The following is a 57,399-nucleotide window of genomic DNA, read 5'->3' as shown; positions in this document are numbered from 1 at the left end:
GACTCCGTTGCGAGCGTGATGACGCAGAGGTATCAATATGACTGTGAGGTATCACGCTCACCACACGGCAGGACCGGGCGCGAGCACGGCAGCCAGGACCAGGCGGGAGCCACGGCAGCCAGGACCAGGCGGGAGCCACGGCAGCCAGGACCGGACGAGGGCTACACGGCGGCGAGGACCGCGGCTTCCAGGCGGGCCCGGGTGGCGTCGTCGGGCCAGCCGCCGACCAGGTAGAAGGCGTCGACCACGTCGCCGCCGAGCGTGGAGATGCGGGCGGCGCGGACCAGCGCGCCCGCCTCGTCGAGCGCGCAGGTGACCCGGTAGAGCAGCCCGGCGGCGTCGGCGGCGCGGAGTTCGAGCAGTACGGCGTCGGTGGCCGCCTCGCGGTGCCAGACGACCCGGGGATCCGCGCCACCACCCCGGGCTGCGAGCGCACGACCGCGTAGCCGCTGGGTGACCGACACGTCGCCGCCGACCGCCCGGCGCAGGTCGGCGCGCAGCGGTACCGGATCGGCCGGCAGGCCGTAGCGGGGTTGCACCCGGCACTCGACAAGGGCCCGGCCGTCGACCACGGAGGCGTCCGCGGAGATCACTTCCAGCCGGTGCAGGGCCAGGCACCCGGCCACCGTGGCGAGGAGGCCGCGCCGGTCGGCCGCGGCCACCGCCACCCGGTCGCCGGTCAGGTGGACGACCGGCAGCGGCCCGTCCAGCAGCGCCGGGTCCGGGGCCGGGGGTTCGGGGAGTACGCCGGTGTCCAGTGCGGTGCGGACGCGGGCGACCAACTCGGCGACGAGCCTGCCCTTCCAGTCCGACCAGGCGGCGGGGCCGGTGGCCGCCGCGTCCGCGCGGACCAGCGCGTGCAGCAGGTCGAGGGTGCCGGTGTCGCCAACCGCCTCGGCCACTGACCCGATGGTGACCGGGTCGGAGAGATCCCGGCGGGTGGCCACGTCGGGCAGCAGCAGGTGCAGCCGGACCAGCCGGCCGATCAGGTCGACCTCGGCTGCGGGCAGGCCGATCCTTGTCGCCACCGCCTCGGCGACCGGCACGCCGACGGTGCTGTGGTCGCCGGGGAGGCCCTTGCCGATGTCGTGCAGGAGCGCGCCGAGCAGCAGCAGGTCGGGGCGTTCCACGTCGCGGGCGTGGTGGCTGGCCTCGTGGGCGGTCTGCACGAGGTGCCGGTCGAGGGTGTAGCGGTGCACAGGGTTGTGCTGGGGCAGGCTGCGCAGCCTCGTCCACTCGGGCAGCCAGCCGTCGACAAGGCCGTACCTGTCGCAGGTTTCCCAGGCGGGCACGAGGCCGGGACCGGCGCCGAGGAGGGTGGTGAGCGCGGCCCGGGCCTCGGCCGGCCACGGCGCGGGCAGCGGCGGGCAGTACGCGGCCAGCCACTCGCAGGTGGCTCGGGCGATCGGCAGCCGGGTCGCGGCTGCCGCGGCTGCCACCCGCAGGGACAGGCTCGGGTCGGGGCGTGCGCCGATCGCCGTGCGGGCCAGCACCAGCTCGCCGTCGTGCTCGACCACGTCGCGGGCCACCGGGCGGCGGACGGGCCGACCGTTGCCGCCCCGGGCGCGGCCGGAGCGCAGCCGGTCGGCGGCGCGGAAGGCGTCGTCCAGGGCGTGGCTGACAGTGCGGGCGTCCCCGGCCACCCGGCGCAGGAGCGCGTCGCCGTCGTCGAGTGCGAGGAGCGCGGCGACGCCGTCGCGTTCCTGGGCGACCAGCCGGTCCACCCGGCGGCCGACCTGCTGGTGCAGGGCGTCCCGGGTGTCCAGCAGGCGCAGGTGGGCGGCGCGGACGGCGGGTCGCAGCGCGTCGGTGATGCCGGCGGCGGAGATCGCCCGCAGCAGCCCCACGTCGCGGAGCCCGCCGGCGGCCTCCTTGAGGTCACCTTCCAGCAGGAAGGCGAGTTCGCCGTGGGCCTGCCAGCGGGCGGTGGTGACCTCCCGCAGGCCGACCAGTTGGCGGACGGCGGTGCGCCGCCAGTGGTCGGCGGCGGTGCTGACAAGCGCGTCGGCCAGCGCCGGGTCCCCGGCCACCAGCCGGGCGTCGAGCAGCCCGAGGGCGACCTTGACGTCGTCCTGGGCCACCGAGAGAGCTTCGGAGACGGTCCGCACCGAGTGGTCCAGGCGCAGGCCGGCGTCCCAGATCGGGTACCAGACCGAGGCGGCCAGTTCGTCGGTGCCGGGCACGCCGGCGTGCAGCAGGACCAGGTCGAGATCGCCGTACGGGGCGCACTGCCGCCGGCCCAGCCCGCCCACAGCGATCAGCGCGACACCGTCCCGCGGAGGAAGTAGACCGCGCAGGAAGTCGTCGTACGCCGCTGCTCGCGCCTGGCGGGCGGGCTCGCCGATGCCCCCCAGTACGCCGACGACCTCGTTGATCAAGAGGTTCGCGCCACCGTCGGCCGCTGACGCGTTCCCCTTGATCAACGAGGTCATGTCTGTCGCTTCCGAATCAGAGAGCGTCGAGGCCGCGCTCGCCGGTACGCACCCGGACGACCTCCTCGACACCGGTGACCCAGACCTTGCCATCGCCGATCTTGCCCGTACGGGCCGCACCGACGATCGCGTCCACGATCTTTTCCACGTCGATCTCGTCGGTGAGCACCTCGACCCGGATCTTGGGCAGGAACTCGACCGTGTACTCGGCACCCCGGTAGACCTCGGTGTGCCCCTTCTGCCGTCCGTACCCCTGCACCTCGCTGACGGTCAACCCGGCCACCCCGAGGGCGTGCAGAGCTTCCTTCACCGCGTCCAGTTGGTACGGCTTGATGACCGCGGTCACCAGCTTCATGTCCAACCCCTCCATCCCAGGAACGTTAACCGGCGACCTTCTCGCTGACCGGCGCGGAGGAGTCCGCTTCCGGCGTGGCACCGCTCGTCGCGCCGCCACCAGGGGTGCCGATGCCGGCCATCGCGAACGCGCTGCCCGTACCGCCACCTGACGGGGACAGGTCGTAGCCGCTCTCGGCGTGCTCGGCGATGTCGATGCCGTCGACCTCAGCCTCACCCTTGACGCGGAAGCCGATCGTCTTCTCGATGGCGAAGGCCAGCACCCAGGCGATGGCGAACGACCAGACGGTGACGATCAGACCGGCGAGGGCCTGCCGCCCGAGCTGGGTCACGCCGCCGCCGTAGAACAGGCCGTCGGAGGCACCCACCACGTCGCTGATCGCGGCGTTGACGGAGTTGGTGGCGAACAGGCCCAGCCAGAGCGAGCCGATCCAGCCGCCGACGAAGTGCACGCCGACCACGTCGAGGGAGTCGTCGTAGCCGAGCTTGTACTTGAGGCTGATGGCCGCGGCGCACACCGCTCCGGCGACGAGGCCGAGCAGCACGGCCGCCCACGGTGCGATGAAGCCGCAGGCCGGGGTGATGGCGACCAGACCGGCAACAGCGCCGGAGGAGGCACCGACCATCGTCGGCTTGCGGTCCTTGATCCACTCGACCACGATCCAGCCGAGCACCGCCGCGGCAGTGGCGAGCTGGGTGTTGATGAAGGCGAGCGCGGCGACCGAGTCGACGGTCAGCTCCGAGCCGGCGTTGAACCCGAACCAACCGAACCACAGCAGACCGGCGCCGAGCGCGACCAGCGGGATGTTGTGCGGCTTCATGCCCTCCCGCGGCCAGCCCAGCCGCTTGCCGAGCACCAAGGCCACGGCCAGGGCTGCCGCACCGGCGTTGATGTGCACCGCGGTGCCACCGGCGAAGTCCAGCGCGTGGATGTCACCGCCGATGATGCCGCCGCCCCACACCCAGTGGGCGACGGGGAAGTAGACAAGGGTGGCCCAGCCGAAGGCGAACAGCAGCCAGCCGGCGAACTTGGCCCGGTCGGCGATGGCACCGCTGATCAGCGCGACGGTGATCACCGCGAAGACCATCTGGAAGGCCATGAACACGTAGAGCGGAACCCCGATGCCGCTGGGGTTCTCGGCCGTGGCACCCCACAGGTCGGTCTCGGCGAGGAAGGTCTTGGTGCCGAGGTACGCGCTCGGGTCGCCCCAGAATCCGTTCACGTCGGTCCCGAAGGCGACGCTGAAACCGTAGAACCACCACAGAATAGAGATGAGCCCGATGGCGGAGAAGCTCATCATCATCATGTTGAGTACGCCCTTGGCCCGGTTGAGGCCGCCGTAGAACAGCGCCAGTCCGGGGGTCATGAGCAGCACGAGCGCGGTCGAAACCAGCAGCCAAACGGTATTGGCGCCGTCGATCGTCGGTGCTTCAGGCACGCTGGCCTCCTAAAGGTGAAGTCCTCCTTCGCGGCTTTCCGGGGCAGCGTCGCCCGTAGGCCGGTTGCGCGGAAGCTTCGCGGCCGGCTGTTTCACGCAGGGTCTCGTGGTGGTTTCCGTTTCGTGACGGGTTGTTTCGTACGTGTCACGGAGTCTGCACAGTCGTCGGCATGGACGGTGGTGGATCATCCGGACGGCGGATGTCGATGGCCGACCGGCGACGCCCATCGACCGACGCGCCCGCCGAGACCGGCCGGGCATCGACCGGCCGGCGCTCAGCGGCTGACGGTCAGCGGAGCGCGTTCTCCAGGGCGTGCCGCTCGTAGTCGAGCAGCCGCAGGTCGCGCATCGGCCGGCGCAGGTGCCCCTTGTGCACGATCCGCACGAACGCCGGCTCACCGGCGGCGGCCATCCGGCGGATGCCCTCGACGTGGTCCACGATGCGCTTGCGGATGGTCCGGATCAGCCGGTGCCGGTCACGGGGGATCAGCCCGTACGCGTCGGCGAAGAGTCGCAGCCGGCGCGGACGGTCCGGACGCTTCCAGCCCAGCGTGATCGAGTCCCGGTCCGCGAAGATCGGAACCCAGGTCCACGCCGCGTACGCCACGTCGTAGATCCGGGCGCCGGGCGAGGCGAGGTCGAAATCGATGAGCCCGAGCGTGCCGTCCGGCCGCCAGATCACGTTGTGTGGCGCGGCGTCGTGGTGGCAGATCACCTCGGTGTCCGGTGGCGGAGGGCCGAACGAGCGCCAGACCGCGCCCGGTGGCGGGGTGAAGCCGTACTGCGCGTCGTGGAACATCCGCAGCATCGTGGCGACAGTGACAAGCGCCTCGTCGGTGACCCAGTGCGGGGCCAGCGGATACTCTCCGCACTCCCCCTCCAGGTACGACAGCACCTCACGGTTGCGTTCGTCCATGCCCAGGGCCCGGGGTGCGCCGGTGAACCCGACGTACTCCAGGTGCCGCAGCAGGGCGTGCACGGACGGGGTCCACGGCCCGGCGTTGCGGCGGACCGTGTCCCCGACGCGGACGACGGTGCTCACGTTGCCGCCGTGCAGCGGGATCTCCTGCGAAGTCACGTACGGTCTCCCGAGGCGCTGCGAGGGGTGGCCGGGGTCACGCCAGCCCGCGTACGCGCGATCGTCAGTGGTCACCCGAGACTACGCGTCCCGTCCGGCCGGCTCGGTCCCCAGCAACGCGTCGACGAACTGCGCCGGGTCGAACAGGGCGAGATCGTCCTTGCCTTCGCCGAGCCCGACGAGCTTCACGGGGATGCCGAGCTTGCGCTGCACGGCGATCACGATGCCGCCCTTCGCGGTGCCGTCGAGCTTTGTCAGCACGACGCCTGTCACGTTCACCACCTCGGTGAAGACGCGTGCCTGTTCCAGGCCGTTCTGGCCGGTCGTGGCGTCCAGGATGAGCAGTGTCTCGTCGATCGGGCCCTGCTTCTCGACCACCCGCTTGACCTTGCCCAGCTCGTCCATCAGGCCGATCTTGTTCTGGAGGCGGCCGGCGGTGTCGATGAGCACGGTGTCCACGCCGGTGTCGATGCCGCGCCGGACGGCGTCGAAGGCGACGCTTGCCGGGTCGGCGGCCTCCGGGCCGCGGACGGTCTCCGCGCCGACACGCTCGCCCCAGGTCTGCAACTGGTCGGCAGCGGCGGCCCGGAAGGTGTCGGCGGCGCCGAGCAGCACGGTACGGCCGTCGGCGACGAGCACCCGGGCGATCTTGCCGCAGGTGGTGGTCTTACCGGCGCCGTTGACGCCGACCACCAGCACGACCGCCGGCACGCCGTCCTTGGGGGCGGTACGCAGCGACCGGTCCATGCTCGGGTCGAGGGCGTTCACCAGCTCGGCGGCGAGCAGCGCGCGCAGCTCACCGGCCGAGCGGGTGCCCAGCACGCGGGTGCGCTCGCGCAGCCTGTCGACGATGTCGCGGGTCGCGTCGACGCCGACGTCGGCGGTGATCAGGCTGTCCTCGATCTCCTCCCAGACGTCCTCGTCGAGGTGGTCGCGGGCGAGCAGGCCGAGCAGGCCCTTGCCGAAGACGTTCTGCGAGCGGGACAGCCGGGAGCGGAGCCGGACCAGCCGCCCGGCTGTCGGCTCGGGCACCTCGACGGTGGGCGCGGGCGCCTCGATCACCGGCGGTGGCTCGACCAGGACGCCGGTGGACAGATCGGACTCCGGTGCCTCGACCGGCGGGCCGGCGAGATCCTCCTCGGCGCGTGTGTCGACCTCGGTGCGCGGCAGCGGTGGCTCGGGCCTCCGGCGCAACCGGGGCACGACCAGCCCGACTGTGCCGGCGATCAGCACACCGAGCAGGACCAGAGCGAGGACGAGATATTCGGCCATGCCGGAATCCTGTCAGATGCCGGCGGCGGCGTCCCAGCCACCGCACCCGGCTGCTTTCACGAACCGGCGGTAGGCTCGGCCGCATGCCCGCCGCACACCTCCTGATCGGCCCTCTGCTGCGGCGCGTGGTGGACACCCGGGCGACGGTCTGGGTGGAGACGGCGGCGCCCGCCGTGGTCACCGTCCGCGCCGCAGACGGCGCCACCGGCTCCGCACCCACCTTCTCGGCGTACGACCACCACTACGCGCTCGTGGTGGTGGAGGGTCTCACCCCGGACAGCACGACGACGTACGAGGTGCTTGTCGACGGCGAGGTGGTCTGGCCGGTGCCGAGCAGCGGCTTCCCGCCGAGCGTGATCCGCACCCGGGCGGCCGACGACCGGGACCAGCCCGTCAACCTGATCTTCGGCTCGTGTCGGGAGACCACCCAGCACTCCACCACCCGCAAACTGCCGCCGGACGCTCTTGACGCGTACGCCCGGCGGTTGATGGCCGACCCGGAGTCGAATTCGCTGCCGGACCTGCTGGTGCTGCTCGGCGACCAGGTCTACGCCGATGTGACGTCGCCGACTGTGCGCCGGCTGCTGCGCCGTCGCCGGCGTCGTCCGAAGGGCGCTCCGGCCGACCAGGTGGTGAGCTTCGACGAGTACACGAAGCTCTACCTGGAGTCCTGGCGCGATCCGGAGATCCGCTGGCTGCTGTCCACCGTGCCGAGCGTGATGATCTTCGACGATCACGAGATCATCGACGACTGGAACACGTCCGCGTCGTGGCGGGCGGACGTGCGCGAGCAGCCGTGGTGGGCCGAGCGGATCGGCAGCGGGCTCGCCTCCTACTGGGTCTACCAGCACCTGGGCAACCTCTCCCCCGACGAGATCGCCGCCGACCCGGTCTTCGCCAAGGTCGCGGCCGCCGAGGACGCCACCGGTGTGCTCCGTGAGTTCGGTGCCCGGGTCGACAAGGAATCCGACGTGGCGCACGACACCGAGCGCTGGCGCGCGGTGCAGTACCAGTGGAGCTACGCGCTCGACCTGGGCCGGACCCGGCTGGTCATGCTGGACAACCGGTGCAGTCGGGTGCTTGAGCCGGGCAAGCGGGCGATGCTGCCGCCCGGTGAGTGGGCGTGGTTCCTCGACCAGGCGCACGGCGTCTACGACCACCTGGTGGTCGGCAGTTCGCTGCCGTGGCTGCTGCCGCAGGGCATCCACCACATCGAGGCGTGGAACGAGAAGCTTGCCGACTCGCGCCGGCCGTGGGTGGCACGCGGAGCGGAGAAGCTGCGCCGGGCGCTCGACCTGGAGCACTGGGCGGCCTTCCGCCGCTCCTTCGAGGCGCTCGCGGAGACGTTCGCCCGGATCGGCACCGGCACGCCGAGGAAGTCCGGAGCGCGGGTCGGCGCCGGCCCGGCGTACGCCCCACCGGCGTCGATAAGCGTGCTGTCCGGGGACGTGCACCATTCGTACGTGGCGCGGGCGCGGTTCGCCGACCCGGCGGTGATCACTCCGGTGCATCAGCTCACCTGCTCGCCCATCCACAACCAGGTGCCCGCCGGGATCCGCCCGTTGATGCGTCTGGGCTGGTCGTCCGGCCCGGCGGGGGCGACCCGGGCGCTGGCCCGCTCGGCTGGCGTCCGTCGTCCGGGCGTGCGCTGGCGCAAGCTGGCCGGGCCGTACTTCGGCAACGCCGTCGGCACCCTGACCCATCAGGGTCGCCGGGCCGACGTCGTCATCGAGGGCACCACTGGCGAGGGGCACCTGCGTCGGGTGATGAACCGGCGGCTCTCCGGCGACGGCTGATCAGGCCCCGCCGTAGTCTCTAGCCCGTGGACGAGCACCTTCCGGAGCCGATCCGGGCAGTCGAGCACGAGTTGACAGCCCTGCTGCGTCGAGGTCGGGCGGTCTCCTGGGAGATCGCCCGGGAGGTGCACCCGAACCTCGAACCGAACACGTACGGGCTGCTGCTCTGGCTGCGGCGCAGTGGCTCGATCCGGTTGACCGAGCTGGCGGCGCGACTCGGTGTGGGAAAGGGCACGCTGAGTCGGCAGATCAACGGGCTGGAGGCGCTGGGTCTGGTCCACCGCGACCCCGACCCGAGTGATCGGCGGGCCGCGCAGATCAGGTTCACGGAGGAGGGTCGGCGCCGGTTCGACGCCGCCCGGGCGGCCCGCGTGGGCGAGTTCCTGCGCACCCTTGACGACTGGCCGGCCCGGGACGTCGAGGAGTTCGCCCGCCTTCTCGGCAAGTTCAACGACTCCTGGCAATGACCTCCGCGGGTGGAGGAATGACGCTCACGCCTGACAAGTTGTTGCTTGAGGCAACCATGACATCGGGTTGCTTCAGGCAACCCTCCGAGGCGGGCGAGCCCCGGTGACCCCCACTCCGCATGGAGGCAACAACGATGAGCCAGGCGACAGCGCCGACAGCGGCGCCCGGCGTCGTGGACATGACCCACCGGCAGATCCTGGAGGCTCTCTCCGGCCTGCTGCTGGGCATGTTCGTCGCGATTCTCTCCTCAACTGTGGTGTCGAACGCACTGCCGCGGATCATCACCGAACTGCGCGGCGGCCAGTCCGCGTACACCTGGGTGGTCACCTCTGCCCTCCTCGCGACCACCGCAACAACCCCTATTTGGGGCAAACTTGCCGATCTGGTCAGCAAGAAGACACTCGTCCAGTTGTCGCTGGTGATCTACGTACTCGGCTCCGTGCTGGCCGGGGCGGCGCAGGGCACCGGCGAGCTGATCGCGTGCCGGGTGCTGCAGGGCATCGGCGCGGGCGGTCTCACCGCACTGGCCCAGGTGATCATGGCCACCATGATCGCGCCGCGTGAGCGTGGTCGCTACAGCGGCTACCTCGGTGCGGTGATGGCGGTCGGCACCATCGGCGGCCCGCTCATCGGTGGCGTGATCGTCGACACCTCGTGGCTCGGCTGGCGCTGGTGCTTCTACGTCGGCGTGCCGTTCGCCATCGCCGCGCTCGTCGTCCTCCAGAAGACGCTGCGCCTGCCGGTGGTCAAGCGCAAGGCCCAGATCGACTGGTGGGGCGCCACGCTCATCACGGCGGCCGTCTCGGTGCTGCTGATCTGGGTCTCGCTCGCCGGCAACCAGTTCGCCTGGGCCTCCGGGCAGAGCGTCGTCATGGTGCTCGGCGCCCTGGTGCTCGCCGCGCTGGCGATCCGGGTGGAGACCCGGGCCGCCGAGCCGATGATCCCGCCACGGCTGTTCCGCAACCGCACCATCGTTCTCGCCGTCGTCGCCAGCATCGCGGTCGGCGTGGGCATGTTCGGCGCCTCGGTCTTCCTCGGCCAGTACTTCCAGATCAGCCGCGGACAGAGCCCGACCATGTCCGGCCTCATGACCCTGCCCATGATCCTCGGCCTGCTTGTCTCCTCGACGCTGAGCGGCCGGATCATCACCCGCACCGGGCGCTGGAAGCGGTTCCTGGTGCTCGGCACGGCACTGCTCACCGCCGGTTTCGCGCTGATGGGCACCCTGCGGGCCGACACCAGCTTCACCCTGCTCTCCGTCTACATGGCGTTGATCGGCATCGGACTGGGCATGACCATGCAGAACCTGGTCCTCGCCGTGCAGAACACCGTCGACCCGCGCGAACTCGGCGCGGCCAGCTCGGTGGTGGCGTTCTTCCGCAGCCTCGGCGGCGCGATCGGCGTCTCCGCGCTCGGCGCGGTGCTCGCCCACAAGGTCAAGGACTACACGGCAGCCGGCCTGTCGCAGCTCGGCATCCCCGCGTCCAGCTCCGGCAGCGGCGGGAGCCTGCCCGACGTGCACGCCCTGCCCGGCCCGATCCGGCTCGTGGTGGAGAGCGCGTACGGCCACGGAGCCGGCGACATCTTCCTGGCCGCCGCCCCCTTCGCGCTCATCGCGCTGATCGCGGTGACCTTCATCAAGGAGGTGCCGCTGCGGCAGCACAACAGCTCACCGACGACAGGCGACGTGGAGCGGGAGCCGACTGTGGAGGTGGCGGCATGAGCGTGGGAGCACCGGACCGCGAGGAGTTCGGCCCTCGGACCCGTCCGCTGCCGTTCGAGCGGGGCACGGACGGGCCCCGGGTCGTCCTGGTCGGCGTGGACGGCACCCGCACCTCCGAGCGGGCCGGCGCGTACGCCGCCGGCCTGGCCCGCCGGCAGGGCGCTGCCCTCGTGGTGGTCTTCGTGAGCTCGCCCAGCGGGTTGACAGCCCTGGTGCCCGGAATGGACGCCGCCGCGGTCCAGCGCACCCACGACGAGCTGGCCGACGAGTTGCGCCGCGAGTGCCGGCGCGGAGCCGAGGAGTGGAAGCTCCCGGTGACCTTCCTGTGCCGGCGCGGCGACGCGTACGCCGAGCTGTGCGCGGCGGCCGACGAGTGCCAGGCCGACATGGTCGTGGTGGGCGCCTCCGAGCAGGCCGGTCACCGGCTTGTCGGCTCGGTCGCGACCCGCCTGGTCCGCACCGGCCGCTGGCCCGTCGTCGTGGTGCCCTGAAAACCCGTCGCGGCTGTCGGCCGTACTAGGCAGGATGCCGCGCATGACCTGGACCGCACCGGAGATCACCCGGACCCCCGAACCGTACGTCGGCGACGAGCGCACCATGCTCGAAGGCTGGCTCGACTACCACCGGCAGACGCTGCTGCTCAAGTGCGCCGGGCTGACCGAGGAGCAGTTGCGCACGCCCAGCGTGGAACCGTCCACGCTGACCCTGCTCGGCCTGGTCCGGCACCTGGCCGAGGTGGAGGCCTGGTGGTTCCGGGAGAGCTTCGCCGGGCAGCAGGTCGACTACCCGTACTTCACTCAGGAGAATCCGGACGCCGATCACGACGTCAGCGCCGCCGACGCCGAAGCGGACTTCGCGATCTTCCAACGCGAGGTGGCGCTTGCCCGGGAGGCGACCGCCGGTCGTTCCCTCGACGAGACCTTCGTCGAGATCGGCTCCAAGAAGCGCACCTTCAACCTGCGCTGGGTCTACGTGCACATGATCGAGGAGTACGCCCGGCACAACGGGCACGCCGACCTGATCCGGGAAAGGATCGACGGCGCCACCGGCGACTGACAGGCGCTCAGTAGTCCAGGGCCGCCCGCAGGTAGCGCAGGTCGGCGTGACCGCCCCAGCGGTGCGCCGACAGGCCGGCCGCGCGGGCGCCCCGGATCGCCCAGTCCTCGTCGTCGACGAACAGGACCCGGGCCGGCGGGGTCCGGACGGCCACGCACGCCGCCTGGAAATACTCCGGCGCGGGCTTGTGCACGCCGAGCGTCGAGGAGTTGACCACCACGTCCACCTCGTCGGCGAGGTCGAGCGCGGCGAGGTCGGCGTCGAGCAGGTCGGTGGCGTTCGTGGCCAGACCGACCCGGATCCCTGCGGCGCGCACCTCCCGGACGAAGTCGAGCACCTCGGTGTCCACCTCACCCCGGTAGCGCTGCCACTGCTCCACTGCCGCGCGAGCCCGGTCGGGGCCACCGGCCGGCTCGGTGAGCGCGTCGGCCACGCTGCTCATCCAGTCGGCGTGGCTGACCTGCCCGGTGAGCACCGGCTGGAGCCGACCCCACTGCATCGCGATCTCGCTGAGCACACCGTCGGCAAGGCCGTACTCCCGTTCCACCCCGGCGGCGACCGCCGGATCCCACCGGCGCAGCACGCCATCCAGATCCAGCAGGAGCGCCGTCGCGCGTTCCCGAGCCACTACCCGTTCTCCTCGCCGCGGCTGTGCCGCTGGTCGTCCTCGTCGGCCCGGTTGAGCCGTTGACTGATCACCTGGGTGACCCCGCTGCGCATGGTCACGCCGTAGAGCGCGTCGGCGATCTCCATGGTCCGCTTCTGGTGTGTGATGACGATGAGCTGGCTCTTCTCCCGCAACTGTGCCAGCAACGTGATCAACCGGCCCAGGTTGACGTCGTCCAGGGCCGCCTCCACCTCGTCCATGATGTAGAACGGGCTGGGCCGGGCGCGGAAGATCGCCACCAGCATGGCCACCGCTGTCAGCGACCGCTCGCCACCGGAGAGCAGGGACAACCGCTTGATCTTCTTGCCCGGCGGGCGGGCCTCCACCTCGACACCTGTGGTGAGCAGGTCGTCGGGGTCGGTGAGGATCAACCGACCCTCGCCGCCGGGAAAGAGCACTGTGAACACCTGCTCGAACTCCCGCGCCGTGTCGGCGAACGCGCTGGCGAAGACCTCAAGGATCCGCTCGTCCACGTCCTTGACCACCGTGAGCAGATCCCGCCGGGTGGCCTTGAGGTCCTCCAACTGCTCGGAGAGGAACTTGAAGCGCTCCTCAAGCGCGGCGAACTCCTCAAGGGCCAGCGGGTTGACCTTGCCCAGCAGGGCCAGCTCCCGTTCGGCCTTGGCGGCCCGCTTCTCCTGCACCGGCCTCTCGTAGCGGACCGGCTCGGGCACCGGCAGGCCGTCGCGTTCGGCTGTCGCGACGTCGACAGGGGTCGGTGGGACGGGCTGGGTCGGCCCGTACTCGGCGACGAGGGTCTCCACGTCCAGCCCGAAATCCTCGGCCGCCTTCGCCTCCAACTGCTCGATGCGCAGCCGCTGTTCGGCGCGGGCCACCTCGTCGCGGTGCACCTGGCTGGTCAGCCGCTCCAGCTCCGCGCCGAGTCGCTTGGCTGCCCCGCGTACCTCCTGGAGTTCCGCCTCGCGGGCGGCCCGTTCCCGCGCCACCTCGTCGCGGTGCTCCTCGGCCGTAGCGATCGAGGTGGTGAGCCGGGTGAGCGCCTCCCGGGCGCCACCGGCGACGGCGCGGGCGATGCCCGCGCCCCGGGTGCGCGCGGCCCGCCGGGCTGCGGCGCGCTCCCGGGCGGCGCGCTCCGCGGTGGCCTGCCGGGCCAGCGAGTCGGCCCGGCCGGCGATCGAGGAGACCCGCTCCTCGGCGGTACGCACCGCGAGCCGGACCTCCATTTCGTTCTGCCGGGCCTGCGGCACCATGGCGGCGAGCTGGTCCCGCTCCTCGGTGGAGGGCTCGGCGTCGACGGGCGTCTCCTCGGCCAGGCGCAGCCGCTCCTCCAGCTCGGCGAGCGCTTCGAGGTCCCGCTGTCGGGCCGCCTCGGCGCGGGCCCGGGACTCGCCCAACCGGTCGGTCTCCGCCTTCGCCGAGCGGGCCGCCGCGCCCAGCTCGGCCAGCCGGCGGGCGGCGGCGTTGCGGTGGCTCTCCGCCTCGCGCTTCTCGGCGGCTGCGTGCTGCACTGCCTCCTTGGCGGCGGTCACCTCGGCGCGCGCCTCGACGAGTTGCTCGCGCAGCTCGGCACCGGAGCGTTCGGCGGCGAGCCGGTTGGTACGCGCCTCCTCGACGGCCGCCTGCACCTCGATGTAGCTCGGCGCCTTGGCCGACCCACCGGCCGCCGCGTACGCCCCGACCACGTCGCCGTCGGGGGTGACCGCGCGCAGCTCGGGGTTGCCGGCGACCAGCTCGGCAGCGGCGGCGAGGTCGTCGACGAGCGCCACGTCGCGCAGCGCCCGGTGCACAGCGGGGCGCAGCTCGGCCGCGCACTCGACGAGGTCGGGCGCCCAGCGGGCACCGTCGGGCAGCTTCGGGCGCAGCGCGTCGGCGGAGCCGGTCATGCCGGGCCCCGCCGGGCTGCCGACGAGCAGGCCTGCCCGCCCGGCGTCGGAGATCTTCAGCAGGCGCATCGCCTCGACGGCCTCGTCCACACCGCTGATGGCGACCGCGTCGGCGAGCCCGCCGAGCGCTGCGGCAAGCGCGGCCTCGTGCCCCGGAGCGACGGTGAGCAGCCCGGCGAGGCTGCCGAGCAGGCCCGGTACGTCCCCGGCGCGGGCCAGCAGCGCGCCGGCGCCGTCCTTGCGCCGCAGACCGAGTGCCAGCGCCTCCTCCCGGGCCTTCCAGGTGGCGGCGTCCTTCTCGGCGGCCCGCTCGGCGTCGGCGAGCGACCGGACGCCTGCCTGCGCCCGCTCCTGCACCGCGACGGCCTCGGCGTGCCGGGCGTCCAGGTCGGCGTTGTCCCGGTCCGCCTCGGTGGACTGCGCGGCCACCGCGTCCAGGTCGGCCTGTGCCTTCTCGGCGCGGCCCAGCGCGTCGGCGTGCGCCACGGCGAGCCGTTCGATCTCCTCACCGGCGCTCGTGGTGCGGGCACGGGCCGAGTTGACCTGGCCGGTGAGCCGGGCCATGCCCTCGCGCCGGTCGGCGATGGCCTTGGCGGCGGCGACAAGCTCCCGCTCGGCGGCGGCGAGCTGCCGTTCCAGCTCCTGACGGTGCTCGACGGCCTCGGCCAGCCGGATCTGGTCGTCGGTAAGTGCCGCGCGCAGCTCCTCCTCCTGCTCGCGGACCCGCTCCGACTCGGCCTCCAGCTGGTCCGGGTCCCGGCCGGGGCGCTCGTCGTCGCCGGTGGCGCTGAGGTGCCGCAGCCGCTCCCGGGCCAGCTGTTCGATCGAGCGGAAGCGTTCCTGGAGGGCGGACAGCTTGTACCAGGTGTCCTGGGCGGCGGCGAGCAGCGGAGCGTCCTCGGCCAGCGCCGCCTCCAACTCGCCGAGCCGGCCCTGCACCTCGGTGTGCTCGCCCTCGATCTGCTCGCGCCGCTCCCGCAGCGCGGTCTCGTCGGCGATCTCCCGGTCGAGGGTGGTCCGCAGGGTGGCGAGGTCGTCGGCGAGCAGCCGGAGCCGGGCGTCGCGCAGGTTGGCCTGGATGGCGGCGGCACGGCGGGCCACCTCCGCCTGGCGGCCCAGCGGCTTGAGCTGGCGGCGCAGCTCGGCGGTCAGGTCGGTCAGGCGGTTGAGGTTGACCTGCATGGCGTCGAGCTTGCGCAGCGCCTTTTCCTTGCGCTTGCGGTGCTTGAGGACGCCTGCCGCCTCCTCGATGAACGCGCGGCGGTCCTCCGGCTTGGCGTGCAGCATGCCGTCGAGCCGGCCCTGGCCGACGATGATGTGCATCTCCCGGCCGATGCCGGAGTCCGACAGCAGTTCCTGGATGTCGAGCAGCCGGCAGGAGTTGCCGTTGATCTCGTACTCGCTCTCGCCGGAGCGGAACATCCGGCGGGTGATCGAGACCTCGGTGTACTCGATTGGCAGCGCGCCGTCGGTGTTGTCGATGGTGAGGGTGACCTCGGCGCGGCCCAGCGGCGCGCGACCGGCGGTGCCGGCGAAGATCACGTCCTCCATCTTGCCGCCGCGCAGCGCCTTGGCGCCCTGCTCGCCGAGCACCCAGGCGATGGCGTCCACGACGTTGGACTTGCCGGAGCCGTTGGGGCCCACCACGCAGGTGATCCCGGGCTCCAGCTTCAACGTCGTGGCGGAGGCGAAGGACTTGAAGCCCCGCACCGTCAGACTCTTGAGATACACCTTCTCGATCCTCGTCCGGTGGCCGCCGTACCGTCGCCGGCTGCGGGGACCTGGGTGAACCCGCAGACTAACCCGATGGCGGGAGCCGTTCGGCACGCGACCCGCCCCGGGTCGTGCCGGCAGTGGGCCGGACCGCCTCTGCGGCTGTGACCGGAAAGACAAAGCGCATTCATGATCAGCCCGCTGGTACGCGTATTTCCGGAAACCGACCGGGTGGATGACGCGGCACCGAATACAAGATCACGAATCATCGGCAGTGGAAAAGGGGCCGGACAGCGTTGCGCGCCGGCACGGAGGTGTCGGCGCGCATTTTTGCGGTGGTGCGATTCAGTTTTCCGACCCGGAGATCAGGTCAGCGCCGGCTCGGCGAGACGAAGCAGATCGTCCGCTTCCGCCGCTGCCGCCGCGAGCCGATCATTGTCGGCACGCAGACGCGTGATCTCGAACTCCAGTGCCTGAACCCTGGCACGCAGTCGGGTGACCTCGTCGAGCAGACGCCGGTCGGGCGCTGCACCTACGTGGCCGTAGAGGGCCTTCGCCATGCTGACTCCTTGATATGCGCTGCCGGAAAGGCCGGCCAACGCGCGCCCATTTGTACGCGGCTGCCATTCCAGGTGTATCTGGGCATGACCGGGCGCGACTGGCGACACCTATATATTGAGCCGCTAACCCCTCGTTCGTCAAGTTCTCGCAGGCCGTAGATCATCTCCACGTCGACCTGTCCACTTGTCGGGGGGGCTGCCACAAGGCACGGACACGCTCTGTCCGGACACCTTTACTGTACGCCCGGATTCCCGGAAGTCCGCCCCTCGGCGTCCGACTTCCCCTTAACTCTTCCTTAGCCACGTTGCCGCAGCTCGTTGGCGAGTCGTAGCGTCACCCCGGCCAACAACCGACCCCGTGGAGGCATGGCGTGCACGGCTGGACCGACCCGATGGACCCGAACGGCGCACCCCGGCGCGCCGAGCGGCCGACCGACGAGCCGGACTGGCTGAGAGATCGCCCGGAGCCCCGCTCGGCCTACCTCTTCGGCGACGACCCCGACCAACCCGGCGACGATTGGCACCACGCGGAGCCCACCGCCCGGTGGCAGCCGGCGCCCATGGAGGAGCCCACCGCCGCGGAGGCCACCGGCGGCTGGGCGGCACCGACGAGCGCCGTGCCCATTGACGCGGAGACAAGCGGCGATTGGCGGACCGGCACCGGCGACGAGGGCCGGGCCGGCGAGGGCCGACACCGCTCGCCCCGGCGCTGGCGTCGCCCGCTGCTGATCGGCGGCGCCGCCGCGGCCGCCACCCTCGTGGTGAGCTTCGGTGTGGGCGCGCTCGCCCTGCCCGGCGGGGACGGGTCGACAGTTGAGCCGACCGCTGTCGACGACACCGTCGCCGCCGCGCCCGCCGAGCAGGCCGAGGAACTGGCCGGCGACACCCTTGTCGCCCCCTCCCCCACCGCCACGCCCAGCACGGCACAGCCGGCCCCGACGCCGAGCAAGGTCGTCAAGCCCACCCCGGCGCCGTCGCGCTCCACCGCCGCGTCACGGCGTACCGCCCCGCGCAGCACCGCGCCGAGCAGCACCGGCGGCTCGGGCGGCGCCTCCGGCACGGTGAGCGCCCAGGCTCGCGAGGTGGTGGACCTGGTGAACGCCGAGCGGGCCAAGGCCGGCTGCAACGCGCTGAGCATCGACGACAAGCTGATGACCGCCGCGCAGCGGCACAGCCAGGACCAGGCCGACCACAAGAACATGTCGCACACCGGCAGCGACGGCAGCAACCCCGGCGTCCGGCTGGACCGGGTCGGCTACGCCTGGCGCACCTACGGCGAGAACGTGGCCTGGAACCAGCAGTCGCCGGCCAGCGTGATGAGCGCGTGGATGAAGAGCACCGGCCACCGGAAGAACATCCTGAACTGCGCGTTCACCGAAATCGGCGTCGGCATCGCCAGCAGCAACGGCCCGTACTGGACGCAGGTCTTCGCGGCGCCGCGCTGACCGCGCGTCGTCCGCGCCCCCGCGCTCGTTTGACCCGGTGAGGTACGTCGGGCCGGAGCGCGGGGCGGCGTACCGGCCGGCGGCGACGGGCCGCCCAGGACCCGGGAGCTGCCGATGCGGATCCGGCCGCGGCGACGAACCGCCGTACGCCCGCTGCGTCGGATCGTGTCGGCAGGCGTCGCGCTCGTCCTGGTGCTACCCGTGTACGGCTGCCGGGCCGAGCTGACCCCGCCCGGTGCACCAACCCCGTGGCCGGCCGGGCAGGCCCGCCACTGGCAGTGGCAGTGGCAGCTCAGCGGCCCGCTCGACCCGACAGTGGAAGCGGACGTCTTCCTGCTCGACCCCGTGGCCACCACCGCCGCGCAGACCGCCGAGCTGCGCTCGCGCGACCGCCGGTTGATCTGCCAGGTGTACGTCGGCTCGGTGCGTTCGACCGACCCGGACGCCAGCCGGTTTCCCGCCGCCGTACAGGGCTCGGCCGCACGCCGACCTGACAGCCGGTGGCTGGACGTACGGGGATGGGACGCTCTGGAGCCGGTGCTTGCCGACCGGTTCCGGCTCTGCCGGGGCAAGGGCTTCGGCGCTGTGGCGTTCGCCGACGCCGACGGGTACGAGCACCGCACCGGCTTTCCCCTCGGCTTCGACGACCAACTGCTGTTCAACCGTCGGCTGGCGCAGCTGGCCCGGTCGCTTGACCTCTCACCCGGGCTGACCAACGCAGTGCCGCAGCTCGCGGCGCTTGCCCCCGACTTCGACTTCGTCGTGAACGAGGAGTGCGTCCGGCTGGACCAGTGCGCCAAGCTGCTGCCGTTCGCCGACGCGGGTAAGCCTGTCTTCCACGTCGAATACACGGGCTCGACCGACGACTTCTGCGTCACCACTGTCGGCTACGGCTTCGCGTCGATCCGCAAGGAACGGACGTTGAACGCCTGGCGGGAGGCGTGCGCGCTGCCCTGACACGGTCGGCCGGGCCACAGTCGTGGCCCGGCCTACTCGCGCCTGGGTCAGGGCACCGCCACCAGCTCCGGCGCGGCTGCCGGCGGATCGGCCGGGGCCGGCTTCGGACGCGGGCGCCGGAAGCGCGGCGCCCACCAGTTGGCGTCGCCGAGCATGGTCATCAGCGCCGGCAGCACCACGGCACGGATGATCGTGGCGTCCAGGAGGATCGCCGCCGCCAGGCCGATGCCGAGCTGCTTCATGTCGATGGTGCTCAACGTGGCGAAGATCGAGAACACGCCGACCATCACGATGGCCGCGCTTGTCACCACCCCCGCCGACGAGGTGATGCCGTACGAGACCGCATCCCTTGTGGACATGCCGGCCAGGACCCCCTCACGGATCCGGCTGACCACGAACACGTGGTAGTCCATCGAGAGGCCGAAGAGCACCACGAAGAGGAACAGCGGCAGCCAGGACACGATCGCGCCCATCGACGTGAAACCGAGCAGCCCCTCGGCCCACTCACCCTGGAACACCAGCACGACAAGCCCGTACGCGGCACCGGCGGAGAGCAGGTTCAGCAGGATCGAGCTTGCCGCCACCACCACCGACCGGAAGGTGAACACCATGACGAGGAAGGTGAGCACCAGCACGAACCCGATCACCAGCGGCAGCTTGCTCTTGATGTGCTGCGCGTAGTCCTCGCTGTCGGCAACGCTGCCGCCCACCGCGTACTCGATCCCGGGAATGCCCCGCAGCTCGGCCGGGACGAGGTCGTCGCGCAGCTTCTCCAACGACTGCACCGACCGGTCGTCCCGGCTGGCGTACGGGGTGGCGATGTCCAGCACCGACACCTGCCGGTCGGCCGACACCTCGATCTTCGGGCCGTCCGCCTCGGCGGCGGCGAACAGCGGGTCACCGGCGGCACGGCCGGCCAGGCCGGTGAGCGCGGCGTGGACCCGGTCGGCCTGCTCGGCAGGCGCGCGGACCGCCACCACATGGTTGGTGCTGGTGCTCGGGAAGGCCGCGGTGAGCCGGTCGTACGCCTGCATCGCCGGCGTGGTTCGCGGCAGGTCCTCCATGCCGGGGAACTTCAGCTTCATGCCGAGCGCGGGTGCGGCGAGCGCGAGCAGCAGGCCGACCGAGATGACGAGGGTCGCGACCGGTGCGCGCAGCGCGGGCCGGAGCACCGCCGGCCAGAGTCGGGGCGCGCGGGGTGCGCCGTTGCGGTCGGTACGCGGCGCGGTCAGGCGCCAGAGCAGCGGCACCCGGGGACGGTCGACCCAGCGACCGAGCCTGGCCAGCAGGGCCGGCAGCACTGTCAGCGAGCCGATCACCGCGACGGCGACCACGAGGATCGAGCCGACGGCCAGGGACGAGAAGACCACGTCGCCGGCGAGCAGCAGCCCGGCCATCGAGATGATCACCGCAAAGCCGGAGACCACGACGGCGTGCCCGGAGGTCTCCGCGGCGATCTCGACAGCGTCCAGGCCGGAACGACCCTTTGCCCGCTCCTCGCGTTCCCGGCGGATGTAGAACAGCGAGTAGTCGACACCGACAGCCATGCCGATCAGCAGGATCACCGGTGCGGTGGTGTCGGTGGCCGGCACCAGGTGCGAGGCGAAGGTGGACAGACCCATCGCGGCGGCGACCGAGGAGAGCGCCAACAACACCGGCACGCTCGCGGCGATCAACGCGCCGAACGCGATGATCAGGATGGCAAGTGTGACAGGCAGGCTGAGCAGCTCGGCGCGCTTGAAGTCCTTGCCCAGGGTGTCGTCGAGGGCCTGGTTGATCGACGGGCCGCCGACCTGCTCGACGCGCAGCGCCGGATGCGCGCCCTGCACCGTCGCTGTCGCGTCCCGCAGCGGCTGCACCCGGTCCGACGCGGTCCCCGGATCACCGGACATGGTGATCGGCAGCAACACCGCCGACGCGTCCCGCGCGGTGACCGGTTGGCCGACCCCGGCGACCCCCGGGACGGTACGCAGCCGGGCCGCCGCGTCGTCGGCCGCCGTCTTCGCAGCCACCAGGTCCAGGGACCCGTCCCGGGCGGTGATGAGTACGTTCTCCACGGCCGGGTCGTCGAAGGCTCCGGAGTCGACGATCACGCCGGCCCGCCCCGCCTCGCCGATCGCCTGGTCGTTGTTCGTCGCCTCGTTGAGGCCGACGGCGTTGCCGCCCACGAAACACACCGCCACGAACACGGCCCACAGCGCGATCGCCCGCCACGGATGCTCGGCGCTCCACCGCGCCATCCGCACCGTCACCGGTCTTGCGCCCATCTCGGGTCCCCCTGTCACGTCAGCCCTTGTCAACGGTGCTGACGCTAGGGACGGGACGGGACGATCACATCGGGGATCGGCCCCGGCCTGCCCCGGAGTCCCTCCACGATGGGTGGTGGGCCCTCGGGGTCGGTGTCAACCCCCCACCCGGTCCCCTAATCGGGGGACGATCCGGGGAGCCGGCCGCAACCCGCCGACGCCGACCCGGAGGCCGCTCCGGGTCATCCCCGAAGGGAGCCCCTGGGCCGGGGCTGACAACGCGGGCAGCTGTACGAGGAGCGGTTCATGAACGCCTCTCGGCGGACGGGCGTGCCACACCGCCGGCACGGCTCGCCCTCGCGGCCGTACACGTTCAGCTCCCTGTCGAAGTAGCCGCTCTCGCCGTTGACGTTGACGTAGAGGGCGTCGAAGCTGGTGCCACCCTCCTTGATCGCCTCAGCGAGCACGTCGCGGACGTGGCCGAGCAGGCGCTGGGCTGCCGGGCCGGTCAGCGCGTCGGTGGGCCGGACGCCGTGCAGCCGGGCGCGCCAGAGCGCCTCGTCGGCGTAGATGTTGCCCACCCCGGAGATCAGCGTCTGGTCGAGCAGGGCGCGCTTCACCTCGGTCCGCCGACGGCGCAGCGCGGCGACGAAATCCGTGTCGGAGAACTCCGGGTCCATCGGGTCGCGGGCGATGTGCGCGATCTCCGCGGGCAGCTCGGCGCCACCTTCACTCACCGAGAGCCCACCGAACGTGCGCTGGTCGACGAAGCGCAGCTCCGGCCCGTCATCGGCGAACCGGAACCGGACCCGCAGGTGGGTCTCGTCCGGAGTGCCGGGCGGCTGGAGCAGCAACTGCCCGGACATGCCGAGGTGCCCGATCACCGCGTCGCCGCTGTCCAGCGGAAGCCACAGGTACTTGCCGCGGCGGCGGACGTCCAGCACGGTCCGGTCGGCGAGCACGTCGGCGAAGTGCGCCCCACCCGGGACGTGCCGCCGGACGGCGCGCGGGTGACGGACCTCGACCGAGGCGATCCGCCGACCGATCACCCACTGGGCGAGCCCCTGCCGTACGGTCTCCACCTCAGGCAACTCAGGCACGGCGTACACCGGTTTCGTGGCCGTCGGCGCCCCCGGCCGGCATGGACTGCGCCAGGTGGTCGGCCTGCTCGCTCTGTGCCGCCCGCTCGGCGCGCTCCAACGGCCCGAACGACCCGTCCCCGTCGGTCAGGTCGGTCGGCTGGTCCCGGTGGTCGGCGCTGGCCTGCCCGTTCGGGCTGTCCTGGCTGTCCTGGCCTTCGTCGTCGGGGCCGTCCTGCTCGGCGAGCGTCCGCCAGGCCGCCTCGGCAGCCCGCTGCTCGGCCTCCTTCTTGCTGCGCCCCTCGGCGCCGCCGTACCGGTTGCCGGCCACCACGACCCAGGCGGTGAACGTCTTCAGGTGGTCCGGACCGGTGCCCTCGATGCGGTACTCCGGAACGCCGAGCCCCAACGCCGCGGTCAACTCCTGGAGGCTGGTCTTCCAGTCCAGGGCGGCGCCCCGGCCCGCCGACTCGGCCATCAGCGGGTCGAAGAGCCGGTGGATCACGATCCCGGCGGTGTCCAGCCCGTACTGGAGATAGATCGCGCCGAGCAGCGCCTCAAGCGTGTCGGCGAGGATGCTCGCCTTGTCCCGCCCGCCGGTGGTCTCCTCGCCCTTGCCGAGCAGCAGGTACGCGCCGAGGCCGTCCGGCCCCAGCCCGCGCGCCACGTCGGCGAGCGCCCGCATGTTGACCACGCTGGCCCGCAGCTTGGCCAACTGGCCCTCGGGCAGGTCGGGGTGGTTGTGGAACAGCGCCGTGGTGATCACGACGCCGAGCACCGAGTCGCCGAGGAACTCCAGCCGTTCGTTTGTCGGCAGGCCACCGTTCTCGTACGCGTACGAGCGGTGGGTCAGCGCCCGTTCCAGCAGGTCCGGCTCGATGCTGACGCCAAACGCGGCTTCCAGGTGACCGACGGACGCCCGCCGCCGCTTGTCGTTGCTCATGATGTACGTACCTCGGTGTCGGTGGAGCGGTCGGAGCGATCGGCCACGGCGTCGCCGTCGAGCAACGCGGAAACCAGGTCGGTGGCGCGTCTCCGCCACAGGTGGGCGGCGAGGGCGATGCCGGAGGCGACGTCGTCGGCGCCGGCGGAGCCGTGGCAGACGACCACCGTTCCGGCGACGCCGAGCAGAGCGGCGGCACGGGGCGCGCCGCCACCGACGGGCGGGCCGCCGGCCATCGCGTACGCGCCCTCGATCGCCTTGAGCAGCACGTTACCGGTGAAGCCGTCGGTGACCACCACATCGGCGCGCGCGCCGAGCGCCACGTCGTACCCCTCGACCATGCCGACGTAGTGCGCGCCGCCGGGCAGCGGCTCGACGGCGAGCAGGGGGTCGGTGGCGCGGCGTACCCGGTCGCCCTTGCCGGCCTCGGTGCCGACCGAGAGCAGGCCGACCCGGGGCGCGGGGATCGAGTGGGCGACCGCGGCGTACGCGGCGCCGAGAACGGCGTGCCGGGCGAGGGTCGCCGGGCGGGGCTCCAGCGTGCCGCCGACGTCGAGCAGCACTACCGGGCCGGCGACCGCGGGCAGGGTGGCGACCAGGGCGGGTTGGCGGATCTCGGGCCAGCGACCCAGGCCGAGCACGGCGGCGGTGACAGTGGCGCCGGTGGCGCCTGCGGAGACCAGCGCGTCAGCGGTGCCGTCGCGGACGGCGGTGACGACGGCCCGGACGGTGCTCTCCGCGCGGGCAGCGCTTGGATGGTCGGCCATGCCGACGGCATCGCGGACCGGCCGCACGGTGATCCGGGCCCGCTGGGCCGGGCCGAGGGCAGCGATCAGCTCGTCGGCGACCTCGGTCGGGCCGACGAGCAGCAGGTGCAGGTCAGGGTCGGCGCGCATGGCCCGCAGAGCGCCGTCAACCACGACGGCGGGAGCGTCGTCCCCGCCGAGGAGGTCAACGGCGATCCGCGCGGTGCCCCGCTCCGCCGGAACACCGGCCGGGTTGGGCCGGCCGGTGTCGGAGGGAGCCGGGGCACCGGGCGAATGCCAGGGTGCGCGCGCCGCCCGACCTGGGGTCGGGGGCGTCACTCGGCGTCCAGGTCAGACCTCGAGAACCTGGCGGCCGTTGTAGGTGCCGCAGACGGAGCAGGCGGCGTGCGGCAGCTTCGGGGACTTGCACTGCGGGCACGCGACGGTCGCGACCACGGTCGCCTTCCAGTTCGCCCGGCGGGACCGGGTGTTGCTGCGCGACATCTTGCGCTTGGGGACGGCCACGGTTCTTACTCCTCTGTACGGGTCAGTTGCGACAGGCCCGCCCAACGCGGGTCGATCTGCTGGTGACTGTGGTCGGCCGGCAGATCGTCCCAGTGCGCCCCACATTCGGGGCACAGTCCTGGGCAGTCCTCCCGGCAGCGCGGGTTGGTCGGCAGCGTGAGCACCAACGCGTCCCGCAGCGCCGGCTCCAGGTCGATCAGATCGCCCTGCATCCGGCCCACCTCGTCCTCGTCGGTCGTGGCGTCCGTGGTGCTGTTCTCGTACGCGTACAGCTCCTGGATCGTCACGGCCATCGAGTTGTTGATTTCGCGCAGGCAACGCCCGCACTCGCCCCGGACGGGACCGGTGATGGTCCCCGAGACGAGCACACCTTCGGACACCGACTGCAACCTCAGATCGAGGGTGAGGTCCGCGCCCTCCGGCACGCCGATCAACTCCACACCGAGGTCCGCCGGTGCCGGCACGACCCGCTGGACCTCACGCAACGCGCCAGGGCGGCGCGGCAGGTCCCTCGTGTCGAGGACCAGCGGCGACCTGGGGTCGAGTGTCGATGGCGAGTGCTTGGGCATAGTCAGACTCCGGCCGGTGAGAGGCCGACAAAAAAGGTTACCTGGGCGACCGCCGGACCGTCGAACCGGGGGCGACGCCCGCCCTTGAGTGTCGGCTGGTGAGGTGCCGCTCAGAAGGGTAGCGGGCGTTCCGCCTCATCCCCACCGAAGGTGCCGATCTCCCGCAGCGCGTGCATCTTGTCGCGGCCACGCTCTATCGAGGCGAGCGCCCGGGTGAGGAACTGCTCGAAGTTGGCAAGGGCCGTGTCGACGTAGTCGTCGACCTCCTCGCGCAGACGCTGCGCCTCGGCCCGCGCTTCGGCGATGATCCGGGCCCCCTCGTGCTCGGCCGACACGGTGATCTCGTTCACCGAGACCAGGCGGGCGTGTTCTGCCTCACCCTCGCTGATGATCCGGTCCGCCTCGCGCTTGCCCGCTTCCATGATCTTGTCGCGCTCGTCGAGGAGCGCGGCGGCGCGGCGCAGGTCGGCGGGCAGGTCGGCACGCATCTCATCGAGAGCGGCGATCATCTCACCCCGGTCGACCATGCAGTTGTTGCGCGACATCGGGACGGAGCGGGCCTGCTCCACCATGGCGATCAGTTCGTCGATGCGATCGAGCGGGTCCACCGGTACCTCACTCCTGTCGTTCGTCGGCCGACCTCCATGATGCGGGCTACGGCCGGTTCCCTGCTCCACCAATCATGTCGTGCCCGCCCCACCCACGCCCCATCCACCCCAACCCGGCGCGTCGCGCCCTCATCGCGCTCCGCGATCCTGGCACCGCCGAAACCCGTCGATCTTGCACTTTCTGCCTCGACAATTGCCGCACCTACGCACATTCCCGCGACCACAACTGCAAGATCGCGGGAGTGGAAGGCGGGGTGCGGGGTGGGGGCGGGCTAGGGGTGGGGGGTTAGGCGGGCTTGTAGGGCTTCTCGCACTGTGTCGGGGACGTGGGCGGAGATGTCGCCGCCCCACTTGGCCACGTCCTTGACGAGGCTGGAGGAGAGGAACGAGTAGAGGGGGTTGGTCGGCATGAACAGCGTCTCAACCCCGGCCAGCCCGATGTTCATCTGGGCCATCTGCAACTCGTAGTCGAAGTCGCTGACCGCCCGCAGGCCCTTGATCAGCACACTCGCCTGCTGGGCCCGGCAGAAGTCGACGAGCAACCCCCGGAACGACTCCACCCGCACGTTGCCGTACGAGGAGGTCACCTCGCGGAGCATGTCGATCCGCTCCTCGACGGTGAACAGGCCACTCTTCGACTGGTTCACCAGCACGCCGACGATCACCTCGTCGAAGAGCCGGCTGGCCCGACCGATGATGTCGAGGTGACCGTTTGTCACAGGGTCGAACGAGCCGGGACACACCGCGCGTCTCATGATCGGCGACCGTACCAAAGCGTGGTCTCGCCGTAACGGCGGCTACGCCCGGGGGTGATGCCCTCCACCCAGTCGAACTGCCTGGTCCGGCTGGACCGCTCCACCACCACGAGCGCGTCGGGCGCCAGCCAGCCGCCGTCGACAAGCGCTGTCAACAGCGCGGTGATCTCCGCGTCCGGCACGGCGTACGGCGGGTCGGCGAAGACCACGTCGTACGGTCCGCCGTCCGGGCCGGCCGCCAGCGCTGTCGCCACCTTGCCGGCGACCAGTCGGACGGCCGCACCGGCCCGCAGTGTCGCCACGTTCTCGCGAATCACCCGGGCAGCCCGGGGATCGGACTCCACGAGCAGGACGTGCCGGGCGCCCCGGGACAGCGCCTCCAGCCCGACCGCGCCGGAACCGGCGTACAGGTCGGCGAAGCGCACGCCGTCGAGGTCGACCTCGGCCTGCACGGCGCTGAAGAGCGCCTCGCGGACCCGATCCGATGTGGGTCGGGTGCCCGCACCGGGTGGTGCGGCGATCCGCCGGCCGCCGAGTGTCCCGGCCACGATCCGGGTCATCGCCTCCTCCTGCTCATGGCCCCGACGCTACGCGACCCGCCGAGGGCGGCAACCGACACGGTAGGTATCGACACGATGATCACGTGATCACTTCTCGTATATCAATGATCTCAAATTCATATCATTAGCCTTAGTGAATCCTGAGGCCTGTATCACTCGCGGCGATCTCGCTAGGGTCTGCCGGGTGCCGGCGGCAACCCACCGGCCCACGGCATCGGGAGGGCGCTTCACCGTCCGGACGTGCAGCGACCGTCCACCGTCCCCCCTGCCACACCCCTGACGCTTCAGCACTCCAGGAGTACCCGTGATCCGTCCCAAGCTGTCGCTACGGCGACCGCTGGCCGTCCTGGGAGCCGCCCTCATCGGCCTCGCCGGGGTCGTCGCGGTGGCCGCCCCAGCCAGCGCGCACCACACGACCATCACCGCCACCGCCGACTGCGACAAGCGCACCGGCGAGCGCGTGATCACGTGGAAGGTGGAGAACAGCGAGCGCGACAAGGCCGTGACGCTCAAGAGGGTGACCTCCGAGCCCGCGACCGAGGTGACAGTGCCCGTCCGGGGCGCAACCTCCGTACCCCTTCAGGGTTACGTCATCGAGAAGCGCGGCTCCGTGCAGGCCGTCCAGCGGGTGCCCGGTGACACCGCCACCGCCAAGCTGACGGTGTTCGGCAAGTGGCAGAAGAACGGCAAGGAAGCCACCAACGAGGGCAGCGTCAACCTCGCCGCCGACAAGTCCTGCACGCCGGCCCCGAAGTGCGTCGACGCCAGCAAGGCCAAGTACAGCCACAAATTCGACGGCCCGAAGGGCACCGCCACCGTCAAGCTCGACGGTGACCTGCCGCTGTGCGGCGAGGGCAAGCAGTGGTTCACGCTGGTGTCGTACTTCGCGCCGCGGCCGCAGTTCGCCACCCCGCAGTACGTGTACGGCACGCCGGACAGCGACTGGATCGGCGGCACCCAGACCGAGATCGAGCTGAACGTCGAGATCCCGGACTGCCACACCCAGGTCGACCTGATCTGGGGTGACGGCGAGCAGGTCATCGACCCGCTGGTCGAGGGCGGCAAGCGGTACGACAACAAGAAGCTCGGCTCGCCGGGCGCGCCGGGCAACCGGTCCAAGGGCGTGCAGGGCTGGTACAACGGCGGAGACAAGAGCTGCACCACCCCGGCGTCGACCTTCGCGTCCAACTGCGACGGATCGGTGGCCGTCTCGCTGAGCAACGACGGCAAGATCAGCAAGTACCCGGTCGAGTTCGAGGTCAAGGGCGAGGACGGCTGGTCCAAGAAGGTCTCCGTCGAGGCGGGCAAGGCCGACAACAGCATCGTGGTGCCGGCTGCCAACGCCGGCAAGATCGAGGTGCTTGTCGACGGCAAGGTGGTGGAGAACGGCACGTACTCGTGGCAGCGCCCCGAGGACTGCCCCCTGCCGGCCGTCACCACCGAGGCCGACTGCAAGAACTTCGCGCTCACCGTGACCAACCCCGAGGGTGGTCTCCCGGTGAAGGCCACCTTCACCTACGGCGACAAGACCGAGACCCGTACGGTGGCCGCCGGCGGCTCGGAGAAGGTGACCTTCAAGGCCGGTAAGGCCGAGTCGGCGCTCGTCACCCTGCCGGAGATGGACCTGGAGCTGGAAGCCATCTACACGCCGGAGGAAGACTGCGGCGGCGGTGGCGGTGGCGGCGACGAGCCGGGTCTCCCGGTCACCGGTGCGGCGGCCGGCGGCATCGCCGCCGGTGCGATCGCCCTGCTGATCGCGGGCGCGGTGTTGTTCGTCATCGCCCGGCGGCGTCGGGTGACCTTCACCGCCTGACCTTTTCGGCCCACGGGCGCGTCGACCAACCGGTCGACGCGCCCGTGGCCTGTTCGGGTCCACTTCGGAAGGGGCGACGCCGGGCTCGACAGTGACCGGACGAACACGTATCGGCGATCAATGATCACGAATCAGTTAAGTTGCCTTCCGGCAATGATCTGAACTCCCCAGATTCACCATTGATCAGTACAGTCACCCTCTGTTCCCGCCTCGCGCGGGAGCATCCCGCGTCGCGACGCCCCGTTGAGCAGACGACCCGCACAGGCGTCCCGCCTCCCGGCCTCCCGCACGCGATCCGTACTCCCCCTCACCAGGAGCCTGCGTGAACCCTCCCAAGTCTCCGTTGCGGCGCATCGCGGCCATCGCCGCCGGCGCGCTGATCGGTCTCGTCGGTGTCGGCGCCCTCGCCGCGCCCGCCAGTGCGCACCACCCCGAGCCTTCCGGCACCTACTGCCTGGCCGCAGACGGCCTGACCACTGTGACGTGGAAGGTCGGCAACAGCGAGAACATCACTGCCGAGGTCACGGCGCTCAAGTCCAACGTGCCGAACGAGTTCAGCGGCAACCTGGCCGTCGGCGCCACCCTTCCGAAGAAGGGCGAGGGTTTCCTCACCGCCACCCAGACCCACCGCTTCAAGGAGCGGAAGCCGAAGATCGAGCTGATGGTCGAGGCCCGGTGGGTGCGCCCCAACCGGATCGTGACCGAGCACCGGACGGTGGCGGCAAAGCCGGCCGGTAACTGCGCGGCCCAGCCCACCACGCCGCCGGCCAGCCCGACGCCGACCGCCACGCCGACCGTGAGCGCGTCGCCCACCCCGAGCGTGCCGGCGTCGCCCAGCCCCAGCGCGACCACTGTCTCCCCGACGCCGACCCAGAGCCCGTCGGAGACCCCGACGGCTCCCTCGGTACCGGTCGAGCCGGTGGGCACTGTCGAGTCGACCTGCGACAAGCTCACCTTCACGGTGGAGAACCCCGCCGACGGTGAGACCGTCACCCTCACCCTGACCCCGAACAAGGGCGAGGTGAAGACGCTCACCGTCAAGCCGGGCGAGACCGGCTCTGTCTCGTTCCCCGCGACCGAGGGCCTCACCGTCACTCCGGCCGCCGATGGTCTCGACGACACCGAGCCGATCGCGTGGGAGAAGCCGGCCGAGTGCGACGGTCAGGGCGGTGGCCTGCCGCTCACCGGCGCGAACACCACCATGATCGCCGGCGGTGCCGTCGTGCTGCTGGCCGCCGGTGCTGGCCTGTTCGTGATGGCGCGCCGTCGCCGGCTCCGCTTCACCGTCTGAACCGAACCGCGCTGAAACCCGAGGGCGCGTCGACCACCCGGTCGACGCGCCCTCGGGCATTTCCGCCTCGGCCCGCAGTTCGGCTCAGCCGCAGTTCGGCGCCTCTCGCGGTCAGCGCAGTGACCGGCGGCGACACCGAGGACAGGTCTCATGCGCGTCCTTTGCTCTGCTTAACTCGACGCAACGGTCGCTGTCCGCATACCGGACGTTGCCTGTTGCGTCCGTTGAAGCAGAGCAAAGGACGCGCGGAGGTACCACCGCCGGGCAGGCATGACGGCAGGCAGACGTGACGATCCAACCCAGCCCATTTCGACCGCCACGAGAAGGTGCGGCAGAGCCTTTAGACGCAGTCAGCCCTTTTCCAGGTACTCGGCGCGGTCCTCGTCGACAAGGGCCGCGACCGACGCGGCAAGCGCCGGATTACCTGTCAACTCCGGGTCGTCCTCGATCAACGTGATCGCCTCAGCGCGAGCGTCGCGGATCAGGTCGGCATCGCGCCGCAGCGACAGCAGCCGCAGGTGCGAGCGGTGTCCCGACTGGGTGGCACCCAGCACGTCACCTTCGCGGCGCTGCTCCAGATCGAGCTCGGCGAGCTTGAAGCCGTCGCTTGTGGATGCGACCGCGTCCAGCCGTTCGCGCGCCGGCGACCCCTCGGCCGCCTCGCTTACCAGCAGGCAGAGCCCGGCGGCGGAGCCCCGGCCGACCCGGCCCCGCAACTGGTGCAGTTGTGAGACACCGAACCGGTCGGCGTCCAGCACGATCATCACTGTCGCGTTCGGCACGTCCACGCCGACCTCGATGACAGTGGTCGCCACAAGCACATCCAGGTCACCGGCGGCGAAGGAGCGCATCACCGCGTCCTTCTCGTCGGCCGGCAGGCGGCCGTGCAGCACCCCGATCCGCAGCCCGTGCAGCGGCCCGTCGGCAAGCAGCGGGGCCACCTCGGTCACGGCGAGAGGCGGGCGACGGCCGTTGTCGTCAAGCGGCGGTTCCTCGTCCTCCGACGTCGGGCCCTCCCCGATCCGCGGGCACACCACGTACGCCTGATGGCCTGCGGCCACCTCCTCGCGCAGCCGGCGCCACGCCCGGTCCAGGAAGGCCGGCTTCTCGGCGGCCGGCACCACGTGCGAGGCGATCGGCGACCGCCCTCGGGGCAGCTGGGAGAGGGTGGACACCTCCAGGTCGCCGTAGACGGTCATCGCCACAGTGCGCGGGATCGGGGTGGCCGTCATCACCAGCACGTGCGGCGGCTGGGCGGCCTTTGCCCGCAACGCGTCGCGCTGCTCCACGCCGAAGCGGTGCTGCTCGTCGACCACCACCAGACCCAGGTCGGCGAAGTCCACCCCCTCGTAGAGCAGGGCGTGGGTGCCGAGCACGATGCCGGCGTTGCCGCTGGCCACCTCGCCGAGCGCCCGGCGTCGGGCCGCCGCACCAAGCGACCCGGTCACCAACTCGACGCGTGTGGCGTGCTCGGCGGAATCCAGCTCGCCGGCCCGGCCCAGCGGCCCGAGTAGGTCGAGCATGCCGCGGTGGTGCTGCGCGGCCAGCACCTCGGTGGGCGCCAGCAACGCGGCCTGCCCACCCGCGTCGACCACCTGGAGCATCGCCCGCAGCGCCACCACCGTCTTGCCCGAGCCCACCTCGCCCTGCAACAGGCGGTGCATCGGGTGCGGTGCGGCCAGGTCCTCGGCGATCTCCACGCCGACGTCACGCTGCCCGGCGGTCAGCTCGTACGGCAGTCGGGCGTCGAACGCGTCCAGCAGGCCGCCGGCGCGCGCCGGACGGGGGCGGGCCGGCCAGTCGGCGGCCCGGTGTTTGCGCTGCACAAGGGTCAACTGGACGGCGAACGCCTCGTCCCACTTGAGGCGCCGCCGCGCCCGGTACAGCTCCTCCTTGCTGGACGGCCGATGGATCTCCCGCAGGGCGGCGCCCAGGCCGACCAGGTTGCGGCTGGCCCGCACTGCGGCCGGCAGCGGGTCTTCCGGTGGGGTGAACGTGTCCAGTACGACACGCACGCAGCGGGCGATGACCCAGGTCGGAACGGCAGCGGCAGCCGGGTAGACGGGGATCAGCGCGCCGGCGAACTCCTCGATCTCGTCGCTGACCGCCGCCTCGCCTTCGCCGCCCTCGCCGAGCAGGACGTACTCCGGGCCGTTGAGCTGTCGTTTGCCCCGGAACTCGGTGACCTTGCCGGCGAACAGGCCCCACCGGCCCGGACGCAGCTCACGCTCGCGCCACGCCTGGTTACCGAAGAAGGTGAGCGTCAGCATCCCGCCGGAGCCGTCGCCGACTGTCACCTCCAGCAGGTTGCCCCGGCGCTGGCGCATGGGGCGTACGGCGGTGCGCTGCACCTGGGCCAGCACGGTGACCTGCTCGCCGACGTCCAGCGAGCGGATGTCGGTGTGCTCGCCGCGCTCGTCGTAGCGGCGCGGAAAGTGGTAGATCAGGTCACCCGCGGTGTGCAGGTCGAGCTGGGAGGCAAGGGCCTTGGCCGTCTTGTCGCCCACGAGCTTCTTCAGCGGAGTGTCCACCGTGGCCGGCTCACTCATTCGACCCCCACCAGGAGCGGATAGAACGGCTGGCCGCCCGGGTACGCGTGCACCTCGACGAACGGCCAGCGCCGCTCGACGTGCGCCCGGACGGCGTCGGTAAGCCCGGGAGGCGCGTCCACACCGGCCAGCAGTGTGACCATCTCGCCGCCGCCGCCGAGCATCTGGTCGACCACCGCGGCGCACGTGTCGGTGAGGTCGGCGCCGATGAGGTGCACCTCCCCTTCGACAAGTGCCAGCACGTCCCCCGGGCGGCACGGGCCGGCGACTGTCAACGCGTCGCGGCTCGCGTGGCAGACCTCGGCGTAGCGGCAGGCGCCGGCCGCCTCGGCCATCGCGATCACGTCGTCCTCGAAGCGGCGGGTGCCGTCGCGGACTGCGAGGGCCGCGAGAGCCTGCACCGGTGAGCGGGTCGGCACCACGCTGACCTTGATGCCGTGGCGGTGTGCCTCGCGGGCCGCCGCGCTCGCCACCGCCCCGGTGTTCGGGTTGTTGGGCAGCACCACCACACGGGCCGCGCCGGTGCCGCGTACCGCCTCCAGCAGTTCACCGATGGACGGGTTGCCCGGCACGACTGTGGCGCCCTCGGCGGCGAACAACTCGGCGATCCCCGCTCCGGTGGCGACCACAACTGCGGCACGACCGGCCTCGACCGGAACAGGGGGCGGCTCCGGCTGGTCGGCGAAGCGGGTCACCGAGATCCGGTACGGGCGGCCGGCAGCGACACCCGCCTCGATCGCCGCGCCCACGTCGTTGACGTGCACGTGCACGTTCCAGGTGGCGTCCGGCTCGCGCCCGTCGCCGACCACGACGAGCGAGTCCCCGAGCGTTGCCAGCGTCCGACGCAGCACGGCCACCGCGTCGGCCGGGGCGTCGAGCAGATACTGCACCTCGTAGGCGTACTCCTCGGAGCCGGTCTCCCTGGCGACCGCGGCGGCCGGCCGGGCGGTGCGCGGCGCCGGCGCGGGCCCGGTGGCGGTCTCCCCGGTGAGGACCTCGACCAGGGCGTCGAGCAGGACGCAGAGGCCCCTGCCGCCCGCGTCGACCACGCCGGCGCGGGCCAGGGCCGGCAACTGCTCCGGGGTACGCGACAGCGCCTCGGCCGCCGACCGCGCGGCGAGCCGGGCCACCGCCGGTAGGTCGTCGCTGTCGGCCCGCTCGGCTGCGGCGGCTGCCGCGGCGACCACCGTGAGGAGGGTGCCCTCCACGGGCTGGCCGACAGCGGCGTAAGCGGCGGTGGTCGCGGACCGCAGCGCGACGGTGAGGCCCCGACCGCGCACCGCCGGCACCGCGGCCACGGCGTCGGCGAAACCGCGCAGGATCTGCGAGAGGATCACACCGGAGTTGCCCCGCGCGCCGAGTAGTGCGCCCTGGGCCATCAGCCGCAGCGCGTGCCCGTGCGCGGTCGGGCCGCTGTCGGGGAGGGTGTCCAGGTCCATCGAGAGGGCCTGCTGGGCCGAGGTGAGGGTGAGCACCAGGTTGGTGCCGGTGTCGCCGTCGGGCACCGGATAGACGTTGAGCTGGTCGATCTCGCCCTGGTGACGCTTCAACGCGGCCAGCCCGCTCGCGCACCAGCGGCGGACCGCGGCGGCGTCGAGGGTGTCCAGCACGGCCAGAAGCCTACTGGCGCACACCGACACGCGTCGGACTCGCCGGGTGTGTCCGTCCGCCCACCGCCTCCGCCCACCGCCTCCCGCCCACCGCCGTCCGGCCGGGGCGGAGCGCTCCGGTACCGTTGCCGCCGGACCGGCCGCCACCAGGCGGACGGCCCCACCGGCAGGCCGGCCGCGAACGCCCGCTCGACCGGGCCGGTTCGCCGGGCCGGTGGGTCATCGGGTAACCTGACCAGGTTGCCCGCGCAGCGCCTGCCGGCGACCTCATGAACGTTTCAATCCCAGGAGTATCCCGTGGCTAGCGTGTGCGACGTCTGTGGCAAGGGGCCGGGCTTCGGCCACAACGTGTCCCACTCGCACCGGCGGACCAACCGCCGCTGGAACCCGAACATCCAGTCGGTGCGTACCCCGGCCGGTGGTGGCAACACCAAGAAGTTGAAGGTCTGCACCTCGTGCATCAAGGCCGGCAAGGTCACCCGCGCCTGACGCGGCGGCACCACCTCTTCTCGTTCGGCTCAGCCGGCGGACCCAGCGGTCCGCCGGCTGAATCGTGTCCGAGTCCTGAGCTGCCCCGCTGGTCGGAGCCCGCGCGGTCGCCGGGCTGCCCGGCCGGTCAGAGCGCCCGGCCGAAGGACACGCAGCCCTCCGAGTCCTTGTAGAAGCCGAAGTTCGGGATCCGGTCGTAGCCGGCGGACGTGTACATGGCGATCGCCTCGGGCTGGCGGTCCCCGCACTCCAGGATCATCCGCTTGCGGCCCTGGTCACGGGCCGACCGTTCGACCGCCGCGAGCACCATCCGCGCCACGCCGCGCCCACGGGCCGCAGGCGCGGTGTACATCCGCTTCAACTCCGCTGTGTCCGGGCCGTGGGCGCGCCAGCCGCCGCAGCCGACCGGCTCGCCGCCCAGGTAGGCGATGACGAACGCACCGTCCGGCGGCTCGAACTCGGAGGCGGCCACCGGGGTGTCGTCGCCGGTGCCGCCGTAGCGGGCCCCGAGGTCGGCAAGCGCTTCCTTGATCAACTGCTGCGCCACCGGCGCGTCGAACCGCGCCAACCGGATCTCGATCTCACTCACGGCGTCCAGGGTACGGCCGGCGCGGGGCCTCACCGGAAGTGGTCCCAGCCCCTCGGCCCGTCGTAGGCGCCCCCGTCCACGGTCACCCCGGCACCCGCAGTGACCAGGCCGATCGGCCGCCACTCCGGCGGCAACGCCACCTCCGGGGGGAAGGTCGCGGCAAGCGCGTGGTCCTCGCCACCGGCAAGGATCCAGGTGTACGGGTCGACGCCGAGCGCCCGCGCCGCGTCGGCCATCTGCCGGGGCACCTCGAACACCTCCCGGCGTACGTCGATCGCCACCCCGCTGGCCTTCGCCACGTGCCCGAGGTCGGCGAGCAACCCGTCCGACACGTCGATCATGGCGGTGGCGCCGAGCACTGCGGCCTGCGGCCCGGCCGCGTACGGCACCTGCGGCCGCCGGTACGCCTCGACGAGCAGTCGGGGCGTACGGAAGCCACGGGTGAGCACTGTCAGCCCGGCCGCCGCGTACCCGATGCGCCCGGCCAGGGCCAGCACGTCCCCGGGACGCGCGCCGGAGCGCACCACCGGCGCCCGGCCACCGAGGTCACCAAGCGCTGTCACCGCGATGGTCAGGGTGGGGCTTGCCGACATGTCCCCACCGACAACGCTCGCGCCGACCGTCGCCGCCTCGGCGGCCAGCCCGTCGGCGAGCCCTTCCGCCCAGCTCGTCTCCAGCTCCGCCGGCATGCAGAGGGCCACCAGCAGCGCGGTCGGGGTGGCGCCCATCGCCGCGATGTCGGCCAGGTTGGCCGCCGCCGCCCGGTGACCGACGTCGCACGCCGAGCACCAGTCCCGCCGGAAGTGCCGGCCATCGACGAGCACGTCGGTGGAGGCTGCCACCCGGCCGTCCGGCGCGGCCACCACCGCCGCGTCGTCCCCCGGGCCGAGCACTGTCGTCGGGCCCATCGCCAACCGGGCGGTGACCCGCCCGATCAACCCGAACTCGCCGATCCCGGCCACGCTGGCGCCACCGCCGGCGTTCCGCCCGTCCTGCCCGGCACCGCCGTGCTCGCTCACCGCTGCTCCTTGACCACCGATAGGGATCAGACCTGGTCCGTAAGGTAGTTTCACCCTTCGGGCCGCCCCTGGGCGGCGACGGACGGAGGTCGAGTCGTGGTACAGGCGTACATCCTCATCCAGACCGAGGTCGGCCGCGCACGTGACGTGGCGGGTCTCATCGCGGACATCGCCGGCGTCGTACGCGTCGACGCCGTCACCGGGCCGTACGACGTGGTCGTCCTCACCGAGGCGAACACCGTCGACGAACTCGGCAAACTCATCGTCAGCAAGGTGCAGATGGTGCCCGGCATCACCCGCACCCTCACGTGTTCGGTGGTGCGGCTGTAAGTGGACGAGATGACGACCTCCTCGGCTGCTCTCGACGACGACGGCACGCGCGACGCGGCCGACGGGACATCCGAGCGGGGTGACGGTAACCGCGCGAGCGACGACCCGTCTGCCGACGCGCCGGCCGGCCGGGACCGGACCACCCGTAGCGCCGCACTGCTTGCCACGCTGATCGCGATTCCGGTCACGCTGCTGGTGGCCGTACTGGCCTTCACGAAGCTCACCCCGGACACGCCGGCCGCCGCGCCGAGCCCGTCCGCCACGGCCCCCCGGGCGCAGTCCACCGCCCCTGTCGAGATGGCCGCCCCGGCGCTGGCCACCCGCCCGGCCACGGTCTGCCGTGCGCTGCTCTCCCAGCTGCCGCAGTCCATCCGCGACCTGGCCCAGCGCCCGGTCACCGCCGGACCGGAGCAGAACGCCGCATACGGCGATCCCGCACTCACCGTTGCCTGCGGGGGCGCGGAGCCGAACTTCCCGGCCACCGACGAGGTCTGGACCGTCAACCGGGTCTGCTGGCATGCCTCCGAGCAGTCCGACGCGACGGTGCTCACCACCGTCGACCGGGAGACGCCGGTGACGGTACGCGTCCCGCGCTCCTACGAGCAGCCGTTGCAGTGGGCGGCGCCGATCTCCGACGTGATCGTGGCCTCGGTGCCCTCCGGCGGGGCCATCCCCTCCGGCTGCCAGCGCTGATCGGGCCGGACCGCCGTTCGGTACGCCGGACGGCCGGCGCCGGCATGCTGCCTGCCGGTCGGCGAGGGCCGACAGTGCTGACTGCCGACCGTCCGGTGGGCCTCAGTGCAGGCCGACGCCGCGCCGCTGGGCGGTACGGATCAGGCGGTTGACGAGCTTCGGATACTCCAGCCCGGAGGCCGCCCACATCCGCGGGAACATCGACGTCGGTGTGAACCCGGGCATCGTGTTGATCTCGTTGAGGTAGACGTCCAGCTCGGGGGTGACGAAGAAGTCGGCCCGGGCCAGACCGGCGCAGTCCAGGGCGGTGAACGCGCGGACGGCGTACTCCTGCACCTGGCGGGTCACCTTCTCCGGCAGACCGGCCGGAATGTCGTACTCGCAGGAGTCGTCGAGGTACTTCGCCTCGAAGTCGTAGAAGTCGTGGTCGGCGACGACCCGCACCTCGGCCAGCACGGACGCCTCGGGCACGCCGCCGGCCTCGCCCTCCAGCACGCCACACTCGATCTCGCGGCCGACGATCCCGGCCTCGATGATGACCTTCGGGTCGAACTGCCGGGCGGTGGCGACCGCCTCGTCCAGCCGCGCCCAGTCGGTGACCCGGGTGATGCCGAACGACGACCCGGCCCGGGACGGCTTGACGAACACCGGCAGGCCGAGACGCTCCTTGTCCTGCTCGCTGAGCGTCATCCCGTTGCGCAGCACCGTGTACGGGCCGACCGGGATACCCTCGGCCGCGCAGAGCTTCTTTGTGAACTCCTTGTCCATGGCGGCGGCGGAGGCGAACACGTTCGCCCCGACGTACGGGATGCCTGCCATTTCCAGCATTCCCTGGATGGTGCCGTCCTCGCCGTACGCGCCGTGCAGGACGGGGAAGACCACATCGACGTCGGCGAGCACCCGGGGGCCCTCGGTGGGGTCGAGCACCATGAGGCCGTTGCCGGTGGGGTCCGCACGCAGAACGATGTCGTCGCCGGACTCTGCGGTGATCTCCGGGAGCTGGCGGGCATTGATGGCGAGCTGGGCGGGGTCGCCGCTTGTCAGCACCCACTGGCCGGCGCGAGTGATGCCCACCGGCACCACCTCGTACTCGTCCGGGTCGAGCGCACCGAACACGCTGCCGGCGCTGACGCAGGAGATGCCGTGTTCCGGGCTACGGCCGCCGAAGACGATCGCCACGCGGGTCTTGCCTGGGGTGGTCACTCCGGTCACCTCTTCGTACGCGACTGCGGCTGGTCGTGCTCGCCGGTGGCGCTCACCCGGTTGACCTTACTGTGCGTGGCGGTAGGGCGAGGCGATACCCGGCGAGCCACGAAGCGACGCGGCAATCGGTCAACAGAGGTTATACGGTGCGTTACGGGCGATCAGTTCCGCGCGTGCCGACGGCCGACCGCGATGACCTTGACCCGCTGGCGGCCGGCCCGCACCATGCCCAGGGCCATGAACGCTCCGGCGATCCGGTCGGCGGCCTCCCTGCTGCTGGCGCCGACCACCTGTCGTCGCCGCTCGGGGGCGATGCGCTCGTTGCGGTCGATGCCCTCGACTGGACGCACGTCGGTGAGCACGACCAGGAATCGGGTCATCTCCTGCCGTCCGGGGGAACGGCGAGGCACTCCGGGCCGGTATGCACGTCGTCTCCTTCCGGCAGGCCGAAATGACGGCGGCACGCGACGATCGGGTACGGGGGAGAAACCCGATCGCCGCGCGCCCTATCCCCTCCGGTCACTCACCACCACCGTCGCCACGACAACCGGCAGTGAGGACGTGGTGACAGCGTGACACGTACATGGCCGTGAATGCAACTCTCATCGGCGCGGTCCCATACACACATTCCCGCAAATGTGTGCGACCATCGATGCATGCCCCCCAAGACCGCTCGCGCCCGCCGGCTCGGCATCGCCCTCCGCCATCACAGGGAGGCCGCCGGGCTGACACTGGAAACCGCCGCGGACGAGATCAACAGCACTCGGAGCACCCTCTCCCGCTACGAGAACGCCCAGACGCTGATCAACCCGGCCACCGTGCGCGCTCTGCTCACCTCGTACGGGGTGAGCGCCGAGGAGGTGGCCGCAGCGGTGCAGCTCGCCAAGGACGCCCGCAAACCGGGCTGGTGGGTGTCGTACTCGTACGTGCTGGACCCCCGCACCATCGACTTCATCGCCCTGGAGGCGGAGGCCACCGCCATCGCCAACTTCGAGCCCTCGGTGGTGCCCGGCCTGTTGCAGACGGCCGACTACGTACGCGGGGTGATGCGCGGGGGGCCGCACACCCTTGTCGACGACCTGGTGGAGCAGCGGGTCAAGGCCCGGCTCGACCGCCAGCAGCGAATCACCGGCGACGATCCAGCAATCTTCGACGCAATCATCGACGAGGGCGCACTGCTGCGCCCCGTCGGCGACCAGTCGGTGATGGACGGGCAGCTACGACACCTGGTCAAGATGGCCGAGCTGCCCAACATCACCGTCCAGGTGATCCCGCTCTCCGCCGGTTACCACCGCGGCACCCGGGGCTCGCTGCACATCCTGGAGTTCGCCGACCCGGAGGACCCGATCATCGCCTCGGTGGAGACCGTCGCCGGTCAGATGATCCTCGACCGGGCGGGCGAAACGCGCACCTGCACCAAGATCATGGAGCATCTGCGGAGCGTGGCGCTCAGCCCCGCCGACAGCCGCAAGCAGCTCCTCTCACTCCTGAAGGGACGGTAGGAACGATGACACCGACGATCACCGCGGCACTGGCCGCGGCGACATGGCGCAAGAGCAGCCGCAGCGGTGACCAGGGCGCCTGCGTGGAGGTCGCCTCGATCCCACGCCTGGTTGCCGTCCGCGACTCCAAGGACCCGGCCGGTCCGGCCCTCCTCTTCCCCCCGACGGCCTGGGCTGCCTTCGCCCAGGCTCCGCCCCGCCACTGACCGACCGTCGACCACGGGCCCGGCGCGCGACCGACAGCGCCGGGCCCGTGCACGGTCGGACCAGACGCGGGCAGCGGGTCGGGCGACAAGCGGGCTCAGGTCCGCCAGAATCCCGCCCATGCGCGGCCGGGCCACGATTGCGCGGTGGATCGATGACCTGCGGGCTCAGGCGACAAGCGGGCCGGGTTCCGGCGCGGCGCGCAGCGCCTCCAGCGCGGCGATCGCCACGCCACGGGCGCCCGCCATGTCCCGGTCCGGCACCAGGGCGAACGTGGCGTGCGCCGCCTGCTCCTGTCGGAGCACTGTGTGCTCGCGGACCGTCGCCAGGAACCAGTCCCGGAACTCCGGCGCCGCCTCCACCACGCCGCCACCCACGAAGTACGCGTGCGGGTCGGTGAAGTTGGACGCCACAGTGAACAGCCGCCCCAGCGCCATCGCCTGCTGGGTGAACAGGTCCCGGGCCAGGGCGTCGCCCCGCTCCCCGTAACCCCGGACGAGCTTCGCCGCCCGGGCCACCGGCTCGGCGGTGAGCGGGTGGTCGGGATAGCGGGTCAGCCAGTACGGCAGCAGGTTGCGCTCGATGCCGGTAAGCGACGCGACGCTCTCGACGTCGCCGGTGAAACCGCAGGCGCAGGTCGGCTCCGGCTGCCCCGGGCCGAGCAGCCCGTTCAACGGGATGTGCACGTGGCCCAACTCCCCAGCCATCCCGGCGGCACCGGCGATCACCCGACCACCTTCGACAACGCCACCACCGAGCCCGGTGCCGACGATCGCGGCGACCGACGACCTGGTCATCGCCTCGTCGCCGAAGTACACGTGGTGGGCGTAGAGCGCGGCGGCGTTGCCGTCGTTGTGGTAGATCACGGGCAGGCCGAGGCGCCGCTGAAGCGCGCCCCGTACGTCGAAGCCCCGCCACGCGGGCTGGGAGAAGTTTGTCGAGCCCCGCGACGAGATGACACCTGTGGCGCTCGCCGGGCCGGGAGTGTCCAGGCCGACGGCGCGGACCAGCTCGCGCGGCACGCCCGTGTGGGCCAGCGCACCGTCAAACGCGCGGGCCAACGCCTCGATCGCGGCCTCCGGCCCGGCGCGCACCTCGCTGGGGATCTCCAGCAGCCCGTCCACGAGGAACCGGCCGTCCACCGTCAGCACGGTGGCGTTGTTGCTGGTGCCGCCGTTGTCCAGGCCGACGACCACCGGCACCCCTGCGCTGCCCACCGAAACCCCCCTCCCGACGACTGGATGTGAGCCGAGGCTAGTGCCCAGTCCCCTCCCCCGCCATGCCGATCACCGCAGGACATGTGGAAGCCCCGACATCCGTCGGTAAGGACCCACGTCCCAGACCGCCCGGACGTTCGCGAAGACCCCCGGGTGACGTTCGGGATGGCCCCTGGAGGCTGTCGCGCGTCCTTTGCTCTGCTTCAACCGCCCAGGCGCGGCAGCAGCGGCGCGGTGGCGGTGGCGGTGGCGGTCAGTGCGGGGTCAACCGGGACGGCGGGCGATCACCGCGGTCGCGTCCAGGTCCTCATCCTGCCGGACGGTCGGCACCAGCCCGACCGCGTCGAGGGCCCCGCAGAGCGCGTCCGCCTGGACGATGCTGACCTCGACGACCAGGTGGCCGCCCGGTGCGAGCCATTCGGCCGCGCCGGCGGCCACGCGGCGCAGCACGGCGAGCCCGTCCGGCCCACCGTCGAGCGCGACCGGTGCCTCGTGCAGCCGTGCCTCGGCGGGCATCAGCGCCACCGCGTCGGTCGGCACGTACGGAGCATTGGCGACCACCAGGTCCAGGTGGCCCCGCCAGCGCGGTGGCAGTGGGGCGAACAGGTCGCCCTCGTACACCTCGGCGGTCAGCTCGGCGAGGTTGCGTCTGGCGCACGCCACGGCCGCCGGGTCGATGTCGGCGGCGGCCAACCAACGCGGCGCGAGCCGGTGCGCGAGCGCGACAGCGGTGGCCCCCGAGCCGCAGCACAGGTCGACAACTGCCGCCGCCGCGCCGGTCACGGAGGCCGCCGCCTCGACCAGCAGGGCGGTCCGACCACGCGGCACGAAGACGCCCGCGTCGACCGCGATCCGCAGACCGCAGAACTCCGCCCAGCCGAGCAGGTGTTCCAGCGGTTCGCCGGCCACCCGGCGGTCGGTCAGCTCCGTCAACGCGGCGGGAGACTCGGTGGCTGCCAGCAGCAGATCGGCCTCGTCCTCGGCGTAGACACAGCCGGCGGCACGCAACCGGCCCACGAGAACGGACCGGTCGACGGGAGGCGCGGCTGTCACGACCTCAGGCCGGCCCGGCTGCGTCAAGCGCGGCGGAGATGTCAGCCACCAGGTCGGCCGTGTCCTCCACGCCGCAGGAGAGCCGGACGAAGCCGGGCGGGGTGTCGTCGCCCCACTGTGCCCGCCGGTCGGCACTGGTGTGCGTGCCACCGAAGGAGGTGGCTGCGGCCACCAGCCGGGAGGCGGTGAGGAAGCGGCCGACCCGGTCGGCGTCGCCCAGGTCGAACGAGAGCACGCCGGGCATCCGCCGCATCTGCGTCGACGCCACCGGGTACGCGGGATCGCCCGGCCGCCCCGGCCAGCGCAGACCTGTCACGTCAGGCCGGCCGGCCAGCAGGTCGGCGATCGCTGCGGCGTTGGCGCTCTGCCGGGCCAGCCGCAGGTCGAGCGTGGCTATCGACCGGTGGGCCAACCAGGAATCGAACGCGCCCGGCACCGAGCCGGTGACCGTGCGCCAGGACGTCACCGCCCCGACCAGATCGGCGGACCGGCTGGCCAGGTAGCCCAGCAGCAGGTCGGAGTGGCCGGTGAGCGCCTTGGTGCCGGACGCGACCACCAGGTCGGCGCCGAGATCCAACGGGCGCTGCCCGAGCGGGGTGGCTGTGGTGTTGTCCACAGCGAGCAGAGCGCCTGCGGCGTGCGCGCGCTCAGCCAGGGCCGCCACGTCGACCACGTCCAGGCCGGGGTTGGCCGGGGTCTCCACAAGCACCAGGCGTACGCCCTCAAGCGACGGGTACGGCCCTGCGGTCGGTACGAAGACCACCCGTACACCGATGGTTTCCAGTACGTCGGTGGCGAACGCCCGGACGGGGAAGTAGCCGTCGGCGGGCAGCAGCACGGTGTCCCCCGGGCGGAGCACCGCGAGCAGCAGGCCGGTGATGGCAGCCTGACCGGTGGCGAAGACGCGGCAGTCGCCGCCCTCCAGCTCGCCGATGGCGGCCTCCAGCAGCCGCCGGGTCGGATTGTCGGGGCGGCCGTAGCCGTTCGGCGACGAACCCTGGCCCTGCCACGGGTCGAGGTGGTACGGCGCGGCGAACACCGGCCCCGGCAGGAACGGGTCACCCGGTACCGGCTCGGGCAGCCCGGCGTGCAGACAGCGCGTGCCGTCTCCCAGGTCGGTCATCGGATCCTCACTCGTACGACTCGGGCTTGGCGGTCCGGCTCATCAGAGCCTGCACGGCCAGGCGTGGGTCCATGCCCTCGTGGCAGATCCGCTCGACGTGTTCGGTGATCGGCATTTCCACACCGTGCGCGCGGGCCAGGTCGCGGATCGCCAGGCAGCTCTTCACGCCCTCGGCGGTCTGCCGGGTCGCGGCCTGCGCCTGCTCCAGGGTTTCGCCCCGGCCCAGGTGCTCGCCGAAGGTGCGGTTGCGGGCCAGCGGGGACGAGCAGGACGCCACCAGGTCGCCCATGCCCGCCAGGCCGGCGAAGGTGATCGGGTCCGCGCCGAGCGCCACGCCCAGGCGGGCCGTCTCGGCCAACCCGCGGGTCATCAGCATGGCCCGGGTGTTGTCGCCGAAGCCCATCGCCGTGGCGATGCCGTACGACAGCGCGATGACGTTCTTGACCGCCCCGCCCAGCTCGCAGCCGATCACGTCGTCGTTCGTGTACGGGCGCAGGTAGGGCGTCCGGATCGACGACTGGACGAGAACGGTGCGGTGGTGGTTGGTCCCGGCGACCACAGTCGCGGCCGGCTGCTCGGCGGCGATCTCCGGGGCGAGATTCGGGCCGGAGACGACAACCACCCGGTCCGCGGCGACCCGGGCGGTCTCCACGATGACCTCGCTCATCCGCTTGGTGGTGCCGAGTTCGATGCCCTTCATCAGCGACACCAGGGTGGAGTCCGGGTGCAGGTGCCCGGCCCACTCGGCGAGGTTGCCCCGCAGGGTCTGCGACGGTACGGCCAGCACCACCAGCTCGGCGTCGGTGATCGCCTCGATGGCGTCGGCGGTGGCGGTGACCCGATCCGGCAGCAGCAGATCCGGCAGGTACTCGGTGTTGCGCCGCTCGGTGCGGATGCTGTCGGCCACCGCGGCGCGTCGCGCCCACACCGTGACGTCCCGCCCGGCGTCGGCGAGGATCTTGGCGAACGCGGTGCCCCAGGAGCCGGCGCCGAGAACCGCGACGTGGCCGGTCACGCGACACCTCCGTGTTGCTGGGGTTCGGCGGAGGGTCGGACCGGCCGCGCCCACAGCGGTGGCGGCGTTCCGCCCCGGATCTCGGCGAGCATGTCCCGCAGGCGCAGCATGATGGCGTCCGTCATCTCCTCGAGGGTGGCCCGGGTCGGCGGGGCGTCCGCCCACCGGGTCAGGTCGACCGGGTCGCCGGCGACCACGGTAACCGGGATCCGCGGGCGCGGGTTGAACCGGTTGGTGCGCGGGTCGAAGATCCGCTCCGGCCCCCACATCACCAGCGGCACCACGGGCGCGCCGGTGGCCAGCGCCAGCCGGGCCGCGCCGGTCTTGGCCTTCATGGGCCACAGGTCCGGCTGTTTGGTGGTGGTGCCCTCCGGGTAGATCACGACCGCGCCGCCCTGGTCCAGCGCTTCCACCAGGGCGTCCAGTGAGCGGACCGCGTCCACGCTGCCCCGCTCCACAGGGATCTGCCGGCACTGGCGCAGGATCCAGCCGACCACTGGCACCCGGAACACGCTGGCCTTGCCCAGATACTGCGGCCAGCGGCCCGACTCGTAGATGAAGTGCGCGGAGACCAGCGGGTCGGCGTGCGAGATGTGGTTCGCCACGATGATCACGCCGCTGTCTCCGCCGAGGTGCTCGCCGCCCCGCCACGTCCGTCGGGTCCACACGAGCATCACCGGTTTGACCAGCACCACGGCGAACCGTCGCCAGAACCCCAGCCTCCGCCGTGCCACCTGTGCCTCCTCGTCGCGCCCCGCACCGCCACGGGTCCGGCCCACGACACCCGCAGCGGAAATCATGCCTGCTCGCCCCCCGTACGGCCAGGGAGGGTCCCGCCGCCCTGCTGGCAGGATTGCGGGCGTGAGTCAGCCGAGGTGGGCCGTGGTGGTGCCGGTGAAGCGTCTGTCGGCAGCCAAGAGCCGGCTGCGGGGCGCACTGCCCGGCGTACCCCATGAGGAGCTGGCGCTGGCCCTGGCCGCTGACACGCTCCGCGCGGTGCTTGCCTGCCCGGCGGTCGCCGAGGCTCTTGTCGTCACCGACGACGCCCGCGTGGCGGCGGTGGTCCGCGCCGCCGGAGCGCGGGTACTTCCCGACGAGCCGGACGCCGGCCTGAACGCCGCCTTCCGGCACGGCGCGGCGCACGCCCGCGACATGTGGGTGGCCGGGCTGACCGCCGACCTGCCGGCGCTGCGCCCCACCGAGTTGGCCGGCGCGCTGCTCGCGGCCCAGGCCGGCGACGACGGGGTACGCCGGTTCGTGGCGGACGCGCCCGGCGTCGGTACGGTGCTGCTCGCCGCGCCGCCAGGAGTCGACCTCGAGCCACGTTTCGGGGTGGGTTCGGCGGCGGCGCACACGGCGAGCGGCGCCCTGCCGCTGCCCGGCGACTGGCCCAGCCTGCGCCGCGACGTGGACACCGCCGACGACCTGGCCGCCGCCGCCCGGCTCGGCCTCGGGCCGCGCACCGCCGCGCTGGTGGCCGCCGCCTGCCCGGCGCGCTCCGCGAGCTGACCCCCCGGTGTACGGTGCCAGCATGCAGGGCACGGTGGCCAGCTACGACGCGGCGACACGCAGCGGGACGCTGCTGCTCGACGACGGCACCGAACTGGGTTTTCCCGCTCGGGCGTTCGACGCCTCCGGGCTGCGGCTGCTCCGGCTCGGCCAGCGGGTGCGCATCGACACCGATCCCGACGGCGAGGTCGTCCGGGTGACATTGCCGACGATGATCTGAGCCGGCGGGGCCAAGTTCATTTTGCGTTAACCGTAATCGGGTGATTATGAGCGGGTGAGCACCCCTCGCGAGCACCCGGCCAGCCCGTCCACCACCGATCCCCTCAACGGCGTCCCCGCCCGTGGCACCGACGGCCGGTTTCGGCCGTCCCGGGCCGAACGTGCCGGTGCCGCCCGCGCCGACACCCTCGCCGACGACCCGGGCGCGGCCTCCTCGGGGCTCGACGAGGTCCTCGAATCCGCCGCCCCGCCCACCGAGACGGACGGGCCGGCTGCCGGTGGCGCCCTGGCCACCACAGGCTCCCCCGCTGACGGCGACGAGGACGACAGCCCGGCGGCTCCCCCGCTGCCGGACGACCGCTTCCTCAACCGGGAGCTCTCCTGGCTCGACTTCAACGCGCGGGTGCTGGCGCTCGCCGAGGACCAGCGCACCCCGCTGCTGGAGCGGGCCAAGTTCCTCGCCATCTTCGCCAGCAACCTCGACGAGTTCTACATGGTGCGGATCGCCGGGCTGAAGCGGCGGCTCTCCGCCGGCCTGCCGGTCCGTGGCGGGGACCGGCTGCCCCTGCGTACGCAGCTGGACCTGATCGCCGAGCGGACCGCCGCACTTGTCGCCCGGCACGCCGCCTGCTTCGTCGGCGACGTGCTGCCCAAGCTCGCCGGGGAGGGTATCCGCATCCTGCGCTGGGCCGAGCTGGGCGACCCTGAGCGGGAGCGGCTGCGCACCTACTTCCGGGAGCACATCTTCCCGGTGCTGACCCCGCTGGCGGTCGACCCGGCGCACCCTTTCCCGTACATCTCCGGGCGGTCGCTCAACCTCGCCGTCGCGGTCCGCGATCCGGACGGCGGCTCCGAGCTGTTCGCCCGTGTGAAGGTGCCGAACAACGTGCCCCGCTTCGTGCGGGTGGACCGGGACCAGCCGGGCGTGCGGATGCTGCCGGTGGAGGACCTGATCTCGGTGCACCTGGGTCAGCTGTTCAGCGGCATGCAGGTGGTCGAGTGCCACCTGTTCCGGGTCACCCGCAACGCCGAGGTGGAGGTCGACGAGGACCGCGACGAGGATCTGCTCCAGGCGCTGGAGCGGGAGCTCGCCCGCCGCCGTTTCGGCCCACCGGTGCGGTTGGAGGTCGCCGCCTCGATCTCCGACCACATGCTGGAGCTGCTCGTCCGTGAGCTGGACATGGACGACCAGGACGTGCTCCGGGTGCCCGGCCTGCTGGACCTCTCGGCCCTCTGGCAGGTGTACGGCGAGGCCGACCGCCCCGATCTGAAGGACCCGCCGTTCGTGCCGGCCACCCACCCCCGGCTAGCCGAGGGCGAGGTGCCGCGCAGCGTCTTCGCGACCCTGCGGGACGGGGACATCCTCGTGCACCACCCGTACCACTCGTTCGCCACGAGCGTGCAGCGCTTCATCGAGCAGGCCGCCGCCGACGAGAACGTGCTCGCCATCAAGCAGACCCTCTACCGGACCAGCGGTGACTCGCCGATCGTCGACGCGCTCGTCGACGCGGCGGCAGCCGGCAAGCAGGTGGTGGTTCTGGTCGAGGTCAAGGCCCGCTTCGACGAGGTGGCGAACATCGGTTGGGCCCGCACCCTGGAACGCGCCGGCTGCCACGTCGTGTACGGCCTCGTGGGCCTCAAGACGCACTGCAAGACCGCACTGGTGGTCCGTCAGGAGGGCAACCAGATCCGCAGGTACTGCCACATCGGCACCGGCAACTACCACCCCAAAACCGCCCGCCTGTACGAGGATTTCGGCATGCTCACCGCCGACCCGGAGATCGGCGCGGACCTCACCGACCTGTTCAACGTGCTTACCGGCTACAGCCGGCAGACCGCGTACCGGCGGCTGATGGTGGCCCCGCAGGGCATCCGTAGCGGCCTCATCGAGCGGATCGAGCGGGAGATCGCGCACGTCCGGCTCGGCATGCCCGGCCTGGTCCAGTTCAAGGTCAACTCACTGGTCGACGAGGGCATCACCGACGCGCTGTACCGGGCCTCGCAGGCCGGCGTCCACGTCGACCTGCTCATCCGCGGGATGTGCACGCTGCGTCCGGGCGTTCCGGGGCTCTCGGAGAACATCCGGGTCCGCTCGATCCTGGGCCGGTTCCTTGAGCACTCCCGGGTCTTCCGGTTCGGAAACAACGGCGAGGCCGAGTTCTGGATGGGCTCGGCGGACCTCATGCACCGCAACCTGGACCGACGGGTGGAGGCGCTGGTGCAGGTGAGCGACCCGGTGGCCCGCGCCGAGTTGGACCACGTGCTCACCGCAGCGATGGGCCCGGACGTCGACGCGTTCGAGCTGGCCAGCGACGGCTCCTGGACCCGACGGACAAGCGACGGCGAGGGCGCCCGGGTGCATCTACAGGAACTGCTGCTGCGCCGTGTCGGTGGCACGGCCCGCTGACCGTTCGCGGCATAGGCTGAGTGGATGGTCGAGGAGGAGCAGAAGTACGAGGTGGACGACACCTACGTGCTACCGGACCTGTCCGCCGCGGCCCCGGCCGGCGGTCAGGTCCGGGCGCTGCCACCGGTGACGCTTGTCGCCCGCTACCTCGACACTGTCGACCTGCGCCTGTCCCGGGCCGGCGCCTCGCTGCGCCACCGCCGGGGCGACGAGCTGCCGTGGACGGTGAAGCTGCCCACCGGCACGCCTGGCGTCCGGCACGAGATCTCCCGCCCGGGGCCGGCCGGGCAGCCGCCACCGGAGCTCGTGGAGCTGGTCACCGCCCTGCACCGGGGCGCAGCCCTGGCACCGGTGACTGTCGTACGGACCCTCCGGCACGCCCACGAGGTGTGCGACGAGGCTGGCGCGGTGCTGGCCGAGGTGGTGGACGACCAGGTGACGGTGCTCGACGACAACGACGCCACCACCGACACGTTCCGCGAGTTGGAGGTGGAGCTCAAGGCCGGTGACCGCACGCTGCTGGACCAGATCGGCGGTGTGCTGGGCGAGGCCGGCGCCAGGGTCGGCTCGTTCACCCCGAAGCACGTACGCGCACTGGGCACGGCTGCGCAGGCCGAGCCCGATCTGGTCGCGCCGGGCGAGCTGCCCGCCGACCCGACCGCCGGCGACGTGGTCACCGAGGCGTTCCGCACTGAGGTACGCCGCATGCTGGCGCACGACCCGCTGGTACGGCTTCGCGTTCCGGGCGGCGGCGGTGACAGCGCCGTGCACCAGATGCGGGTGGCAATCCGGCGGCTGCGCAGCGACCTGCGGACGTTCACACCGCTGCTCCGCAGGTCGTGGTCGCGTCCGCTGCGCGCGGAACTGCGCTGGCTCGCCGAAGTGCTCGGCGCCGCCCGCGACGCCGAGGTGCTGCGTGCCCGGCTGCGACGTACCGCGAACGCGGATCCGCTCAGCCCTCTCGACCAGGACGCTGTGGACCGGCTGGACAAGGCGCTGGCCAAGCGGCAGCGGCAGGCCCTCGCCGCCATCGACAAGGCGCTGCGCTCCGCGCGTTACCTGGCACTTGTGGACGCGCTGGTGCTTGCCGCCCGCGCCCCCCGGTTCACCCGCCGGGCCGCCGAGCCGGCCGCTCGGACGCTGCCCGCCCTTGTGGCCCGCCCGTGGAAACGGCTCACCGGCCCCGACGGCGTCGAAGGGCTCGACCCGCTGGGCCCCGACGACCGCTGGCACACCGTCCGCAAGGAGGCCAAACAGGCCCGCTACGCGGTCAACGCGGTCCTCCCGGCCGTCGGCAAGGACGCGCGCCGGCTGTCCCGCGCGCTGGCCCGCGTGCAGGACGTGCTCGGCGAACACCAGGACGCCGCGGTCGCCGCGGACACCTGGCTCGCCCTCGCTGCCGACCGACCGGGCGACCACAAGCTGGCTGTCGTCGCCGGGCGGCTCGCCGAGCGGGAACGCGAGACGGTCCGCCAGATGCGGGCCCGGTTTCCCGCCGCGTGGCACCGGGCCACCCGGCGACGGCGCACGAGATGGCTCCCGTGACCGGCATCCGGGCGGCCGGCGGGGTCTGCTGGCGTCCCAGCGCCGACGGCGTACGCGTGTGCGTCGTGCACCGGCCCCGCCACGGGGACTGGACGCTGCCCAAGGGCAAGCTGGAGCCGGGCGAGCATCCGATGGTCGCGGCGGTCCGCGAGGTGGCCGAGGAGGCCGACGTGCGCGGCGTACCGCAGGTGCGGCTGCCGTCGGTGCGCTACCGCAGCGAAGGTCAGGACAAGCTTGTCGACTACTGGTCGATGCGGACGGTCGCCAACGGCGGATTCCAGCCCGACACCGAGGTGGACGACATGCGGTGGCTCGCCGTCGACGACGCCATCCGGCTGGTCAGCTACCCGCACGACGCCGAGGTGCTCGCCGCGTTCGCCGCGCTGCCGCCGGTGACGGCCACCGTCGCGCTGGTCCGGCACGCGCATGCCGGCAAGCGGGCCACGTGGACCGGCCCGGACACCGGCCGCCCGCTCGACGCGCAGGGGTGGGCGCAGGCGTACGCCCTGGCCCCGCTGATCGCCGTGTTCCGGCCCGCCCGGCTGGTGTCGGCGTCGCCGCGTCGCTGCGTACAGACCCTGGATCCGGCCGCCGCACTACTCGACCTACCGATCGAGATCTGCGGCGATCTGGACGAGCCTCAGCCGGGCCAACAGCACGACGAGCAGGTGCTCGCCACCGCCGCCCGCCTGCTGGAGCTGGCCTGCGCCGGCGGTCAGGTGGCGGTGTGCAGTCAGGGCAAGGTGCTGCCGGGCGCGTTGGAACGGCTCACCGGGCACGCCGACGACGATTTCACCACGCCGAAGGGCTGCGGCTGGCTGCTCGCCTTCAGCGGCGACCGGTTGCTCGCCACCGACCGCCTCTGAGCCCTCCCGGTTTGGTCGACGTGGAGCCTCGGCACCGGAGGTCGGCGATCCGGAGTGGATCAACGCCAACCGCGTGGGTCAGAGGGGCGGCAGGGTGAGGGTCACCGCGACCGGCAGGTGGTCGCTGGCCGTGCCGGGCGGTGCGACCGGGCCGCGCGGTGTCAGACCGGGCGAGACGAAGACGTGGTCGATCTCCTGGCGCGGGTCGTCGGCCGGGCTTGTCGCCAACGGTCGCCCCGCCGCCAACGCGTCGACGAGACCGGCCCCGGTGAACTGGTCGAACGCCTCGTCGCCCGGCTCGGTGTTCAGGTCACCGCCCACCACCAGCGGGCGGCCGTCCGCGTACTCGGTGGCGAAGTCGACTACCGCGCGCGCCTGGACCACCGGACCGCCGCCGGGCGGCGGTTGCAGGTGCGTGCTGACCACTGCGCACCGGACACCGTCGCTGAAGTTCACTGTGACGGCGAGGGCCTGCGCGCCGGTGGGCGCCCCCACGGCCGGCAGCCGCAGCGTCCGCTCGTCCTCGATCGGCCAACGGCTGAGCACCGCGTCACCCCAGACGGCGTCGGCGGCGGCCCCGAACACGTACGGCATGTCGAGACGATCGGCCAGCAGGTCCAGGGTGTCGTGGCCGCCGTTGAGCAGCCAGCCGCGGTCCACCTCACTGAGCAGCACCACGTCGGGTCGCTGGCTGTCGATCGCGGTGGCCAGCGCGGGAAGGTCGAACCGGCCGTCCAACCCGAAGCCCATCCGGATGTTGTAGGCCACCACGGTGATTTCCTTCGGCGGCCCGTTTCGGTTTGTCGACACCCCCACCTTGTCGGCGAACACGGGCGCCAGCATGGCCAGCGCGGTGACCACCGCAGTGGTCGGCAGCGGCGCCAACCTCCCGGCGTGCCGCTGGCCGGCAGGCGGCCCCTCGGCGGGGCGGGAGGTGAACGCCACGGCCGCGATCAGCCCGGCGACCACCACCGGAACCGCCCCGTTGGGGTAGCCGAGGTCGTAGGCGGAGTAGTAGGCCACTGCCGCCAGCACGAAGACGAGCATGCCGGCCGCGACCGCGTACCCCCGGCGGGCCGCCGCTCGCAGGGCAGCCACCCTGGCCGCGTCGTCGGCGGGGGCCGGCCCGGCTGCGCCGGCGTCGTCGGTGAGGGCGAGGCAGGCGCCGAGACCGATTGCGGTGAGCGGGATGGCCGCGAGGAGCAGGTCGCCGTTGTCGAGGGCGAAGAGCACCGCGCCGGCAAGCACGGCCACCGGTCCCACTGCCCGACCCCACCGCCGGCTGGGCGGGCCGGCCAGCGCGGCCAGCAGGAACCCGGCGACGGCCACCGGCACCGGCGCGAGGCCGAACAACGGTGAGCTGGCCACGCCGTCGTCGGCCACCAGGTACGACATCGCGGTCTGGGCGAGCGCCGGGGCGAGGGCAACCATGCCGGCCAGCAGCAGCACCGGCCCGGCCAGCAGCCACGACCGTGCGCCACCAGGGCCGGGTGGCGCGCTCCGCGCCGCCGTGGCGAGCAGGAACGCCCCCACCGCCACGGCACTGAACAGCCACGCCATCCAGTCGCTGCGCCAGGCCAGGTCGTAGGTGTCAAGCATCGCGTGGAGCGCCGCGTTCACCGCCAACCCCAGAGCCAGCCCTGGCACCGGCCTGTCGATTCCACCGGCGACGCCCACCAACCAGACCAGCCCGGCGAGCAGCCCTGCGGTGGCCAGCCAGAGCTGTACGCGTCCACCAGGGGTCGCGGTGAGCGCGAGCCGCGCGGCGGCCAGCAGGACGGCCGCGGTGACGGTGACGGGACGGGCGCCGACCCGGCGGACAATCGCCGGTGCCGCCGCAGCGAGGACGAACCAGCCGAGGGCGAACGCGCCCATCAACTCGGCCGGGGTGGACGCGGCCTGACCGAAGATGGTGATGATGCCGGGAAGCCATACGCGCAGCACGTCGATAAGCAGAATGACGCCCAGCGCGAGCGATCCGGTGGTGAGCTGGCGGTAGCGCACCGGCGCCCCATTTCCGTCGGCGGGCCGGCAGAAGGGGGGCCGGCACGGCGATTCTGCGCGTCCACGCCGGGCGGGTCAATGCTCCCGGTACACCACAGGGCGCCCACCGCGCGGGTGGACGCCCTGTGGGCTGTGCCTGTCGGTCAGCGCTTGCTGGCCGTCTTCTTGGCGGGAGCTTTCTTCGCGGGCGCCTTCTTGGCCGCCGTGCTCTTGCTCGCTGCCGCTGTGGTCTTCTTCGCCGTGGTGGACTTGGCCGCCGCGGCGCTCTTCTTCGTCGGTGCGGCCTTCTTGCTGGCGGCCGTCTTGGTCGCCGTGGTGCTCTTGCTCGCCTTGGCCGGGGCGGTCTTCTTGCTGGCAACCGTCTTGGTCGCCGTGGTGGTCTTGGCCGCCTTGGCCGGGGCGGTCTTCTTGCTGGCCGCCTTGGCGGCGGTGGCCTTGGTGCCCGTCGCCTTGGCGCCGGTGGCCTTGGCGCTCGCCGCCTTCGTGCCGGTGGCCTTGGCCCCGGTCGTCTTGGCCGTCGTGCTGGCGGTCTTCTTCGCCGCCACCGTGGCCTTCGGCACCTTGCCGCTGGCCACCATCTCCTTGAACCCGGCCCCGGGGCGGAAGGTCGGGACGGACGTCTTCTTGACCTTCACCGCCTCGCCGGTGCGCGGGTTACGCGCTGTTCGTGCGCCACGCACACGCTTTTCGAACGCTCCGAATCCGGTGATCGCCACCTTCTCGCCCTTGGTGACCGCCGCCTGGACCTCAGTGAGGACCGCGTCGAGCGCGGCCGTCGCCGTCTTCCGGTCCCCCAGGCGAACGGCGAGCGCCTCGATGAGCTCGGCTTTGTTCACGACTTCCTCCCGATTATGCAACTGACTCGACGCGAGCCATTCTGCGCGCACGGTATGCCCTGTGCTGCCTGGACACAAACATTCGGTAGAAAAAAGCCCTTGTGTCGTAACGGATTCGCCCCCACCGGTTGGACCGGTGAGGGCGAAATCCGATGTGCGGGTGGGCGTACGGCTATGCCACTGAGGGCAGGAACGGCAGTCGACCCGCCTCGTACGAGTCGATGTCGGCGACGTGGCGGAGGGTGAGTCCAATGTCGTCCAGACCCTCCAGCAGCCGCCACCGGCTGAAGTCGTCAAGCGGGAACGACCATGTGGCGTCCCCCGCCCGGAGCTGTCGGGCGGTCAGGTCGACAGTCACCGGAGTGGTCGGATCGGCCTCGACCAGATCCCACAACTCCTCGACGGCTTTCAATTCCAACTCGACCGGCAGCAGACCCTCCTTGAGTGCGTTGCCGCGGAAGATGTCGCCGAAGCGCGGCGACACCACGGCGCGGAAGCCCCAGTCCCGCAGCGCCCACACGGCGTGCTCCCGGGAGGAGCCGGTGCCGAACTCCGGGCCGGCGATGAGGATCGACGCACCAGAATAGGATTCATCGTTGAGAACGAATGCCGGATCTTCCCGCCACGCGTTGAAGAGCCCGTCGGCGAAGCCGGTGCGGGTCACCCTCTTGAGGTACACGGCCGGGATGATCTGGTCGGTGTCCACGTTGGATCGCCGCAGGGGCACGGCCGTGCCGGTGTGGGTGGTGAACTTGTCCATCTCCTCGGTCCCTTCTACAGATCGGCGGGTGCGGCGAGCCTGCCGACCACGGCGGTGGCGGCGGCGACCGGCGGGGAGACCAGGTGGGTGCGTCCGCCCCGGCCCTGACGACCCTCGAAGTTGCGGTTGGAGGTGGACGCGGAGCGCTCGCCCGGCTTCAACGTGTCGGGGTTCATGCCCAGGCACATGGAGCAGCCGGCGAACCGCCATTCGGCACCGGCGTCGGAGAAGACCTTGTCCAGGCCTTCGGCCTCGGCTGCCTCCCGCACGGCGGCGGAGCCGGGCACCACGAGCATCCGGACCCCGTCGGCGACCTTGTGGCCGCGCAGCACGTCGGCGGCGGCCCGCAGGTCCTCCAGGCGGCCGTTGGTGCAGGAGCCCACGAAGACCACGTCGATGGGGAGTTCCCGCAGCGGGGTGCCGGGTTGCAGGTCCATGTACTCGAGCGCGCGACGGGCGGCGACCCGCTCCGAATCGGTGACGAACTCCTCCGGGTCCGGCACTGGCGCGCTCAGCGGCGCACCCTGCCCGGGGTTGGTGCCCCAGGTGACGAACGGCGTGATCTGGCTGGCGTCGAGGGTCACCTCGGCGTCGAAGCGCGCGCCCTCGTCGGTGGGCAGCGTCCGCCACCAGGCGAGCGCCGCGTCCCACTCCGCGCCCTGCGGCGCGTTCGGGCGACCCTTGAGGTACGCGAAGGTCGTCTCGTCCGGCGCGATCATGCCGGCCTTGGCGCCCCACTCGATGGACATGTTGGCGATGGTCATCCGCCCCTCCATGGAGAGGGACCGGATCGCCTCACCGCGGTACTCCACGATGTGACCACGCCCACCGCCGGTGCCGACCTGGGTGATCAGCGCCAGCACCAGGTCCTTGGCGGTCACGCCGGGGGCGAGTTGGCCGGTGACGTTCACGGCCATGGTCTTCGGGCGGCTCTGCGGCAGCGTCTGGGTGGCGAGGACGTGCTCCACCTCACTGGTGCCGATGCCGAAGGCGAGCGCGCCGAACGCGCCGTGGGTGGCGGTGTGCGAGTCGCCACAGACGATCGTCATGCCCGGCTGGGTCAGCCCGAGCTGCGGGCCGATGACGTGCACGATGCCCTGGTTCTCGTCACCGAGCGGGTGCAGCTTCACGCCGAACTCGGCGCAGTTGCGGCGCAGCGTCTCGATCTGCGTCCGTGACGTCGGATCCGCGATGGTGAGCAGGTCACCGCGGCGGGACCGGAACGCCGGATCGGCGTACCCGGTCGGTGTGTTGTGGTCCTCTGTCGCGAGCGTCAGGTCGGTTCGGCGCACCCGGCGCCCGGCGAGCCGCAGCCCGTCGAACGCCTGCGGGCTGGTCACCTCGTGCAGCAGGTGCAGGTCGATGAAGAGCAGGTCCGGCTCACCAACGGCGGACCGAACGACGTGCGCGTCCCAAACCTTCTCGGCCAGGGTCCTCGGCTCAGGAGTGACTCCCACCATCTGGACATCCTAAATTCTGGGAGGTATGTTTCGGCTTGTGGGACACAGTATGAGCGGTGTTGGCGTTCTCGACAAGGCGGTGGTCATCCTGGCCGCCTGTGTCGACGGCGCCAGCCTGGCCGAACTCGTTGAACGCACGAAGCTGCCCCGTGCCACCGCGCACCGGCTGGCACAGGCACTGGAGATCCATCGGATGCTCGTCCGGGACACCCAGGGCCGCTGGCGGCCCGGCCCCCGGTTGGGCGAGCTCGCCAATGCGGCACCGGACGTCCTGCTGACAGCCGCCGAGCCGCTGCTGGCCGCGCTGCGCGACGCCACAGGTGAGAGCGCTCAGCTCTACCTGCGCCGCGCGGACGAGCGGATCTGCGTAGCGGCGGCAGAGCGCGCCAGCGGCCTGCGGGACACTGTTCCGGTCGGCTCGGTGCTGCCCATGACCGCCGGCTCGTCCGCCCAGATCCTGCTCGCCTGGGAGCCGCCGGAGGCGGTCATGCCGCTGCTGCCACGTAGCAAGTTCACGGGCCGCACCCTTGCCGAGGTACGCCGCCGCGGCTGGGCGCAGAGCGTCGCCGAACGCGAGGCGGGTGTGGCGAGTGTCTCCGCCCCGATCCGGGACCGTACCGGCCGCGTGATCGCCTCGATAAGCATCTCCGGCCCCATAGAGCGCCTCGGCCGCCGCCCCGGCGAACGGCACGCCATGGCAGTCGTACGAGCCGGCCAACGCCTCTCCGGCCTCTAACCGGCCCCGGTCCGGCCTCTAACCGGCCTCCGGCCAGCGCTGGTTGATCATGGGGGTTAGCGTGGACCGGCATCGGCGTGTCACCCCGCCAACTCCATGATCACCGCGGTGGAGGTGGAACGGAGAAAGGGCCCGCCTCGCGAAGCGAGACGAGCCCTTTCTGTTGTAGCCCCGACCGGATTCGAACCGGCGCTACCGCCTTGAGAGGGCGGCGTCCTGGGCCACTAGACGACGGGGCCAGAACTTTGCTGTTCACCACCCTCGCGGGCGGTGCGGCTTGTAGTCTAGCGGCACCATCGGCCGGGGCGAGCGCGGGGTGCGGGGCTGCAGACCGGCAGGTGGCGACCCGGGAAACGACCCACGAGGTGACACGACCCGTCCCGGAACGACAGGCCCTCGACGACGAAACAGCCCGCCTCACCAGGTGAGACGGGCTGTGCACAGATGTAGCCCCGACCGGATTCGAACCGGCGCTACCGCCTTGAGAGGGCGGCGTCCTGGGCCACTAGACGACGGGGCCAG

At 72.0% G+C, this 57,399-nt stretch carries 52 protein-coding genes and 2 tRNA genes; 20 read left to right on the top strand and 34 right to left on the bottom strand.

The window, feature by feature from the left end; translation table 11 throughout:
* Positions 1-161: 161 nt before the first annotated feature.
* The 5 genes from ACPXB1_RS25950 to ftsY form a co-directional block, all read right to left on the bottom strand.
* A complete protein-coding gene (locus ACPXB1_RS25950; RefSeq protein ID WP_355593693.1) occupies positions 162-2,432 on the bottom strand; it encodes a [protein-PII] uridylyltransferase in 2,271 nt (756 codons plus the stop codon).
* Between the two features lie 16 nt (positions 2,433-2,448).
* A complete protein-coding gene (locus tag ACPXB1_RS25945) occupies positions 2,449-2,787 on the bottom strand; it encodes a P-II family nitrogen regulator (protein WP_007456507.1) in 339 nt (112 codons plus the stop codon).
* 25 nt (positions 2,788-2,812) lie between these two features.
* Complete coding sequence (locus ACPXB1_RS25940) at positions 2,813-4,225, bottom strand: ammonium transporter (RefSeq protein ID WP_355593691.1); 1,413 nt, start codon at positions 4,223-4,225, stop codon at positions 2,813-2,815.
* A 289-nt stretch (positions 4,226-4,514) separates the two neighbouring features.
* Positions 4,515-5,378: an aminoglycoside phosphotransferase family protein gene (locus ACPXB1_RS25935; protein ID WP_192580334.1), complete on the bottom strand. Its 864-nt coding sequence runs from the start codon at positions 5,376-5,378 to the stop codon at positions 4,515-4,517.
* A 6-nt stretch (positions 5,379-5,384) separates the two neighbouring features.
* The gene (gene ftsY / locus ACPXB1_RS25930) at positions 5,385-6,575 is read right to left on the bottom strand and encodes a signal recognition particle-docking protein FtsY (RefSeq protein WP_425735897.1); all 1,191 of its coding nucleotides are present in this window, start codon (positions 6,573-6,575) and stop codon (positions 5,385-5,387) included.
* 83 nt (positions 6,576-6,658) lie between these two features.
* Between ftsY and ACPXB1_RS25925 the strand changes: the two genes are divergently transcribed.
* From ACPXB1_RS25925 to ACPXB1_RS25905, 5 genes are all read left to right on the top strand, one after another.
* Complete coding sequence (locus tag ACPXB1_RS25925; RefSeq protein ID WP_355593687.1) at positions 6,659-8,371, top strand: alkaline phosphatase D family protein; 1,713 nt, start codon at positions 6,659-6,661, stop codon at positions 8,369-8,371.
* A 26-nt stretch (positions 8,372-8,397) separates the two neighbouring features.
* Positions 8,398-8,838 (top strand): MarR family winged helix-turn-helix transcriptional regulator, encoded by a 441-nt coding sequence (locus ACPXB1_RS25920; RefSeq protein ID WP_355593685.1) that lies wholly within the window; start codon positions 8,398-8,400, stop codon positions 8,836-8,838.
* Positions 8,839-8,972: 134 nt separating this feature from the next.
* Entirely contained in the window at positions 8,973-10,562 is a 1,590-nt protein-coding gene (locus tag ACPXB1_RS25915; RefSeq protein WP_355593683.1) for an MDR family MFS transporter, read from the top strand.
* Positions 10,559-11,053: a universal stress protein gene (locus ACPXB1_RS25910; RefSeq protein WP_355593681.1), complete on the top strand. Its 495-nt coding sequence runs from the start codon at positions 10,559-10,561 to the stop codon at positions 11,051-11,053. Before ACPXB1_RS25915 ends, ACPXB1_RS25910 begins: the two co-directional genes overlap by 4 nt.
* Positions 11,054-11,096: 43 nt before the next feature.
* The gene (locus tag ACPXB1_RS25905; protein WP_355593679.1) at positions 11,097-11,618 is read left to right on the top strand and encodes a DinB family protein; all 522 of its coding nucleotides are present in this window, start codon (positions 11,097-11,099) and stop codon (positions 11,616-11,618) included.
* A gap of 7 nt (positions 11,619-11,625) precedes the next feature.
* Here the strand turns inward: ACPXB1_RS25905 and ACPXB1_RS25900 are convergent, their stop codons facing one another.
* From ACPXB1_RS25900 to ACPXB1_RS25890, 3 genes are all read right to left on the bottom strand, one after another.
* Positions 11,626-12,246 carry an HAD-IA family hydrolase gene (locus tag ACPXB1_RS25900; RefSeq protein ID WP_355593677.1) on the bottom strand — a complete coding sequence of 207 codons (621 nt, stop codon included), beginning with the start codon at positions 12,244-12,246 and terminating at the stop codon, positions 11,626-11,628.
* Positions 12,246-15,860 (bottom strand): chromosome segregation protein SMC, encoded by a 3,615-nt coding sequence (gene smc, locus ACPXB1_RS25895; protein ID WP_355593675.1) that lies wholly within the window; start codon positions 15,858-15,860, stop codon positions 12,246-12,248. Before smc ends, ACPXB1_RS25900 begins: the two co-directional genes overlap by 1 nt.
* Before the next feature lie 347 nt (positions 15,861-16,207).
* Entirely contained in the window at positions 16,208-16,402 is a 195-nt protein-coding gene (locus tag ACPXB1_RS25890) for a hypothetical protein (protein WP_007456482.1), read from the bottom strand.
* Positions 16,403-16,773: 371 nt separating this feature from the next.
* Between ACPXB1_RS25890 and ACPXB1_RS25885 the strand changes: the two genes are divergently transcribed.
* Positions 16,774-17,847, top strand: a complete 1,074-nt coding sequence (locus ACPXB1_RS25885) for a CAP domain-containing protein (protein ID WP_355593673.1) — start codon at positions 16,774-16,776, stop codon at positions 17,845-17,847.
* A gap of 114 nt (positions 17,848-17,961) precedes the next feature.
* Complete coding sequence (locus tag ACPXB1_RS25880; protein ID WP_355593671.1) at positions 17,962-18,804, top strand: endo alpha-1,4 polygalactosaminidase; 843 nt, start codon at positions 17,962-17,964, stop codon at positions 18,802-18,804.
* A 47-nt stretch (positions 18,805-18,851) separates the two neighbouring features.
* Here ACPXB1_RS25880 and ACPXB1_RS25875 read toward each other — a convergent pair whose 3' ends face one another.
* The 9 genes from ACPXB1_RS25875 to rsmD form a co-directional block, all read right to left on the bottom strand.
* Positions 18,852-21,071 (bottom strand): MMPL family transporter, encoded by a 2,220-nt coding sequence (locus ACPXB1_RS25875; RefSeq protein WP_355632879.1) that lies wholly within the window; start codon positions 21,069-21,071, stop codon positions 18,852-18,854.
* Between the two features lie 221 nt (positions 21,072-21,292).
* A complete protein-coding gene (gene mutM / locus ACPXB1_RS25870; RefSeq protein WP_355593667.1) occupies positions 21,293-22,150 on the bottom strand; it encodes a bifunctional DNA-formamidopyrimidine glycosylase/DNA-(apurinic or apyrimidinic site) lyase in 858 nt (285 codons plus the stop codon).
* On the bottom strand, positions 22,143-23,072 hold the full coding sequence (gene rnc, locus ACPXB1_RS25865; protein ID WP_355593665.1) for a ribonuclease III: 930 nt from the start codon (positions 23,070-23,072) through the stop codon (positions 22,143-22,145). Before rnc ends, mutM begins: the two co-directional genes overlap by 8 nt.
* Positions 23,069-24,034 (bottom strand): phosphate acyltransferase PlsX, encoded by a 966-nt coding sequence (locus ACPXB1_RS25860; protein WP_355632882.1) that lies wholly within the window; start codon positions 24,032-24,034, stop codon positions 23,069-23,071. Before ACPXB1_RS25860 ends, rnc begins: the two co-directional genes overlap by 4 nt.
* Before the next feature lie 135 nt (positions 24,035-24,169).
* On the bottom strand, positions 24,170-24,343 hold the full coding sequence (rpmF, locus tag ACPXB1_RS25855; RefSeq protein ID WP_030335284.1) for a 50S ribosomal protein L32: 174 nt from the start codon (positions 24,341-24,343) through the stop codon (positions 24,170-24,172).
* A gap of 5 nt (positions 24,344-24,348) precedes the next feature.
* Complete coding sequence (locus tag ACPXB1_RS25850; protein ID WP_355593663.1) at positions 24,349-24,912, bottom strand: YceD family protein; 564 nt, start codon at positions 24,910-24,912, stop codon at positions 24,349-24,351.
* 110 nt (positions 24,913-25,022) lie between these two features.
* Positions 25,023-25,520, bottom strand: coding sequence for a hypothetical protein (locus ACPXB1_RS25845; protein ID WP_210906964.1), 498 nt, complete (start codon positions 25,518-25,520; stop codon positions 25,023-25,025).
* 272 nt (positions 25,521-25,792) lie between these two features.
* Positions 25,793-26,275, bottom strand: coding sequence for a pantetheine-phosphate adenylyltransferase (gene coaD / locus ACPXB1_RS25840; protein WP_355593661.1), 483 nt, complete (start codon positions 26,273-26,275; stop codon positions 25,793-25,795).
* Positions 26,272-26,835, bottom strand: a complete 564-nt coding sequence (gene rsmD, locus ACPXB1_RS25835) for a 16S rRNA (guanine(966)-N(2))-methyltransferase RsmD (protein ID WP_355632876.1) — start codon at positions 26,833-26,835, stop codon at positions 26,272-26,274. The genes coaD and rsmD overlap by 4 nt, the downstream gene beginning before the upstream one ends.
* A gap of 304 nt (positions 26,836-27,139) precedes the next feature.
* On the opposite strand from rsmD, the gene ACPXB1_RS25830 reads away from it, so the two are divergent.
* Complete coding sequence (locus ACPXB1_RS25830; RefSeq protein WP_355632873.1) at positions 27,140-28,648, top strand: cell wall anchor protein; 1,509 nt, start codon at positions 27,140-27,142, stop codon at positions 28,646-28,648.
* A gap of 322 nt (positions 28,649-28,970) precedes the next feature.
* Positions 28,971-29,939, top strand: coding sequence for an LPXTG cell wall anchor domain-containing protein (locus ACPXB1_RS25825; RefSeq protein ID WP_355630969.1), 969 nt, complete (start codon positions 28,971-28,973; stop codon positions 29,937-29,939).
* A 350-nt stretch (positions 29,940-30,289) separates the two neighbouring features.
* Here the strand turns inward: ACPXB1_RS25825 and recG are convergent, their stop codons facing one another.
* Positions 30,290-32,488: an ATP-dependent DNA helicase RecG gene (gene recG / locus ACPXB1_RS25820; protein WP_355630966.1), complete on the bottom strand. Its 2,199-nt coding sequence runs from the start codon at positions 32,486-32,488 to the stop codon at positions 30,290-30,292.
* On the bottom strand, positions 32,485-34,098 hold the full coding sequence (locus ACPXB1_RS25815) for a DAK2 domain-containing protein (protein WP_355630964.1): 1,614 nt from the start codon (positions 34,096-34,098) through the stop codon (positions 32,485-32,487). Before ACPXB1_RS25815 ends, recG begins: the two co-directional genes overlap by 4 nt.
* Positions 34,099-34,395: 297 nt before the next feature.
* Between ACPXB1_RS25815 and rpmB the strand changes: the two genes are divergently transcribed.
* Entirely contained in the window at positions 34,396-34,587 is a 192-nt protein-coding gene (gene rpmB, locus ACPXB1_RS25810) for a 50S ribosomal protein L28 (protein ID WP_011905179.1), read from the top strand.
* A gap of 127 nt (positions 34,588-34,714) precedes the next feature.
* Here rpmB and ACPXB1_RS25805 read toward each other — a convergent pair whose 3' ends face one another.
* Together ACPXB1_RS25805 and ACPXB1_RS25800 are read right to left on the bottom strand one after the other, a co-directional pair.
* Entirely contained in the window at positions 34,715-35,176 is a 462-nt protein-coding gene (locus ACPXB1_RS25805; RefSeq protein WP_355593649.1) for a GNAT family N-acetyltransferase, read from the bottom strand.
* 29 nt (positions 35,177-35,205) lie between these two features.
* The gene (locus tag ACPXB1_RS25800; protein ID WP_425735912.1) at positions 35,206-36,138 is read right to left on the bottom strand and encodes a thiamine-phosphate kinase; all 933 of its coding nucleotides are present in this window, start codon (positions 36,136-36,138) and stop codon (positions 35,206-35,208) included.
* Between the two features lie 153 nt (positions 36,139-36,291).
* Between ACPXB1_RS25800 and ACPXB1_RS25795 the strand changes: the two genes are divergently transcribed.
* A complete protein-coding gene (locus ACPXB1_RS25795; RefSeq protein ID WP_007456453.1) occupies positions 36,292-36,525 on the top strand; it encodes an Lrp/AsnC ligand binding domain-containing protein in 234 nt (77 codons plus the stop codon).
* A gap of 9 nt (positions 36,526-36,534) precedes the next feature.
* Positions 36,535-37,218 (top strand): DUF3515 family protein, encoded by a 684-nt coding sequence (locus ACPXB1_RS25790; protein WP_355593645.1) that lies wholly within the window; start codon positions 36,535-36,537, stop codon positions 37,216-37,218.
* Positions 37,219-37,320: 102 nt separating this feature from the next.
* On the opposite strand, the gene ACPXB1_RS25785 is transcribed toward ACPXB1_RS25790, so the two are convergent.
* Together ACPXB1_RS25785 and ACPXB1_RS25780 are read right to left on the bottom strand one after the other, a co-directional pair.
* Entirely contained in the window at positions 37,321-38,421 is a 1,101-nt protein-coding gene (locus ACPXB1_RS25785; RefSeq protein ID WP_306272541.1) for a D-alanine--D-alanine ligase family protein, read from the bottom strand.
* Positions 38,422-38,582: 161 nt separating this feature from the next.
* Positions 38,583-38,801 (bottom strand): hypothetical protein, encoded by a 219-nt coding sequence (locus ACPXB1_RS25780; protein WP_355593643.1) that lies wholly within the window; start codon positions 38,799-38,801, stop codon positions 38,583-38,585.
* 276 nt (positions 38,802-39,077) lie between these two features.
* On the opposite strand from ACPXB1_RS25780, the gene ACPXB1_RS25775 reads away from it, so the two are divergent.
* Together ACPXB1_RS25775 and ACPXB1_RS25770 are read left to right on the top strand one after the other, a co-directional pair.
* A complete protein-coding gene (locus ACPXB1_RS25775; protein WP_355593641.1) occupies positions 39,078-39,923 on the top strand; it encodes a helix-turn-helix domain-containing protein in 846 nt (281 codons plus the stop codon).
* A 5-nt stretch (positions 39,924-39,928) separates the two neighbouring features.
* Positions 39,929-40,129, top strand: coding sequence for a DUF397 domain-containing protein (locus ACPXB1_RS25770; RefSeq protein ID WP_355593639.1), 201 nt, complete (start codon positions 39,929-39,931; stop codon positions 40,127-40,129).
* A gap of 165 nt (positions 40,130-40,294) precedes the next feature.
* On the opposite strand, the gene ACPXB1_RS25765 is transcribed toward ACPXB1_RS25770, so the two are convergent.
* From ACPXB1_RS25765 to ACPXB1_RS25745, 5 genes are all read right to left on the bottom strand, one after another.
* Positions 40,295-41,344: an ROK family protein gene (locus ACPXB1_RS25765; protein ID WP_355593637.1), complete on the bottom strand. Its 1,050-nt coding sequence runs from the start codon at positions 41,342-41,344 to the stop codon at positions 40,295-40,297.
* Positions 41,345-41,608: 264 nt separating this feature from the next.
* Positions 41,609-42,397 carry a putative protein N(5)-glutamine methyltransferase gene (locus tag ACPXB1_RS25760; RefSeq protein ID WP_355593635.1) on the bottom strand — a complete coding sequence of 263 codons (789 nt, stop codon included), beginning with the start codon at positions 42,395-42,397 and terminating at the stop codon, positions 41,609-41,611.
* Positions 42,398-42,401: 4 nt separating this feature from the next.
* Positions 42,402-43,520 (bottom strand): cystathionine gamma-lyase, encoded by a 1,119-nt coding sequence (locus tag ACPXB1_RS25755; protein WP_425735896.1) that lies wholly within the window; start codon positions 43,518-43,520, stop codon positions 42,402-42,404.
* Between the two features lie 7 nt (positions 43,521-43,527).
* Positions 43,528-44,535: an NAD(P)H-dependent glycerol-3-phosphate dehydrogenase gene (locus ACPXB1_RS25750; RefSeq protein ID WP_355630953.1), complete on the bottom strand. Its 1,008-nt coding sequence runs from the start codon at positions 44,533-44,535 to the stop codon at positions 43,528-43,530.
* Positions 44,532-45,269 (bottom strand): lysophospholipid acyltransferase family protein, encoded by a 738-nt coding sequence (locus ACPXB1_RS25745; RefSeq protein WP_355593629.1) that lies wholly within the window; start codon positions 45,267-45,269, stop codon positions 44,532-44,534. Before ACPXB1_RS25745 ends, ACPXB1_RS25750 begins: the two co-directional genes overlap by 4 nt.
* Before the next feature lie 127 nt (positions 45,270-45,396).
* Here ACPXB1_RS25745 and cofC point away from each other — a divergent pair, with 127 nt between their 5' ends.
* From cofC to ACPXB1_RS25720, 5 genes are all read left to right on the top strand, one after another.
* Entirely contained in the window at positions 45,397-46,044 is a 648-nt protein-coding gene (gene cofC / locus ACPXB1_RS25740) for a 2-phospho-L-lactate guanylyltransferase (RefSeq protein WP_355593627.1), read from the top strand.
* 22 nt (positions 46,045-46,066) lie between these two features.
* Positions 46,067-46,264, top strand: coding sequence for a cold-shock protein (locus ACPXB1_RS25735; protein ID WP_355593625.1), 198 nt, complete (start codon positions 46,067-46,069; stop codon positions 46,262-46,264).
* 285 nt (positions 46,265-46,549) lie between these two features.
* Positions 46,550-48,670, top strand: a complete 2,121-nt coding sequence (locus ACPXB1_RS25730; protein ID WP_425735911.1) for an RNA degradosome polyphosphate kinase — start codon at positions 46,550-46,552, stop codon at positions 48,668-48,670.
* A 24-nt stretch (positions 48,671-48,694) separates the two neighbouring features.
* Positions 48,695-50,215, top strand: coding sequence for a CHAD domain-containing protein (locus ACPXB1_RS25725; RefSeq protein ID WP_425735895.1), 1,521 nt, complete (start codon positions 48,695-48,697; stop codon positions 50,213-50,215).
* Complete coding sequence (locus ACPXB1_RS25720) at positions 50,203-51,081, top strand: NUDIX hydrolase (protein WP_355593619.1); 879 nt, start codon at positions 50,203-50,205, stop codon at positions 51,079-51,081. Before ACPXB1_RS25725 ends, ACPXB1_RS25720 begins: the two co-directional genes overlap by 13 nt.
* Before the next feature lie 78 nt (positions 51,082-51,159).
* Here the strand turns inward: ACPXB1_RS25720 and ACPXB1_RS25715 are convergent, their stop codons facing one another.
* From ACPXB1_RS25715 to leuC, 4 genes are all read right to left on the bottom strand, one after another.
* A complete protein-coding gene (locus ACPXB1_RS25715) occupies positions 51,160-53,085 on the bottom strand; it encodes an endonuclease/exonuclease/phosphatase family protein (protein ID WP_355593617.1) in 1,926 nt (641 codons plus the stop codon).
* Between the two features lie 143 nt (positions 53,086-53,228).
* Entirely contained in the window at positions 53,229-53,921 is a 693-nt protein-coding gene (locus ACPXB1_RS25710) for an HU family DNA-binding protein (RefSeq protein ID WP_355593615.1), read from the bottom strand.
* A 172-nt stretch (positions 53,922-54,093) separates the two neighbouring features.
* Entirely contained in the window at positions 54,094-54,681 is a 588-nt protein-coding gene (leuD, locus tag ACPXB1_RS25705) for a 3-isopropylmalate dehydratase small subunit (protein WP_355593613.1), read from the bottom strand.
* Positions 54,682-54,695: 14 nt separating this feature from the next.
* Entirely contained in the window at positions 54,696-56,141 is a 1,446-nt protein-coding gene (leuC, locus tag ACPXB1_RS25700) for a 3-isopropylmalate dehydratase large subunit (protein WP_355593611.1), read from the bottom strand.
* Positions 56,142-56,190: 49 nt separating this feature from the next.
* Between leuC and ACPXB1_RS25695 the strand changes: the two genes are divergently transcribed.
* Complete coding sequence (locus ACPXB1_RS25695; RefSeq protein ID WP_053652407.1) at positions 56,191-56,877, top strand: IclR family transcriptional regulator; 687 nt, start codon at positions 56,191-56,193, stop codon at positions 56,875-56,877.
* Positions 56,878-57,043: 166 nt separating this feature from the next.
* Here the strand turns inward: ACPXB1_RS25695 and ACPXB1_RS25690 are convergent.
* Both ACPXB1_RS25690 and ACPXB1_RS25685 read right to left on the bottom strand, forming a co-directional pair.
* Positions 57,044-57,116: transfer RNA gene (locus tag ACPXB1_RS25690), tRNA-Glu, on the bottom strand.
* Between the two features lie 208 nt (positions 57,117-57,324).
* Positions 57,325-57,397: transfer RNA gene (locus ACPXB1_RS25685), tRNA-Glu, on the bottom strand.
* Between the last annotated feature and the right edge of the window lie 2 nt (positions 57,398-57,399).

The sequence above is a fragment of the Micromonospora sp. DT68 genome, assembly GCF_049847245.1.
Classification (GTDB): domain Bacteria; phylum Actinomycetota; class Actinomycetes; order Mycobacteriales; family Micromonosporaceae; genus Micromonospora; species Micromonospora profundi.
This window is presented reverse-complemented; position numbering and strand designations above follow the sequence as displayed.

Coding starts and splice junctions, on each gene's coding strand:
- ACPXB1_RS25950 (WP_355593693.1), bottom strand. CDS start 2,432: ATGACCTCGTTGATCAAGGGGAACGCGTCAGCGGCCGACGGTGGCGCG.
- ACPXB1_RS25945 (WP_007456507.1), bottom strand. CDS start 2,787: ATGAAGCTGGTGACCGCGGTCATCAAGCCGTACCAACTGGACGCGGTG.
- ftsY (WP_425735897.1), bottom strand. CDS start 6,575: ATGGCCGAATATCTCGTCCTCGCTCTGGTCCTGCTCGGTGTGCTGATC.
- ACPXB1_RS25925 (WP_355593687.1), top strand. CDS start 6,659: ATGCCCGCCGCACACCTCCTGATCGGCCCTCTGCTGCGGCGCGTGGTG.
- ACPXB1_RS25915 (WP_355593683.1), top strand. CDS start 8,973: ATGAGCCAGGCGACAGCGCCGACAGCGGCGCCCGGCGTCGTGGACATG.
- ACPXB1_RS25910 (WP_355593681.1), top strand. CDS start 10,559: ATGAGCGTGGGAGCACCGGACCGCGAGGAGTTCGGCCCTCGGACCCGT.
- ACPXB1_RS25905 (WP_355593679.1), top strand. CDS start 11,097: ATGACCTGGACCGCACCGGAGATCACCCGGACCCCCGAACCGTACGTC.
- ACPXB1_RS25890 (WP_007456482.1), bottom strand. CDS start 16,402: ATGGCGAAGGCCCTCTACGGCCACGTAGGTGCAGCGCCCGACCGGCGT.
- ACPXB1_RS25880 (WP_355593671.1), top strand. CDS start 17,962: ATGCGGATCCGGCCGCGGCGACGAACCGCCGTACGCCCGCTGCGTCGG.
- ACPXB1_RS25875 (WP_355632879.1), bottom strand. CDS start 21,071: ATGGGCGCAAGACCGGTGACGGTGCGGATGGCGCGGTGGAGCGCCGAG.
- rnc (WP_355593665.1), bottom strand. CDS start 23,072: ATGAGCAACGACAAGCGGCGGCGGGCGTCCGTCGGTCACCTGGAAGCC.
- ACPXB1_RS25850 (WP_355593663.1), bottom strand. CDS start 24,912: ATGCCCAAGCACTCGCCATCGACACTCGACCCCAGGTCGCCGCTGGTC.
- coaD (WP_355593661.1), bottom strand. CDS start 26,275: ATGAGACGCGCGGTGTGTCCCGGCTCGTTCGACCCTGTGACAAACGGT.
- rsmD (WP_355632876.1), bottom strand. CDS start 26,835: ATGACCCGGATCGTGGCCGGGACACTCGGCGGCCGGCGGATCGCCGCA.
- recG (WP_355630966.1), bottom strand. CDS start 32,488: ATGAGTGAGCCGGCCACGGTGGACACTCCGCTGAAGAAGCTCGTGGGC.
- ACPXB1_RS25790 (WP_355593645.1), top strand. CDS start 36,535: ATGACGACCTCCTCGGCTGCTCTCGACGACGACGGCACGCGCGACGCG.
- ACPXB1_RS25780 (WP_355593643.1), bottom strand. CDS start 38,801: ATGACCCGATTCCTGGTCGTGCTCACCGACGTGCGTCCAGTCGAGGGC.
- ACPXB1_RS25775 (WP_355593641.1), top strand. CDS start 39,078: ATGCCCCCCAAGACCGCTCGCGCCCGCCGGCTCGGCATCGCCCTCCGC.
- ACPXB1_RS25770 (WP_355593639.1), top strand. CDS start 39,929: ATGACACCGACGATCACCGCGGCACTGGCCGCGGCGACATGGCGCAAG.
- ACPXB1_RS25755 (WP_425735896.1), bottom strand. CDS start 43,520: ATGACCGACCTGGGAGACGGCACGCGCTGTCTGCACGCCGGGCTGCCC.
- ACPXB1_RS25735 (WP_355593625.1), top strand. CDS start 46,067: ATGCAGGGCACGGTGGCCAGCTACGACGCGGCGACACGCAGCGGGACG.
- ACPXB1_RS25725 (WP_425735895.1), top strand. CDS start 48,695: ATGGTCGAGGAGGAGCAGAAGTACGAGGTGGACGACACCTACGTGCTA.
- ACPXB1_RS25720 (WP_355593619.1), top strand. CDS start 50,203: ATGGCTCCCGTGACCGGCATCCGGGCGGCCGGCGGGGTCTGCTGGCGT.
- leuD (WP_355593613.1), bottom strand. CDS start 54,681: ATGGACAAGTTCACCACCCACACCGGCACGGCCGTGCCCCTGCGGCGA.
- leuC (WP_355593611.1), bottom strand. CDS start 56,141: ATGGTGGGAGTCACTCCTGAGCCGAGGACCCTGGCCGAGAAGGTTTGG.
- ACPXB1_RS25695 (WP_053652407.1), top strand. CDS start 56,191: ATGAGCGGTGTTGGCGTTCTCGACAAGGCGGTGGTCATCCTGGCCGCC.